Origin of the sequence: Bacteroides sp. AF32-8BH (assembly GCF_003435205.1) — a bacterium.
Taxonomy (GTDB): Bacteria; Bacteroidota; Bacteroidia; order Bacteroidales; family Bacteroidaceae; genus Bacteroides; species Bacteroides ovatus.
The window spans coordinates 1-57,671 of sequence record NZ_QVLZ01000029.1 but is presented as its reverse complement, the minus strand read 5'-3'; the positions used below and the strand labels follow the sequence as shown (position 1 = coordinate 57,671).

At 41.3% G+C, this 57,671-nt stretch carries 34 protein-coding genes, 1 tRNA gene and 1 pseudogene (1 of these 36 running past the window's edge); 7 read left to right on the top strand and 29 right to left on the bottom strand.

Features of this window, described 5'->3' with window-relative positions; genetic code table 11:
* From DWZ47_RS19805 to DWZ47_RS19775, 6 genes are all read right to left on the bottom strand, one after another.
* Positions 1 to 2,153, bottom strand: the 5' portion of a protein-coding gene (locus tag DWZ47_RS19805) for a SusC/RagA family TonB-linked outer membrane protein (RefSeq protein ID WP_061447844.1). It extends 1,168 nt beyond the left edge of the window; only the first 2,153 of its 3,321 coding nucleotides appear in the window; the start codon lies at positions 2,151 to 2,153; the stop codon falls past the left edge of the window.
* Positions 2,154 to 2,184: 31 nt separating this feature from the next.
* Positions 2,185 to 3,825, bottom strand: coding sequence for a glycosyl hydrolase family 18 protein (locus DWZ47_RS19800; RefSeq protein WP_004304365.1), 1,641 nt, complete (start codon positions 3,823 to 3,825; stop codon positions 2,185 to 2,187).
* A gap of 285 nt (positions 3,826 to 4,110) precedes the next feature.
* Positions 4,111 to 4,533, bottom strand: a complete 423-nt coding sequence (locus DWZ47_RS19795) for a hypothetical protein (RefSeq protein ID WP_008648815.1) — start codon at positions 4,531 to 4,533, stop codon at positions 4,111 to 4,113.
* Between the two features lie 809 nt (positions 4,534 to 5,342).
* Entirely contained in the window at positions 5,343 to 7,325 is a 1,983-nt protein-coding gene (locus DWZ47_RS19785; protein WP_117514361.1) for a response regulator, read from the bottom strand.
* A gap of 108 nt (positions 7,326 to 7,433) precedes the next feature.
* Positions 7,434 to 8,183, bottom strand: coding sequence for an NDP-sugar synthase (locus tag DWZ47_RS19780; protein ID WP_165860942.1), 750 nt, complete (start codon positions 8,181 to 8,183; stop codon positions 7,434 to 7,436).
* Positions 8,184 to 8,219: 36 nt separating this feature from the next.
* Positions 8,220 to 9,650: a phosphotransferase gene (locus tag DWZ47_RS19775; RefSeq protein WP_004300822.1), complete on the bottom strand. Its 1,431-nt coding sequence runs from the start codon at positions 9,648 to 9,650 to the stop codon at positions 8,220 to 8,222.
* A 508-nt stretch (positions 9,651 to 10,158) separates the two neighbouring features.
* Here DWZ47_RS19775 and DWZ47_RS19770 point away from each other — a divergent pair.
* Positions 10,159 to 14,106, top strand: coding sequence for a two-component regulator propeller domain-containing protein (locus tag DWZ47_RS19770; RefSeq protein WP_004300823.1), 3,948 nt, complete (start codon positions 10,159 to 10,161; stop codon positions 14,104 to 14,106).
* Positions 14,107 to 14,213: 107 nt separating this feature from the next.
* On the opposite strand, the gene fsa is transcribed toward DWZ47_RS19770, so the two are convergent.
* The 8 genes from fsa to DWZ47_RS19730 form a co-directional block, all read right to left on the bottom strand.
* Positions 14,214 to 14,870: a fructose-6-phosphate aldolase gene (gene fsa / locus DWZ47_RS19765; RefSeq protein WP_004300824.1), complete on the bottom strand. Its 657-nt coding sequence runs from the start codon at positions 14,868 to 14,870 to the stop codon at positions 14,214 to 14,216.
* 67 nt (positions 14,871 to 14,937) lie between these two features.
* Positions 14,938 to 15,990 carry a class I fructose-bisphosphate aldolase gene (locus DWZ47_RS19760; RefSeq protein WP_004300825.1) on the bottom strand — a complete coding sequence of 351 codons (1,053 nt, stop codon included), beginning with the start codon at positions 15,988 to 15,990 and terminating at the stop codon, positions 14,938 to 14,940.
* 27 nt (positions 15,991 to 16,017) lie between these two features.
* A complete protein-coding gene (gene gpmA, locus DWZ47_RS19755) occupies positions 16,018 to 16,764 on the bottom strand; it encodes a 2,3-diphosphoglycerate-dependent phosphoglycerate mutase (RefSeq protein ID WP_004300826.1) in 747 nt (248 codons plus the stop codon).
* Positions 16,765 to 17,070: 306 nt separating this feature from the next.
* Positions 17,071 to 19,575 (bottom strand): zinc-dependent metalloprotease, encoded by a 2,505-nt coding sequence (locus DWZ47_RS19750; RefSeq protein WP_117514359.1) that lies wholly within the window; start codon positions 19,573 to 19,575, stop codon positions 17,071 to 17,073.
* A 19-nt stretch (positions 19,576 to 19,594) separates the two neighbouring features.
* Positions 19,595 to 21,022: a RagB/SusD family nutrient uptake outer membrane protein gene (locus DWZ47_RS19745; RefSeq protein ID WP_008999839.1), complete on the bottom strand. Its 1,428-nt coding sequence runs from the start codon at positions 21,020 to 21,022 to the stop codon at positions 19,595 to 19,597.
* Between the two features lie 20 nt (positions 21,023 to 21,042).
* On the bottom strand, positions 21,043 to 24,639 hold the full coding sequence (locus DWZ47_RS19740) for a SusC/RagA family TonB-linked outer membrane protein (protein WP_117514357.1): 3,597 nt from the start codon (positions 24,637 to 24,639) through the stop codon (positions 21,043 to 21,045).
* A 19-nt stretch (positions 24,640 to 24,658) separates the two neighbouring features.
* Positions 24,659 to 25,726, bottom strand: coding sequence for a FecR family protein (locus DWZ47_RS19735; protein WP_117514356.1), 1,068 nt, complete (start codon positions 25,724 to 25,726; stop codon positions 24,659 to 24,661).
* 66 nt (positions 25,727 to 25,792) lie between these two features.
* Complete coding sequence (locus DWZ47_RS19730) at positions 25,793 to 26,296, bottom strand: RNA polymerase sigma factor (RefSeq protein WP_008774773.1); 504 nt, start codon at positions 26,294 to 26,296, stop codon at positions 25,793 to 25,795.
* A 391-nt stretch (positions 26,297 to 26,687) separates the two neighbouring features.
* Between DWZ47_RS19730 and DWZ47_RS19725 the strand changes: the two are divergent.
* Positions 26,688 to 28,319: pseudogene (locus DWZ47_RS19725) on the top strand (PAS domain-containing sensor histidine kinase); the annotation flags it as partial.
* Positions 28,320 to 28,354: 35 nt separating this feature from the next.
* Here DWZ47_RS19725 and DWZ47_RS19720 read toward each other — a convergent pair.
* The 10 genes from DWZ47_RS19720 to DWZ47_RS19675 all read right to left on the bottom strand — a co-directional run bounded on the left by DWZ47_RS19720 (position 28,355) and on the right by DWZ47_RS19675 (position 46,310).
* Positions 28,355 to 29,809: an ATP-binding cassette domain-containing protein gene (locus DWZ47_RS19720; RefSeq protein ID WP_117514354.1), complete on the bottom strand. Its 1,455-nt coding sequence runs from the start codon at positions 29,807 to 29,809 to the stop codon at positions 28,355 to 28,357.
* Between the two features lie 107 nt (positions 29,810 to 29,916).
* Positions 29,917 to 32,052, bottom strand: a complete 2,136-nt coding sequence (locus DWZ47_RS19715) for an alpha-glucuronidase family glycosyl hydrolase (RefSeq protein WP_117514352.1) — start codon at positions 32,050 to 32,052, stop codon at positions 29,917 to 29,919.
* A gap of 165 nt (positions 32,053 to 32,217) precedes the next feature.
* On the bottom strand, positions 32,218 to 33,195 hold the full coding sequence (locus DWZ47_RS19710) for a glycoside hydrolase family 43 protein (protein ID WP_117514350.1): 978 nt from the start codon (positions 33,193 to 33,195) through the stop codon (positions 32,218 to 32,220).
* 26 nt (positions 33,196 to 33,221) lie between these two features.
* Positions 33,222 to 34,352, bottom strand: a complete 1,131-nt coding sequence (locus DWZ47_RS19705; protein WP_117514348.1) for an endo-1,4-beta-xylanase — start codon at positions 34,350 to 34,352, stop codon at positions 33,222 to 33,224.
* A 39-nt stretch (positions 34,353 to 34,391) separates the two neighbouring features.
* Positions 34,392 to 35,807 carry an MFS transporter gene (locus DWZ47_RS19700; RefSeq protein ID WP_004311418.1) on the bottom strand — a complete coding sequence of 472 codons (1,416 nt, stop codon included), beginning with the start codon at positions 35,805 to 35,807 and terminating at the stop codon, positions 34,392 to 34,394.
* 16 nt (positions 35,808 to 35,823) lie between these two features.
* Entirely contained in the window at positions 35,824 to 37,482 is a 1,659-nt protein-coding gene (locus tag DWZ47_RS19695; protein WP_004304379.1) for a sialate O-acetylesterase, read from the bottom strand.
* A 320-nt stretch (positions 37,483 to 37,802) separates the two neighbouring features.
* Positions 37,803 to 40,028, bottom strand: a complete 2,226-nt coding sequence (locus DWZ47_RS19690) for an endo-1,4-beta-xylanase (protein WP_117514346.1) — start codon at positions 40,026 to 40,028, stop codon at positions 37,803 to 37,805.
* A 24-nt stretch (positions 40,029 to 40,052) separates the two neighbouring features.
* Positions 40,053 to 41,429, bottom strand: a complete 1,377-nt coding sequence (locus DWZ47_RS19685) for a glycan-binding surface protein (RefSeq protein WP_032844685.1) — start codon at positions 41,427 to 41,429, stop codon at positions 40,053 to 40,055.
* A gap of 41 nt (positions 41,430 to 41,470) precedes the next feature.
* Positions 41,471 to 43,117, bottom strand: coding sequence for a RagB/SusD family nutrient uptake outer membrane protein (locus DWZ47_RS19680; RefSeq protein WP_004300844.1), 1,647 nt, complete (start codon positions 43,115 to 43,117; stop codon positions 41,471 to 41,473).
* A 19-nt stretch (positions 43,118 to 43,136) separates the two neighbouring features.
* Positions 43,137 to 46,310 (bottom strand): SusC/RagA family TonB-linked outer membrane protein, encoded by a 3,174-nt coding sequence (locus DWZ47_RS19675; RefSeq protein ID WP_004311414.1) that lies wholly within the window; start codon positions 46,308 to 46,310, stop codon positions 43,137 to 43,139.
* Between the two features lie 395 nt (positions 46,311 to 46,705).
* Between DWZ47_RS19675 and DWZ47_RS19670 the strand changes: the two genes are divergently transcribed.
* Complete coding sequence (locus DWZ47_RS19670; RefSeq protein WP_117514344.1) at positions 46,706 to 50,839, top strand: two-component regulator propeller domain-containing protein; 4,134 nt, start codon at positions 46,706 to 46,708, stop codon at positions 50,837 to 50,839.
* An 80-nt stretch (positions 50,840 to 50,919) separates the two neighbouring features.
* On the opposite strand, the gene pulA is transcribed toward DWZ47_RS19670, so the two are convergent.
* The 3 genes from pulA to DWZ47_RS19655 are packed head-to-tail and all read right to left on the bottom strand — an operon-like array spanning position 50,920 to position 53,843.
* Positions 50,920 to 52,926, bottom strand: a complete 2,007-nt coding sequence (pulA, locus tag DWZ47_RS19665) for a type I pullulanase (protein WP_117514342.1) — start codon at positions 52,924 to 52,926, stop codon at positions 50,920 to 50,922.
* Positions 52,927 to 52,977: 51 nt separating this feature from the next.
* The gene (gene ruvC / locus DWZ47_RS19660) at positions 52,978 to 53,544 is read right to left on the bottom strand and encodes a crossover junction endodeoxyribonuclease RuvC (protein WP_004300848.1); all 567 of its coding nucleotides are present in this window, start codon (positions 53,542 to 53,544) and stop codon (positions 52,978 to 52,980) included.
* On the bottom strand, positions 53,541 to 53,843 hold the full coding sequence (locus tag DWZ47_RS19655; RefSeq protein ID WP_004304386.1) for a DUF4286 family protein: 303 nt from the start codon (positions 53,841 to 53,843) through the stop codon (positions 53,541 to 53,543). Before DWZ47_RS19655 ends, ruvC begins: the two co-directional genes overlap by 4 nt.
* Positions 53,844 to 53,958: 115 nt before the next feature.
* On the opposite strand from DWZ47_RS19655, the gene DWZ47_RS19650 reads away from it, so the two are divergent.
* The 3 genes from DWZ47_RS19650 to DWZ47_RS19640 all read left to right on the top strand — a co-directional run bounded on the left by DWZ47_RS19650 (position 53,959) and on the right by DWZ47_RS19640 (position 55,549).
* Positions 53,959 to 54,032, top strand: a tRNA-Ala gene (locus tag DWZ47_RS19650).
* A 97-nt stretch (positions 54,033 to 54,129) separates the two neighbouring features.
* Entirely contained in the window at positions 54,130 to 55,128 is a 999-nt protein-coding gene (locus DWZ47_RS19645) for an AAA family ATPase (protein ID WP_004311410.1), read from the top strand.
* A 1-nt stretch (position 55,129) separates the two neighbouring features.
* On the top strand, positions 55,130 to 55,549 hold the full coding sequence (locus tag DWZ47_RS19640; RefSeq protein ID WP_004304388.1) for a hypothetical protein: 420 nt from the start codon (positions 55,130 to 55,132) through the stop codon (positions 55,547 to 55,549).
* Between the two features lie 54 nt (positions 55,550 to 55,603).
* On the opposite strand, the gene DWZ47_RS19635 is transcribed toward DWZ47_RS19640, so the two are convergent.
* Both DWZ47_RS19635 and DWZ47_RS19630 read right to left on the bottom strand, forming a co-directional pair.
* Positions 55,604 to 55,816, bottom strand: coding sequence for a hypothetical protein (locus DWZ47_RS19635; RefSeq protein WP_004304389.1), 213 nt, complete (start codon positions 55,814 to 55,816; stop codon positions 55,604 to 55,606).
* 128 nt (positions 55,817 to 55,944) lie between these two features.
* A complete protein-coding gene (locus tag DWZ47_RS19630; RefSeq protein WP_074705423.1) occupies positions 55,945 to 56,811 on the bottom strand; it encodes a hypothetical protein in 867 nt (288 codons plus the stop codon).
* A 640-nt stretch (positions 56,812 to 57,451) separates the two neighbouring features.
* Here DWZ47_RS19630 and DWZ47_RS31070 point away from each other — a divergent pair.
* On the top strand, positions 57,452 to 57,671 hold a 220-nt coding region (locus DWZ47_RS31070; protein ID WP_233525078.1), incomplete at its 3' end, for a hypothetical protein.

Below are 57,671 nucleotides of genomic sequence, written 5' to 3'. Positions count from 1 at the left end.
AAAGTTCCTTTTTGAGGAGTAGCTTGCACACCGGGCAACAGCCAAGCATTGGGTGAATCGGAGGTCAAACTCTGAATCCCAAGGTAATCGTAGAGTCCCGCTCCGTTCTGATTACCCAAGCGACCGTAAGAAACACGTACTTTCAACTGAGAAACCGGCAGATTCAAAGCTTTGAAATAGTCGGTACGAGAAATGTCATAACCGGCTGAGAAAGAAGGGAACAATCCCCAGCGATTTCCCGGAGCAAAACGGGAAGAACCGTCATAACGTCCACTGAATTCCAGAAAATAAATCTCCTTGTAATTCCAATTCAGTTTAGCGTACATACCCATTGTAGCCCAATGCGTCCGGTCTTCACCTGCCAATACTTGCCCGTTAGCATTCACAAAAGAGAATATATCACTAGTCAGCAATCCGTCTTTATAAGTATAACCATTCGAATTTTCTTGCAGTTCCATCTGGAAACCCGCCATCGCCTTAAAGAAGTGGTCGCCCCAAGCATGTGTGTAGGATGACGATACGTTTGGAGACAGGTAGTAGTTGAAAGTATTACCGCGTGTATAAGAGCCCCAATTAGAGTTTTTCCAGTTCATGCCCGGATATTGATACCCCTGCTTGGTTCCCTTACTTATATCCAACGTTCCGTCAGGCTTTTCAGCAGTGGGATATCCGCGTTTGAAGTCATTGTTTTCCACATCGAAGCGTACTTTCATTTCACCTACAATATCCCAACCTTCCAGCGGAGTAATCGTAGTGGCAAACGACATCGCATCAGAAATTCTGTTCTGCACATAATGCGATTGTTTCAGATAACGGTATTCGGAATTGTCATTATATTCCGACTTTACAGGAAGATGGGTAGGAGAATTCGGAAAGCTGCTTCCGATAGTTCCATAAAAAATGGTCTGGTTAGCCATCGGACGCTTCAGTATATTCAGCGAAAGGTTATTATTGAAATTAAACTTCAACCATTTATTGGCTCGGATCTGAAACTTCGAGTTTACATTGTACTTACTCAAGTTATCGTCCACTTGATCCAGTAATCCTTCCTGGTAAATATATCCCAAACCTACGTAATAATTAAATTTATCAGAACCTCCCGTTACGCTCAGATTATGAGAATGACGGATGGAAGCTTTTTTAAAGTAGTAATCATACCAGTCGGTATTGGCATACACAGCATCTTTAGAACCTGCCCAACCGGTACCGTCCGCATTAGGTCCTATGCCCGGGAACTTTTCCGAATAAGGATTCTCCATAAAGCCCTGCATCTTTTCGATGAGCGCATCAGGAATCGAGTGTTTTACTCCATCGTTATCATCTCGTTCGTTCAGATAATTGGCAAATTCAATAGAATTCATCATTTGGGGCATATTAATAGGAGAACTGAATCCTACAGTACCACTGTATGATATACGTGTTTTTTCCTTTTTACCACTTTTGGTAGTGACGATAACCACACCATAGGCGGCACGTGCACCATAAACGGCAGCAGCAGAAGCATCTTTCAAAACACTGATGGTTTCAATGTCGGCAGGATTCACATTCTGCAAACTTTGCTCCACTCCGTCTACCAATACATAAGGTTCGCCTCCATTGATAGAACCGATACCACGAATATTGAATTTAATTTCGGCACCGGTCTCACCGCCTACCCCATTAGCAACCGCATCAGAAGAGAAGTTTAAACCGGCTACATTACCCTGAAGGGCACTCGTGAGGTCAGTAACCGGACGGTTGACAATAGCATCGGAACCTACAGTAGCCACCGCCGCCGTAATGGTGCTTCGTTTCTGTTTATCCATACCTACTACTACCACTTCATCCAAGACTTTTGTATCCTCTTTTAACGTAAATCGGTTGCCTTCTGCTTTTGTCACCTTTATTTCAAGGGGAGTAAAACCGACATAAGAAATAACCAATGTGTTACCTACTTTCCCTTTCACGGAAAAGTTACCGTCAATGTCAGTCAGCGTCCCATCTTTAGAACCTTTCACCATCACTGTGGCGCCGATAATGGTTTCACCTTTATCATCTACCACTTGTCCTTTTATCATTTGTTGCTGTGCCAACGCACTCAAAGGAAAGGATAGCAGGAGTATCAGAAACAGAATCAAAAATTTCTGTACTCGCATGAACTTCTTTTTTTCCATAATATTGTATTTGATCAATTTAGATTCTCTTTTATTCCGTCGGATTCGCATAATATTCAAACTCTTCTTTTATGGCCTTCAACAAAGACTTATTATTGGTTACGTCAATATCCGTTGCCAAATCCCAACTCATAATACCTGCAAAGCCTTCTTCACACACATATCTCGCTTTCTTGCGAATCGTTTCTACACTGTTGAAAGTATATGTATTTCCTTTATATGTATATGTATCCTCAATCGTAGTAGCCAGACCGTCATTCACGAAATCATAATAGGCAGCAATCAGACTACCCGTAGAACCATAGAAAGGGACTCCCATCACTAGTTTATTCTTAGGAATTCCATATGTTATAGCCATTTCTCCATCTTTTACAAATTGCTCATAAGGAAAACGCATCACTGCAGGGCCATAACATTGATAAGAGATAAAATCCAGTGCATCAATAGCTTCCGGAGATATTTTAAAAGAAACCGGATGCAAAGACGCAGTGAAGTAAACATACTTTCCTAATGTAGAACGCATTTGGATAACTGTTGCACTATAATTATTAAATTCATTCGTATTTGTAGGCCATTCAAAATCAAAATCAACTCCATCAAAATCATATTGTTCGATAATCTTCTTCACCTCGGAAGCAAATCTTGTGCGAGCAGTGGCATCAGCCATCATCTTTTTCCATTCTCCACCGGCAATGCCCAAGCGCAATCTTCTATCTCCCTGTTGTCCCTGTAAAGCGGTACGTATATTATTCAAACGCCCCAGCCAGGAATGTGAATCCTTGCCAGGTTTCGTGGCATCATCGTATTTCCAGTAAGCAAGTATTTTGGAATTATTCCAATTGTCAAAGGTGATAGGATTTCTACCTGATGTACCTACTACCAGACTGCTTACAAAAGTTTCATCTAAATAACCTTTAAATTTATCTCCAATCAAAAAATCAGTACGTGTATTAGGTACTTCATTAGGGAGAGCACCTACAAAACTTATTGCAGTATTGTTTGTATCCACATAAAGTTTCGCCGTTCCCTGTTCATAAGTCAGCCCAATATAGTGCCAGCCTGTTGCCAGATCAGGAGTGGTAACGGTTGCAACCGAACTTCCAATAGACAGTTTCAAACTATTAGCTGTCGCACCCATTTGAAAAGCAATGATCGTGGAGTTTCCATCCATTTTCTTAAAGAGAAAAGCTCCGTCCACCCATTCACTTATATATATATAGGTACCAAAGGTGAATTTATTAAAGGCCCCATCAGCAGAGTGAAGTAATCCATCACCGCCATTCATAAAACTTGTTCCTTCAAATTTAACCACTCCATTACGACCTTGAAAAGTGCCTGTATGAGATACGTTTGTCATCGTCGCATCATTCAACGGCAATTCAAAAGCTACCTCACCATTTGCATAAGGACGCGCTGCCAAATAAATCAAATCCGTACAAGCACCCATACTGGCTGCCGAAATACGGTTTATTTCAAAAAAATCCCCCCGAATGTAAGAGCAATTAATGAATGATTTTACAGTAGGATCATCCGGTTCTTCCGGTTCACCAGGTTTTCCTGTGATTGCACCTTCAGGAGGAGTACCAGTTGGAACGTCTACCCATTTTGTGTCTTTACAAGCTGTCAACGTTCCAAAAAGGAAGAGACAAAGAAATAGGAATTTGTTTCTCATAAATTTAATAATTAAGATTAGCTTTATTTAATAATTGTGCTGTCCCTTTTGACAATCACGATCACAAATGTAGGCTATATTAAAGGCAAAGAATGTTCTATTTTAGCTACGATTCTTCCAAATTTGTCTAAAATCGTCCATTTCATCGATATATCTAAACATCATAGACATTGTTGGACATCTTACGAATCAAAAAAAGAAAGCGGAAGTATTCATTCCTGAATATTCCCGCCTCTTTTATATTTTATCCTAATATAACTACAACAATTTTCCTACGAAGATATATTATAGGTTTTCTATATCAGAAGATTGAAGACCCGTGTATTTGATAATTGTATCAATGGATATTCCGTCCTCCCTCATCTTTCGAGCAATTTCAATTTGCTTCTTTTGCTCTCCTTTCTCCATCCCTTTCTCCATTCCTTCCTTTATTCCTTCTCTTATCCCTTCCTTTAGCCCTTCTTTCATCCCTTCTTCAGCCGCTTTTCTCCGCATCTCTTCGTTTTTGCGCCGTTCATCCTCCTCTACGATTTGATTGACTCTATATCGATCTAATGCCTTATCATAAGCGATACGATTTTCTTCCGAAAGATCGGCAACTGCTGCCAATCTCGCCAGATGTTCAAACACTTGTTCTTTAATTGATTGATCACAACCATGAAAGCCAACAACAAGATTAGAACGACGTGAGTATAATGTTTCTTTCATCTATAAATTTTGGTAAGTTCACCTGATTTAGAGACTATTCCAGCTTTTTTTAGAAAAGATTGGGCATTCCTTTTATTAGCTGTAATTTTCTTCACTACCTCAACTCTAAGTTCTTCCCGAGTTTTTATTTTCTTTGTAGCAGTCATTATATACCTCCTTTCTTGTACAAAGATAACTATTTAAATCCATAAACATAAAAAACAATCCCAAACTTTACGGATTTATAGCCTTTTATAGTAAGCCGTCTCCCTTTCAATTCCTCCAAACAAACAAGAGAAATGTTCTATTTTTCAGATTAAGAAAGAAAACAAAACTATTGAAGATGGTAATCCGGAATTAAAAGCATCCATATTATCACATATATATGCATATTACTACCACAATACAGCATATATTTTCAGATGATATGCGTTTTCTTTAAAGAAATAAATGATTTTCCTCGGTGAGCAATAAGCCATTCCTCGGTGAGGAACACATCCTTCCTCACCGAGAAAGCCTTCCATACTCACCGACCAAGTTATAAAAGCCCTCGGAAAAGCCTGTTTATAGGCTAGTTCATCATCATATACGCACCAAAAAAGAATGATAAAACAAACTACATACGGGCAAACAGTAAGCATATAGATAGCAATACAGAGGAATTATTTATTTTTAGACAGGAATTATCCAGGATAACAAACAATCCTACATTCTTTCATCCAAAATGCAGAGCGTTTTTTCCTTCACCACAAACAAGTGACTGATATATTAAAAACAGAAAGAATAGAATATACCCTTTTTCAGATCAGCACATTTCTAATCCCATCCTTTCAACAACCATACTCTTTCAGAGTCTGCATCAACTTCGCGCCATTGATCGGCTTCACCAGATAATCATCACAACCGGCTTTCAACGCAGCTACCCGGTCAGCATCAAAGGCATGAGCAGTCAGGGCGATAATTGGAATTTCAGCATTGAACTTCCGGATCTCCGAGGTTGCAGTACGTCCGTCCATAACAGGCATCTTCATATCCATCAGTACCAAATCCACCGGTTGGGTGCGGACAATCTCAACTGCCTCCAGTCCATTCGGTGCGTGTAACAACTGGCATTTGTTTTTCAAGATAGAAGATACCAAAAAGAAGTTACTTTGTATATCTTCAACGACCAGTACTCTTTTAGGTACTTTTTTTGTTTCTTCGGAGTCAAGAATATTTTCTTTATTCGCATCCTTCTCATTGTTCCGACGTGAAGAAGTCGGTTCGCTGTTAACCGATTCGAACTGGCATGGCAAAACCGCCCAAAATAAAGACCCTTTATCAAATTCTGACTCAAAGCCTATCTCTCCTCTGCAAGCCTCAACAATGGCTTTACAAATGGACAATCCCAATCCGGTTCCCTGCGCAAATTCATCCAATTTTTCAAAACGATGAAACACCTTGTCTTTTTTATCCGCCGGTATGCCGATACCTGTATCGCGAACGTAAAGACGAATATTTTCGTCTATCTTCTCATACCCCATTTCAATAGTTCCTTTGGAGGTATATTTGATAGCATTAGTTACAAAGTTAGTGAGAATCTGCGCTAACCGGTTTTTATCCAAACGAACGGTACAAGTTTCATAAGGATTCACGGGAACTAACCGAACCTGCGGATTTACTACACGACGATGCATCGAAGCAGCTAATTCGTTGAAATAAACAGCCAAATCAAAATCTTCGTATTTCAGTTCTACCGAGCCGGCTTCTATTTTCGAAAGATCCAGTATGTCGTTAATCAGCTTCAAAAGCAACTCATTGTTGGCATTGATAATCTGAATAAATTCTTCTTTTTCTTCTTGATCTTCCGTCACCATCAATAAGTCGGAAAAACCAACGATAGCATTTAACGGTGTACGGATTTCATGGCTCATATTTGCCAGAAAGGCGGATTTCAACTTATCGGATTGTTCAGCGCGGCTCCTTGCCTTTTCAAGTTCACCAATCATGTGCTGCCGCTCGGTAACATCATCTACACGAATCACGACACCGTCAACATCTCCCTGTTCATTAAATATGGGAGTAGCAAAGACTTCTATGACATGCTTGTTATCCAGATTAAACAAGATAGACTCTACCTGACCGGATTTCCGGGCACGTTGCATCACACAATTCTCACAAGGAGTGGTGCGATTATGGGCTGTCAGATAGCAAGGTTCTCCTTTTTTGTAAGCCTCATAAGAAAGGCTTTTACTACAAAGCGAGATATTCTCCCATTGTACGATATAGTCGTTCGCAATATATGCCAATCCCGAATTAATATTGTTCAATACCAATTCATTCTGACGAATCAAATGGATCATTCTTTGTTCGCTCTCAAGAAGTTCTTTTTTCGAACGCACAACCTCTTCGTAAAGATTGTCATATTTGTTTTGCCACAAAACACGTTCGGTGATATCTTGAGTTATCACCATATAATTGGTAATTTCAGACTTATCATTATGTACAAAAGAAACGGTAATCTCGAAGAATTTTATACCGGACAGATTAGTAGGAAAAAGACGGCACAAGTCATCAAAATCATATTTTGCCATGAAACGCACTGTTTCTCCTTTTCTGATCTGTTCCTTGATTTCATCAGAGAAACTGGTGTAGTTGAATAGATTATAGCCCAAAATATCCTTTTTGTCTTTTATCCCCATTGATCTCAACCGTGAATAATTGACATCTATCATGAGACCGTCCTTATCATACAATTCCAAGCCTACAGACAAGTCATTAAAGATATTATGCAATAAGTTATCAGCTATCCCATTTACCAAAGTCTGTTCCATGCAGCAAAATTTGTATAGTATTACAATATTGATTGTTTATCCAAGCAAAGTTACTTTAATATTTTGTTACATAGAAAGAAAGAGGCCTTTTAGCCTCTTTCAGTATCTTTATTTCGCATTTTGGTATAAGAAGCCTTCTGCTTTCGCTAATGTTTCCGGTTTGCCTATATCAATCAGATGCAACTTTTCTGTCAAGTAACCACCATAGTTTACTTGCCGGCAAGTGGCAAGATAGAAATCCATGATAGAGAATTTTCCATCCCATGAGGGAGAGGTCATCCATTGAAAAATGGCGGGCGAAAGTACATGGATGCCACTGAATGCATATTCCCGATAAAGGGAAGAATCATACTGAAAACCTTCCGGTTTCACTTGTTCCGTATCCTTGTTTATCCATCCGCAAAGTCTCTTATCTGTATCAAAAAGAAGATAGCGGGAGGTTTTACGTTGGCTGGCCAGTAAAGTGGCAACAGCACCGCTTCGTAAATGGTAGTCATATAATTCTTTCAGATTCACGTCTGAAAGAATATCGACATTGTGTATCAGGAAAGGCTCATCGGAGTTTTCAAAGAAAGAACGGGCTTTCTTAATTCCCCCACCGGTGTCGAGCAACAGATCGCGTTCATCGGAAAGATGTATGATAAGCCCAAAATTCTCATTGGCTTCTAAGAAATCAAGTATTTGTTCGCCAAAATGATGGATATTAATCACTATTTCTGTGAATCCGGCAGCTTTCAGTTTTAAGATCACATGTTCCAACATCGGATGTCCGGCTATGGGAACCAAAGCCTTCGGCATGGTATCGGTGAGCGGCTTCAGCCGGCTACCCAAACCGGCTGCAAATATCATTGCTTTCATTCTTTCGGTTACTTTCTTCTTTAATATTTACTCTTCTTAGATTGTTGCCTCAAACGTATGTTCGATATTCTGTTCCCGATGCACCAGTTCGACTTTCACACCAAATTTCTGATTCAGGTGCTCTGCCAGATGCTGGGCAGAATAAACAGAACGATGCTGTCCGCCGGTGCAACCGAAGCAGACGGACAAATTGCTGAATCCGCGTTCCATATAACGTTGCACGGAGGCATCCACCAAAGCATAGACATGATCGAGGAAACGGAGTATTTCTCCATCTTCTTCCAAGAAAGTGATTACAGGTTCATCCAGTCCGGTGAAAGGTTTGTAACGCTCATACTTACCGGGATTATTCACGGCGCGACAGTCGAATACATAACCTCCTCCATTGCCGGTAGAGTCATCAGGAATTCCTTTCTTATAGGCAAAACTCATTACTTTGACGGTTAACTGCCGCTTTTTCAGATCGTCCGTAAATTGTTTCAGTCCGGTAAGCTCTCGCAAAACGTTACAGAGATACGGATATTCCGGATATTCTTCTTTCAACAATTCACGCAGGTTTTCGATGGCATAAGGAACACTTTGGATAAAATGCGGTTTCTTTTCAAAGTAACCACGGAAACCATAAGCTCCCAGCACTTGCAGCGTACGGAAAAGGACAAAGTGACGAAGCTGGCTATAAAAATAGGATTCGTCAATCGGTTGGTATTTGCGAAGAGCTTCCATATACTCTTGCAGCAGTTCTTTACGAAGACTATCGGGATATTTCGCTTTCGCTTGCCACAGGAAAGAGGCTATGTCATAATAGAACGGGCCTTTGCGTCCGCCCTGAAAGTCGATAAACCATGGTTCGCCATCTTTTATCATCACATTACGGCTCTGAAAATCACGATACATAAAAGTAGCGGAAGAACTACGAAGCAAGACATCACTCATTTTCTGGAAATCATCTTCCAGTTTATCCTCCTGAAACTCCATACCGGTAGCTTTCAGGAAGCAATATTTAAAGTAATTCAAATCCCACAAAATGGAACGTTGATTGAACTCCGGTTGAGGATAACAACGGGAAAAATCAAATCCATCGGCCCCGGCAAACTGAATGGCAGGAAGCAAACGAATCGTTTTGCGAAGCAACTCTTTTTCCTCTTCTGAAAAGACGCTGGTAGCACGTCCTTTCTCTATGGCATGGAACAACAGAGTATCGCCCAAATCCTCCTGCAAATAATAGGTCTTATCTTCCGAAACGATGCGCACTTCGGGAACAGGCAGTCCACATTTGTGGAAGTGTCCTGCCATATAAAGAAATGCTTCATTCTCATCGATAGAAGCTCCGTAAACTCCAATCAATGTTTCTATACCCGTCAGCCGAAAATAACGGCGGTTGGAACCGGAAGACGGTAATTCTGTTATGTTTTCAGCGGGAACGCCCGTATATGACTGATAAAGTTTCTGTAGTTCTTCGGTAATCATAGTCGTATATTTTCGAGCAAAGATAGAGAATCTAGCTAAATAATACTATCTTCCCGCTGATAAAAACCGGCTACTTTACCTAATCTGCTGTGTACAGGCCTTTACTTCCAATAAGCCGGTTATTTAAAAAAGTTGTTGGAATGGCTCCCTATGAATATAAGATGAAGAATTAGCAATTCTCATTGTATTCAAGGATTTTCAGTGCAGAGATTAAAGATTTTCAGTACAGAAATTTATAATAGTTTATGCAGTCGAGTAGTCATCCCCTTATAAGGTGACAATAATCATTTTGTAAAGTGATAAATAGCACCCTATAAGATGACTATTATCCCATTACAAGGGGACAACTTATCTTTAGAAGGACGGAAAGCTTTAAAGATACAAAATTAAATAGAAAAAAGCAACTATATATAACTCTTTTACCTGAAGGAATACAAAATAAGTTTGCTTTTCAACAAACATTCATCCGAATGTATTATCTTTGTTTTAGTTTAACTGACCTAATCTCATGAGAAGAAAGACCTTTTTACTACTATGCATCGCATTTATCGCACTGTTTATCGGCATCTCCCCTCTTCAAGCCGGTCATTATTACTATAAGCAAATCTCACTAAAAGACGGACTGCCTTCTACCGTACGATGCATCTTAACGGATGAACAAGGTTTTGTATGGATTGGAACCCGCTCCGGACTGGGACGATATGACGGACATGAACTTAAAAAGTATGTCCATCAGTCAAACAACCCTCATTCCATTCCTCACAATTTAATCTACCAGCTGATAGAAGATGTACAAAACAATATATGGATTCTGACAGATAAGGGAGTGGCACGTTATCAGCGGCAAAGCGATGACTTTCTTATACCGACTGATGAAACAGGAAATAATATCATCGCCTATTCCGTCTGCCTGACTGATGATGGAGTGTTATTCGGTTCGAAAAATAAAATCTTTTTCTATAATTATCAGGATGCCACTTTCCGCCTCCTGCAAACGTTTGACCTAGAGCCCAATTATAATGTGACTCTGCTAAGTCTATGGGATAAACGAACATTACTTTGTTGTAGTCGCTGGCAAGGACTACTCCTGCTCGACCTGAATACCGGAAAATGCCGCCGTCCTCCTTTCGATTGCGGAAAGGAAATAATGAACGTACTCATAGACTCACAAAAAAGAATCTGGGTAGCCCCTTACAACGGAGGGCTGAACTGCCTGACACACGACGGTAAACTACTGGCTACATATACTACCCACAACTCTTCTCTAAGTAACAATGTTGTACTAAGTCTCGCCGAACGGGAAGGAGAAATCTGGATTGGAACAGACGGAGGAGGCATTAATATTCTCGACCCGGAAACCGGACATTTTTCTCTGCTGGAACATGTGCCCGGAAGTGACAACTATTCACTTCCCGCCAACTCTATCTTATGCCTATACAACGACTACAACAACAATATATGGGCAGGCAGCATCCGCAACGGACTAATCAGCATCCGGGAAGTTTCCATGAAAACATATACAGACGTACCACCCGGCAACGACCGGGGACTTAGCAACAATACCGTTCTAAGTCTTTTCCAGGAATCTCAAGATCAAATCTGGGTAGGCACGGACGGAGGAGGTATCAACAACTTTAATCCGCTCACAGAGAAATTTACTCATTATCCCTCAACCTGGGAAGACAAAGTTGCCTCTATTTGTCAGTTTACTCCCGGTAAATTATTAATTTCTATTTTCTCACAAGGAGTATTTATTTTCAATCCGGCAACTGGAGAAAAACAACCTTTCACCATTGTCGACGCTGAAACAACAGCACTCTTATGCAATCGAGGCAAGGCTGTAAATCTACTCCGGAACACTCATCACAGCATTCTGTTCCTTGGAGAACATATCTATATATATGATTTGAATACACGTACTTTCAGTACCGCTATAGAACAGGAAGAACAAGATATTATCGGTGCTCTCCTGCCAATCGGCAATTATAGGAACACCACTTATCTAAATGATACGAAGCACATATATGAACTGGACAACCATACAAACCGGCTGAAAGCCCTATACAGATGCTGGAAAGACACGACCATCAACTCCGTTTCAAGAGACGAAGAGGGAAACTTCTGGATTGGGAACAATTACGGATTGGTACACTACAATCCCGCCACCAAAATACAGACTCCGATCCCGACCTCTCTATTTAGTGAAATCACTTTGATCGTATGCGACCAGCAAGGAAAAGTATGGATAGGAGCTGACAGCATGCTTTTCGCTTGGCTTATCAAAGAAAAAAAGTTCGTTCTATTCGGCGAATCAGACGGCGTAATCCAGAACGAATATCTTTCCAAACCCCGCCTGTTAAGTATGCAGGGAGACGTCTATATGGGTGGAGTAAAAGGTTTACTGCACATTAACTGCAAAATACCATTAACAACTTCTGAACTTCCCCAACTCCAATTATCCGATGTCATCATCAATGGAGAATCCGTGAATAACGAATTAACCAATCGACCAACAGGGATCTCCGCTCCCTGGAACAGTAATATCACTATCCGGATCATGTCGAAAGAGAAGGACATTTTCCGACAGAAAGTGTACAGATACCAGATAGAAGGGCTGAATGACCAGCAAATCGAATCGTACAATCCCGAACTGGCTATACGTTCACTTCCTCCGGGAAGTTATAAGATTATGGCTTCATGTACAGCTAAAGATGGCAGTTGGATTCCCAGTCAGGAAGTACTGGAACTAACCATTCTCCCTCCCTGGTATCGGACATGGTGGTTTATTCTTAGCTGTACCGTTCTTACTGCTGCCGCTATTATTGAAACTTTCCGAAGAACTCTAAAGCGTAAGGAAGAAAAACTGAAATGGGCAATGAAGGAACATGAACAACAGGTATATGAAGAAAAAGTACGTTTCCTTATTAATATCAGTCATGAGCTGCGCACACCTTTAACGCTCATACACGCACCGCTTAGCCGGATACTGAAATCGCTTTCTGCCGAAGATACACAATATTTACCTATAAAAGCAATCTATCGCCAGTCACAGCGAATGAAAAACCTTATTAATATGGTACTCGATGTACGCAAAATGGAGGTTGGGGAAAGTAAATTGCAGATACAGCCGTATGCTCTCAATCAATGGATTGAACATGTATCCCAAGATTTCGTCAGCGAAGGTGAAGCTAAAAACGTCCGTATCCGCTATCAGCTTGACCCACAGGTCAATACTGTAAGTTTCGATAAAGATAAGTGTGAGATTATTCTAAGCAATCTGCTTATCAATGCCTTGAAACACAGTCCACAAGATGCAGAAATAACAATTACATCGGAGTTGCTTTCCGAGAAAAATAGCGTACGTATCTCCATCATTGACCGGGGAAACGGATTGAAACAAGTAAATACACAAAAACTCTTCACCCGTTTCTATCAAGGTACAGGAGAGCAAAGCGGCACAGGTATCGGATTATCTTATTCCAGGATTCTGGTAGAACTACACGGAGGCTCCATCGGTGCACGGGATAATCAGGAAGCTGGTGCAACATTCTTCTTTGAACTACCCTTGAGACAACAATCGGAAGAGATCGTCTGTCAGCCGAAGGCATATCTGAACGAATTGATGAACGATGATAGCAAAGAACAGTTACCGGAGGAAAATACGTTCGATACGAGTCCTTACAGTATTCTAGTGGTGGATGACAATCCGGATTTGACGGATTTTCTGAAAAAGTCACTGGGAGAATATTTCAAACGGGTAGTGATTGCTTCCGATGGTGTGGAAGCCCTTCAACTGACCAGAAATCATGCTCCGGATATTATCGTCAGTGACGTGATGATGCCGAGAATGAATGGATATGAACTTTGCAAAAATATAAAGGAAGATATTACGATCAGTCACATTCCTATCATTCTGCTGACAGCAAGAGATGATAAACAAAGTCAGTTGAGTGGCTACAAGAACGGGGCGGACGCTTATCTGACTAAGCCCTTTGAGATAGAAATGCTAATGGAAATCATTCGCAACCGATTGAAAAACCGCGAATCTATCAAGAAAAGATATTTGAATACAGGATTAGTCCCTGCGCCGGAAGAGAGCACTTTCAGCCAGGCAGATGAAACATTTCTGCTGAAACTGAATAAAATTATTCAGGAACATCTGGATAGCAGCAATCTGGACGTCACTTTTATCTGCAAGGAGATAGGTATGAGCCGGGCTTCCCTTTACAATAAGCTAAAAGCTCTGACCGATATGGGAGCCAATGATTACATTAATAAATTCCGGATGGAGAAAGCGATCACATTAATCACCAGTACGGACATGTCGTTCACGGAAATTGCCGAGAAGGTCGGCTTCACTACTTCACGCTATTTCAGTACGGCTTTCAAACAATATACAGGAGAAACGCCAACTCAATATAAGGAGAAGAGAAAACAGGAACGGAAAAAAGAGTAATGAGCAGCTACCCGAAAAAACAAATATTCTTTAGGCACGGAATTCTAAGACCTGAGCAAATAATCCGTGCCTAAAAATTTTAATATACTGCAAGTTTCATTACTTACTCAACCATTGACTTTTTTATAGTCTTCCAGAAACTTCTTCAATCCCGAATCCGTCAACGGATGATTCAATAAACCCTTGATAGCACTCAACGGACAAGTAGCAACGTCCGCTCCCACTTCCACACATTCGATAATATGTTTCGTATTGCGGATAGAAGCAGCGAGCACTTGTGTCTTGTAATCATAGGTACGATACATACGTACAATATCTCCCACAAGCCCTACTCCATCTTCACAAATATCGTCCAGACGACCGACAAAAGGCGAAACATAGGTAGCTCCGGCTTTAGCTGCCAGTAATGCCTGTCCTACTGAAAAGACTAATGTACAGTTAGTACGGATTCCCTTTTCCGTGAAATGTTTGATCGCTTTAATGCCATCGGCAATACAGGGGACTTTTACTACAATATGCGGATTGAGCGCGGCAAGTTCTTCACCTTCACGAATCATTCCTTCATAATCGGTTGCTATCACTTCGGCACTGACATCTCCGTTGACAATCTTACATATCTTGATATAATGTTCACGCTGATTCTGCGTTCCTTTGATACCTTCTTTCGCCATCAGCGAAGGGTTGGTAGTCACTCCGTCAAGTACTCCGAGGTCATAAGCCTCCTGAATTTGCTCCAAATTAGCTGTGTCAATAAAAAATTTCATACTCTTAATTTTTAATGGTTAACGATCTAATAGTCAAAGATAATAATTTATTTCCATTCATCTCTGATTATGCAATCGTTATTGACGAATCAAGATATACATCCTGAATAGTATTCAATAATTCCACCCCTTCGTTCATTGGTTTCTGGAACGCTTTACGTCCGCTAATCAATCCCATACCTCCTGCACGTTTGTTGACTACAGCTGTAATGACTGCATCACGCAAATCGGAAGAACCGTGAGATTCTCCACCGGAGTTAATCAAACCAACGCGTCCCATATAGCCGTTGGCTACCTGGTAGCGGCAAAGGTCAATCGGATGTTCGGAAGCAAGTTCGGTATACATACGCTCGTCGATCTTTCCGAAACCGATAGCTTTGAAGCCACCATTATTAGTCGGAAGTTTCTGTTTCACAATATCAGCTTTGATAGTCACTCCCAAACGGTCGGCCTGTCCTGTCAGGTCGGCGGCAGCATGATAATCGACAGCACCTTTCTTGAAATCATTATTGCGCAGGTAACACCAAAGAATGGTTGCCATCCCCAGTTCGTGAGCATATTCAAAAGCTTCGGCTATCTCCACGAGCTGACGGCGACTCTGTTCCGAACCGAAATAGATAGTGGCGCCTACCGCTACTGCTCCCATATTCCAGGCTTCTTTAACGGTACCAAACAATACTTGGTCGAAACTGTTAGGATAAGAAAGTAATTCATTGTGATTCAACTTAACGATAAAAGGTATTTTATGGGCATATTTACGTGCTACGGATCCAAGAATCCCAAAGGTAGAAGCTACTCCATTACAGCCTCCTTCAATAGCCAGTTTTACGATATTTTCCGGATCGAAATAGATCGGATTGGGGGCAAACGATGCTCCGGCAGTATGTTCGATGTCCTGATCGACAGGAAGTATAGACACATAACCGGTATTTGCCAGGCGGCCATGTCCCAACAACGTTTGCAGACTGTTCAATACTCTGATGCTCCGGTCCGAATCAATCCAGATTTTATCTATTGTATCGGGAGACGGAACATGAATCAATGATTTATCAATGGTTTCGCAAGTGTGGTCCAGGTAATAACAGGCCTTATCTCTTAATAATTCTACTACTTTACTCATAACTTCTTTTTTTAATGTGTAACTTTTCTATTTTTTCTTTCCCTGATTGGCTACTGCTTCCATCAGTTTTTTGATCTCTTCCGGGTTTCCCAGGAAATAGTCATTAGCAACGTTCAGGTTTTCATCAAACTCAAATACGTAAGGCACAGCCGTAGGTAGATTCAGCTTGACAATATCTTCATCGGAGATGTTTTTTAGATGCTTGATGATGCCTCTCAAACTATTGCCATGAGCGACCACCAACAGCGTATGAGCTGTTTTCAGACTAGGAAATATATCACTTTCCCAATAAGGCATAATACGTTCAATGGTATCTTTCAACGATTCAGTACGAGGCAACTCCGCATCGGGTACTTCATGATAACGGTAATCAAAACGGGGATTTCTCAAATCACTTTCTGAAAGAGGATGGGGAGCTATATCATAGCTACGACGCCACACTAGCACTTGTTCTTCTCCATATTTCTCGGCAGTCTCGGCTTTATTCAATCCCTGCAATTCACCATAATGCTTTTCATTCAAGCGCCAGCTTTTCTCTACAGGTATCCAGTCCAGATTCATCTTATCGAGAACACAGTTCAAGGTTTTCACCGCACGCTTCAAATAGGAAGTATAAGCCTTATCAAAATTGAAACCATATTCTTTCAATGTCTCTCCGGCTTTTTCAGCTTCGGCAACTCCCTTTTCTGTCAGATCTACATCTGTCCAGCCCGTAAAACGATTTTCTTTATTCCATGCACTCTCTCCGTGACGAAGTAATACTATCTTTTTCATTTCTAAAATTCTCCTTTCTTCTTTTTATATATACAACAGATTGTTTCTTCACAAAGTTCACTAGAAAATAAATAGTTGTCAATACCCAGAAATAATGATTCTTTCTACAAAGAAGCGGGATGCAGTAATCAGGGATATAAAAAAATACCCTCCTCTAATTCTAAGCTTGCATTATGGATGATGATTCATCAAAGCAAGGTTATCATTAGAGAAGAGTAAGTCTGTAAAAGTAATAAGAGAGAGTTTATATATACAAGAAAATCTGTTCTACTTTTCTATTTTTTCTATTCTTCGTTTTCCTCAAAGCTATTTATCAGAAGACCGCGTATCAGCATCTTTTCCATAATATCCTTCTTTTATTTTCTGAACGTTGCGCAGCAATGCCGCATAATGCCGGTAATTGAGATCTCCCTCCTTAGAAGCAGCAAGTTGCTCTTTTACTGACTCTTCAATCTTATCTAAATGCTGTTCTACAAAAAGCTGAATATCAGAACGGCTGATTGCCAGATTCGCATTGGCACCATCTTTGCTACTAGGTTTAATCATTCCTTCGACAAACCCCAGATAAGTCCGGTGCAACTGACGGCGGAAATTATTCTCCAGTTCATTGGGATCATTCAACGGTTTCCATATTGCAGTAAATACATCGTTCAAATAATCATCGAGTGCATACGATTCCGAAGAACACAATGAGGTTGAGTAAATATTATACAACATTCCCGGTGCAAGTAGCAAAGCTACAACAGAGCTTTGGCGGTCACGAATCTCATCCACCGGCTTGACTCCGGTACGACTCACCACTTCATCAGGATAGAGCCAGAGCGGAGCTACAAACAAATTGCGTCCCAACCATTCAACAGCTTCTTTCTGCAAACTGCGTGGCAGATAATCATGCACTTTGAGATCCGGCAAATTATTGGTATAGCGTCCTCCTATGTTCTTCTGCACTTGCAGGGTATACTTCAGATGTTGGGCACGAACCGAATTATAAATGGTGGTTAAGTCAGTGTACTCTCCGTCAGGCTGTGCTGTCCAGGTCAGTATGTTTTCCATCACTCTTTTCAGGTTCTTTATACCGTATTCATTGGCTTTCATATTATTGTCGCCCAAGTCCTCACTCTGGCTACGGGGATCAAATCCCTTTCCTTCATCACCAACAAACCACAAGCGATGATCTCCCCGCAGTTTTTTGGTTACTTCGGCACGTAATACGTCTTTTTCTTTATAAGGATCCTTAAATTCCGGACGATAGCGATATCCCCATTGGATAGCCCATTTGTCATAAACACCGATACGAGGGAACAATCCTTTTTCGGAAATCCGATCTTCCGGTTGGGCTACATAATTAAACCGCGCATAATCCATGATTGATACCGTATGACCATTGGCTTCTACCCAAGCTTTATCACGCAGTTTCTCTACCGGAGTAGCCGAACTGGCTGCCATATTGTGCCGTAAGCCGATACTATGCCCCACTTCATGTGAAGAGACAAACTGAATCAGACTGCCCATTAATTTGTCGTCAAAAGTCATCGTGCGTGCGCGCTTATCCAGTGGCCCGCACTGCACCATATACCACTTTTTGAGTAAGTTCATTACGTTGTGATACCAACAAATATGACTTTCCATAATTTCTCCACTACGCGGATCGACAATACGCGGACCGTAAGCATTCTCCGTTTCGGAGGGTAGATAACGTATCACACTATAACGCGCATCGTCCAAACTCATATTGGGATCGTTCGACCATTCTTTAGCTATTATAGCGTTCTTGAATCCGGCAGCTTCAAATGCTGTATTCCAGTCTTCGACACCTGCTTTAAGATAAGGTATCCACTTCTTCGGTGTTGCCGGATCAATGTAGTAGATAATGGGATTTTTCGGTTCGGAGAGTTGTCCCCGACGGTAACGTTCCGGATCTTTCGGTTCCAACCGATAGCGCTGGATGATGGCTCCACGATCGGTAGTCTGCTGGTCGTCCGAAAATTCGGTCAACGAGTTTTGGAAAAATCCCACCCGGTCATCGGCAAACCGTGGCTGCATCGGTTCTTTGGGTAACATCACGATGCTTGTATTCAGTTTCACAGTCACCGAACCAGTCTGTGCAGCCGGTAGTCTACCAGCACTAATACTATAAGTACGCAAAGTCACTGCCTCCACGTTGATAGGATAGGTTTTTATCGTATCCATAAATGTGCGGTCCTGGGCTAAAGTACCGATGCCAAGAATGGAACGGTCGCTTGAGGTAAAGCCACACAATTTATTATCACCTAAAAAAAGTTTTGATACATCAATGAGCTGTGCCTGAGTCTCCGGATTTCTACCGATTACATCAAACTTATAGATTACAGGATCTACAGTCGATTGTTTCAATGCCTCGGCAATGTTATCACCCGGACGGGCAAACTGTGATTGCACATATTCGCGTAAAAAGAGAGTCTTATCATCATGCTGTTCCCAATAAACAACACTCCGGTTCACCTCTTCTCCGCTAAGCATTTTGAAACCCTGTGGCACTGCTTTAAACCGGGTCACAGCCAACAACAACCGTCCTAAAAGAGTATCCGGCACTTCAAAATACCAGTTATCTTTGATGTGGCGTACCGTAAACATACCCTCACATTCACTTCCTCCATCTTTCAACAGTTTTTCATAAGCCGTTACTTTCTTAACAGTGTCTTTCTTGACCGTATCTTCCTGTGCTACCAGTTTCTTCTTTCCACTTTCCAGAAGAGATATACCACTGGCACGAGCTCCCACACCTTGCAAGGACAGGAACGCCAACACAGCCATCATCAAAATCTTTCGCATAGTTTTCTCTTTATTTTTTTTATTCGTTAGTGTTCATTGTCAGGTTCGGATTTTTTTCACGGGCAGCCAACGGGAATGGAATGATATACAACCGTGAATCCGGCTTCAACGTATATGTCTTTTTCTCGACATCCGTAGATACCAGCGGGAAAGTACGGGTGATTGTCTTTGCGTAATCAGCTTCCGTATTGTATCGTTTCAAATCCCAGAAGCGACTAAATCCGGAGATTAACTCCTTACGGCGCTCATCAATGATTGCCTGCACCATCGCACGTTCGGTAGCAGGTTCCGGCAATACAGCTTCGGCTCCCTTGATTCGTTTTTCACGCAACTGATTCAATGTTTGGACAGCTCCCGGTATATCTTTCAGCCGTGCTTTCGCTTCTGCCAGAATCAGGTAAACTTCGGCAGTACGCATTCCCACAGACATAGGCTGAAACTTAGAATAAGTAATCGAAGTATTCCACAAAGCAGCTCCTGAACCTTCGTCAAAGTAGTATATACTGTTGTCACTCGTTTTAAAGAATTGGTTCAAACGTTCATCATTCTGCCCGAAAAGTTGTACCATCTCCGGGCTAAGCATACCATAACAAAAGGCCAAAACTTCAGTAGGACCACCCATATAAGCATAGTTCAGCACTTCCGGGTTACCGCCTTTGGCATAAGTAGTAACCTTAGTCGGACCTCCTTTAGCTCCCAAATCAATATAATCAATCAGGGTATTATTCAACTTCAATGATTCTTCGGCAGCTTCTTTTGCTTTTTTCCAATCTCGATGGAACAGATAAACACGGGCAGCCAACGCATATCCAAAAGCTTTTGACGGATGATATACATTCACCGGCTCTTCCTGTAAATAAGGAAGCGCTTCTTCTATATCCTTAATAATAAAATCGTATACTTGAGCAACCGTAGATTTGGTTGGAGTAGCCTCCAAATCATATTTATCAATGATAGCAACTCCACCGTCAGTGGCTGCAGTTTCCGGATTATATGCTTTCGCAAATGTATTTATCAGAATAAAGTGATCCCAGGCACGCATGATCTTTGCTTCCGCTTTTGCCAATTCCTTAACATCTTTATCACCCAGACTAGCATCAACCAATGAAATTACGATATTTGACCGTAGGATATATGTATAACAATTTTCATATAAATTGTTATCACTTAGCTCTTTCCGGTTAGCTGCCTCATTAAAAGTCATGTTAATACCATCCCATGAAATAAATTCATTACCTATGATATTCGATTCTTTCGACCAGACATTATCGCTCAACAAGGCAAAAGCTGCCGGATGGTAGGCCCGGTTGGGCAGGGCTATCAATTCATAATAAGTATCAGTAGAATCCACCGTTTTCTTGCCTGTAGGAGTAATATCCACATAGTCTTCACAGGCTGCAAAACCCAATATGAGAATAACTGGCAATATATAAAGTAATTTACGCATATCTTATATCTTTTAAATGGTTAGAAACTTGTTGATAATCCGATGGAGTAAGTCTTAGGAGAAGCGATGCCACGTGTACCGTCATTCATTCCATAGCTTTCCGGATCAATATCACTTCCTGCCTTACACCAGGTAAACAGATTATTTACCTGCACTTTCACTTTCAGAGAAGAGAGGCGGAGGTACTGGCAAACCATAAACGGCAAGTTATATCCTACACTCAAACTACGCAATTTCACATAACCTGCATCTTTCACATTGATGTCACCAAATTGCCACCAATCCTGGAAAGTTGTTGCATAAGTTTTTACCTGTGCCGGTATATCGAGGTACATACGTACCTGTGCATTCGAATCATCCGCAGTCCAACGGTTGGCAATTCCTTTCAAGGTTTGAGTACCTAACTGGTCATCCATTTTTAATACACTGTTACGCAGTTTATTACCACCAGCATACACAAAGAATGCATTCAAATCAAAATTCTTATAGTTGAATCTTAACCCTACTGACCCGCTGAATTTCGGAGTCAGCGAACCAAGGTTCACCAAGTCATCAGTACCTTTGAGCGAAGAACCAGAAGTGATACTGGCTACCGTACCATCTTCATTGAATTTCACCAGATCATTTCCATCTTTGTCCACTGCTACCGGATATCCATTCTCCATACGATCTATACGGTAAGCCCATAACGTATTATAACTAGTACCTTCCATAAAATAGTTCAGCGGACTCTTTATAAAGAGGCTCGCATTGTCGGATTCACTATGATCCACCTTCAACATTTTGTTCTTATTATGGTCAAAGTTAAAATCTACAGCGAAGTTCCAGTCTTTCTTACGTATGATATTGGCTGAAAGGGAAAGCTCTACACCACGATTACGCATCTCACCATTATTTACTACACGTGAGCCAGCTCCTAAAGTCGGATCCATATATCGGCGTACCAACAAATCAGATGAGTGACGATTATAATACTCCAGAGTTCCACTTATCAGATTCTTGAAAAGACGGAAATCTAATCCTATATTGTAAGTAGCCGTTTTCTCCCAGCGAAGCTTCGGATTCGGCAGATCATCATCCTCGTAAGTCAAATAAGTCGTTTTGATGGGATTGCTCTGTGTTTTTTTCTTTACAACAAAATAGGTAGTCGAAGCTTGATCTACATTACCGTTAATACCGTACGTCATACGTAGTTTAAGGTAATCCAGCCAGGAAATCTCTTTCATGAATGATTCTTCCGACAGAATCCAAGACGCACCGACTGACCACAAAGGATGGCGCTGATTACGTATATCGAGCCCGAACAAATCGGCTTGATCCCAACGAATACTTCCGGAAAGATTATAACGTGACAGATAAGAGTATCCTGCATTTGCATAAAAAGACGCATAACGATGGCGTGACTCGTGCAAAGTAGCAGACAGCCCCGATAAAGTAATCGTTCTGTCAGAAAGAGCACTGGTTCCTACACCGTCACGATAGGCTTGCCAATTCATAAAATCAGAAGTTAATGTTTGCGGATCGTAGCCATACAACAATTGGCGGGCAGGTGTCGGAATCTTATTTTCACGAAATTCCAGACCGGCAATGGCAGTTACTGCATGGTCCTTCCAAGTTTTATCAAAGTCTATTTGGTTTCGTACCGTGTAACGCTTACTTTCAACTTCTGTCTGAGAAAAACGTCCCCCTTGCGGCAATTGTGCTTTTCCATTTGTATCAACCATACTGTTATGTAGCATACGCATTGCATAAGTATTTTCCGACTCAAATAGTTCACTCTTACCTTTATTCCATTCATATTGATACATGAAGTTGTATTTGAACATTTTCAGGAAACGAGCCTGTAAACTTACAAACGGACGAATACTAACATCATGTGACTTTGTTATGCTTTCCTCCAATGCATCAAGTACATTGAAACCAAACGTTCTATAAGGTGAGACACCTTCAGCTTTTCTTACAACACTCCCATTATAGGAAGGATATGCACCTACATTCACATAAGGAGAAGTATAATGGTTACCGTCGGCATCCAATATCCGCTCATATCGTTGTTGCAGGGTATAGCTGGTATAACTGCTATTCGGAGTATGACTACGTCCCATACGTACGTCCACTCCGGCATTCAGATTCAACCAGTTTGTGACCGCATAATTCGATTTATAGTACAAAGAAATTTTATTGCTTTTACTACTAATAACGCGCTGACTATCCTTTTCATAATTGAAAGAAAGGAAATGATTGCTATTTCCGGCTTTCTGTGATACAGTTACATTATAGCGCTGGGTTATAGCCGTACGCCAAGCATTATCACGATATTCCTTATAATAATCATTATTACGCCATTGTCCCAACGTAGCATTTACTTCACTACTGGTAATATCTCCATTGGCCTGATCCAGATAGAGTTGGAACAAGGGATTATAATAATTGTACTGAAAAGAAGATAAAAAATTCGCCGCACTTCCTTTTTCCGCTACATTAGCATCAAAAACAGCTGTTTGATAATCAATAATATCACTTGTTGAAGCTAAGTTCAAGCTCTTGAAACTTGGTTTGGTAGTGATAAACCAGTCTGCATTAATACTCACGTGCGCACCTTCTTTCTGAGCTTGTTTCGTGGTCACTACAATAACACCATTGGCTGCCAAAGCACCATAAATACTAGCAGCGGCAGCATCTTTCAAGACTGTGATACTTTCCACATTATAAGGATTTATCTCGCTCAAGCTTAAATTGGTTGGCATATCGTCCACAACGATCAGCGGATTTGTTCCTACGTCATCCGAGAACGTACCTACTCCACGAAGAATAGGACTCATATCACCCGTATTCGGATTAATATTCATACGCAAACCTGCTATCTGCCCTTCCAGAGATGAGGCCAGGTCACTGTGCATCTGTCTGTTCAGTTGTTCGGAATCAACGAAACCGAAAGCTGCAGTAGAACGTTCACGGCTAATACGCTGATAGCCCGTCACCACAACATCCCCCAATTGTTGCTTGTCCTCATGCATTATCACCCGGATATTGTTACGGTCTTTAACAGAAACCTTTTCCGACTGCATACCGACGAAAGACACTTCCAATGTATGTACATCCACCGGAACTTTACAAGTAAAGTTTCCCTCTGCATCTGCAATAGCACCAAAAGGACTATTGAGCACTTTGATATTTGCTCCCGGCAAAGGATTACCACCCTCATCCACTACCTGTCCCCCAACATTTCTGAACTTACCTGAAGCAGTTGTCGAGGTAGCTTTCACTTTACGGACAGTGATGAAATTTTGTTTCACATCATACTCAAAAGGCTTTCCTTCCAGAATCTTCTGAAGTGCTGCAAAAGGAGCCATCTGATATATACTCACAGTTACACGATAGGGTGCAACGTCTTCACTGGGAAAATTCACCTTATAACCAGATACATTGCTGAACTGTTTCAAGGCCGAACCGAGCGGTTCGTTTTTCATCTCTAAAGAAATCTGCCTGTTTTCTGCATTCTGCGCCCATCCTTGCAAGGCTGTTGCTGTAAACACCAGCAATAGAAAGGCAGTTCTCATCCACACAAGCTTTTTTTTAGTTCTTTTTTCTAATAATGTAATTTGTTGCTTTTTCATAAGAGTTGTATTTGTATAGTTAAATCTGCTTGATTGTAATGGTCCCGCCCTGATAGTCCACCTGCACTTTCTCCAACTTATTCAGCAGTTCCAATGCTTCATCCAAATGGGTATTTTTATTAGCCCAGAAGTTCAACCTGATATGGTACAGTTCGCACCGCTCAAAATCGATATTCACATTATACCATCTTCCCAAAGCACCCATGATTTCTTCCAACGGCACATCCTCAAAGTAGAACATTCCCTCTGTCCAGGCTGTATATGTAGCGATATTCACTTCTGATACTTTTTCCTCTCCGGTTTCCGTATAGGTCAAATCCTGTCCCGGACGTAATGTTACCGACTTATTGTTAACTGTGTTTGTGACCTGCACCTTACCATTCACCAAAGTTACATGACGATCTTCAACACTATAGGAACGCACGTTGAATTTAGTTCCCAGCACCATGGTATTCATGCCATTAGCACATACAATAAACGGATGTTCGGCATCTTTTGCCACTTCAAAGCAAGCCTCCCCTTCTAGTTCCACACGTCGTTCTTTTCCATTAAATGCCACAGGGTAGCGCAAACGACTTTCAGCATTGAGCCATACCTTAGTCCCATCAGCCAGTACCAGCAGAAAATCTTTTCCACGTGGTGTAGTCAAAGTCTGACAGCATACAGTGTCTGCCGAGACAGTTTTCCAGTCTTTCACATCCATCACACTGTCTGTCAATAACTGCTGTTCACTACGACCATCCATTTGTAGGACCACATGTTCATCATTGTTGTTCGCAGCAAAAAAACGTATCGGCTGTTCTACAGGTAAAGAAGTGGAAGGAAGCAAAGAAGGAATCAGAAAAGCCAGTATCAAGACAGCTGCAGCAGAAGAAGCAATTGCCAAGATACGCATTTTCTTTCTGTACTTGCGTTTCCGTTGCAGATTCTCACGTATCACAGCTTCCTTACAAGCCATTAATTCCAAGAAAAGTTCTTTATTTTCAGGTATACCTATCCACTGAAGAAATTCATCAGTTTCTCTTAATTGTGGATGTTGTATGGCACGAAGTGCATAATCTAATTTTTTATCTGAATGGTCTATCATAGTGTCAATAGTTTCATTAAACACGTAAAGGTTACTGAAACTGATGACACCCCGATAGGATTTTTTTTAAAAAAAGATGGTTAATTGTTTTCGGAGTATCTTTAAAGCTCTGGCAATGTGCGTTCTAACGGTATTATCACTAATACGTAACTTTTCACTGATTTCCGCACATTTCTTTTCATTTAAGAAGAATTCTTCCACTACGGTTCGCATTTGTGGAGCCATCTGGCGAATACTCTCCTGCATCCGGTTTATCTTGTCTTCATACTCACGGTATTCTTTCACAGTCCAGCCACTGTAAAGTTCTTCCAGATATCTTTCCGCATTTTTATGCACCACGTTCTGATGACGTATTTGGTCAATACAACGATTTCGCACCATGACGAAAAATAACGGCAGCAGATCCTCTTCCGTTGTCAACCGTTCGTTGCTCTCAAGCACCGAACAAAAGACATCGTTCACCACATCTTTTGCGCTTTCCTCATCATTCAGCAGATTATATGCATGAATATAGAGTTTTTGCCAATGTTCCCTGTATATAACAGTTATAGCATTTTGACTATCATTCATGTATTTCTAGTTACTTTTTGCGTTTCATAGAGCGCAAAGATAACCAATTGGAGCAAAAAACATTCTATTTATTAAAAAAGATTATAATTCATATAAATACATTTGTTGTTATAGACATATTCTATTCCCATCGTCTGACTCTTTATATTTTGACACTATGTTTCTCTCCAGAAAGATACGATTCACAACTATATCCGGCCGTTTCCATTCATCTGGACGTTGATTTAATCTTCGCTTTATCTTTACGCGTACAGAATGCTTCGATTACTTTTTTTACACGAAGATAATTTATTGATACTCTGCTCATATATGCCCATTTTCTTTGTAATACATACTTTCCTTGTGATACAATCATACTATCTTTTACTTTTTTAAGGTGGAATTCAACAAAAATGTAGAAGAAATATACTTGTTTGATACTCCCAAAGGTCATGTATGGATTCGTAGCAAGGCATGCTTCCAGGAAACAGACGAAAATGGTAACACCAAAGTATATGGAATTGCCGAAACCCAAGAGGGAATTCATATAGCATCTGCACACCAGGCTCTACAAAATAGCGAGCGGATCCTTCATAATATATATAAGAATCTTCCGGTAGGCATCGAATTATATGATAAGGACGGTCAAATGGTCGACCTGAATAAAAAAGATATGGAAATGTTCCGAATTTCCAATAAAGAAGATATTTTGGGAGTCAACATTTTCGAGAATCCTATATTGCCGGAAGAGATAAAACAGAAAATAAAAGACAATGAGAACGCAGATTTTACATTCCGGTATGACTTTTCCAAAATCAACAAATATTATCAGCCTAACAGTACAACCGGTTTCATTGACTTAACAACCAAAGTCACCACTCTATACGATCACAATCACGAACCTATCAACTACCTCTTAATTAATGTAGACAAGACCGAAGATACAATTGCTTATAATAAGATTCAGGAATTCGAGAGTTTTTTCGACCTGGTAGGAGATTATGCCAAAGTAGGTTACGCGCACTTCGATGCTTTGAGTCGGGATGGGTATGCTTTGAGAAGCTGGTACAGGAATGTAGGTGAAGAAGAGGGTACCCCATTGCCGGAAATCATCGGCATTCATTCCCATTTCCATTCAGAAGATCGGGCTGTGATGATCGACTTCCTGGATAAAGTGATAAAAGGAGAAAGTTCCAAGCTATCCCGCGATGTCCGGATTCGCAGAGCAGATGGAAATTACACTTGGACACGGGTTAACGTATTAGTAAGGAATTACCAGCCCCAGGACAATATCATCGAAATGCTGTGTATCAACTTTGATATTACCGAACTGAAAGAGACAGAGCGGATGCTGATTGGCGCCAAAGAGAAAGCTGAAGAAGCCGACCGGCTAAAATCTGCTTTTCTTGCGAATATGAGTCATGAGATACGTACCCCGCTCAATGCGATAGTAGGCTTTTCCAGTTTGCTTGAGGAAGCGGAGGATGCAGAAGAAAAACATCTGTATGCAACGATTATTGAAGAAAACAACAAGCTCTTGTTACAACTGATCTCGGATATTCTTGACTTGTCAAAGATTGAGGCAGGGACTTTCGACATTATCCCGGAACAAGTGGATGCACAACAACTTTGCAACGAACTGCTACAATCTATGCAGGTAAGGGCTACAGAGCAAGTAGAGATTCTCTTAGCACCGGAACTGCCCGAGCTTACTTTTACCAGCGACAAAAACAGGTTGTATCAGGTATTGCTGAATTTTGTAACGAATGCTCTGAAATTTACTTCCGAGGGCAGTATTGTTATTGATTACCGAATCAACGGAAATGAAGTCAGATTCTCGGTTCAAGATACGGGAATGGGCATCGAACCGGAAAAGCAGGAAGCTATCTTTACCCGATTCGTGAAATTGAATAATTTTATTGCCGGCACAGGGCTGGGACTCCCTATCTGTCAAAGTATCGTCACACAGTTAGGCGGCAAAATCGGAGTGGAATCAGAACCGGGGAAAGGTTCTTGTTTCTGGTTTACGCATCCGATTAACTAAAATCTAAATTCAAAATAAATATCAGAAAACAATGTTTACCGGTTTCTCTTTAAGAAAATACGATCTGTTATAGTGTTGGGAAGTTCCGATTCATAATGTGTCACCATAATCATCGTCTTATCTTTGCGTCGGCAGAAAGCCTCAATCACTTTCTTTACCCGTCGACGATTATAAGTATCCAAGCCATGAAGCGGTTCATCCAGAATCAGCAGTTCCGGGTCTTTGACGAAAGCTCTTGCCAACAAGGACAAACGTTGTTCTCCACTGGATAGTTGCAGGAATGGTTTATCTTTCAAATCTGCAATGCCAAATATATCCATCCACCACTCACAGATAGCCATCTGTTCCGGTTGAGGACGTTTATACAGACCGATACTGTCATGCAAACCACTGGCTACAATCTCAATAGCGGGCAGATTTTTAAGATAAGCACGGTGCATCTCCGGACTTACGTAACCAATATGTTTCTTGATTTCCCAAATACTTTCTCCCGTCCCTCTTTTCCGTCCGAAGAGACTGATGTCACAGGCATACGATTGCGGATTGTCTGCACAGACAAGGCTCAACAGAGTCGATTTCCCAGCACCGTTCTCACCACTCAACGCCCACTTCTCACCACGACGGACTGTCCAGTCCAGTTCTTTCAGAATAGTTCGGTCGCCATAACGGATACTGACCTTATTAAGTTTTACTACTTCCTCCGAATCGTAATTGTTGCCATCAGATGGCAAATCTATAATCCGTTGCTGCAAATCATCAAAAGAGGTAACCACATCTCTACTGCGGAAAGCTTCCAGATAGGCTTCACGTTCCATTTTAGGAAAGACCTCCATTTTGTCCACAGGAATGACATGAGTGATGAATGAAGGTATATCATCGAGCATGGAAAGTACCAGAATGATCTGTACGGACGACATTTTTGTCAGACGTTCGAGCAAAGAAAACAACAGTTCACGCGTAGGAGCATCCAGTCCGATAAACGGATTATCCATAATCAACACTCGAGGAGCAGTCAACAGGGTTTTGGTTAGCTGGAATTTACGTAATTCACCGCTGGAAAGGAGAATAATTTTCTTGTCGAGCAACGGTTCGATACGGAAGAGTTCAAACAGTTCGCGTTGTAGTTGCTCGTCCTTGATTTCTCCCAACATCTCACGAACATCAGGAGCTTCATCCTGATCGTGAGCATTCCAACGCTGCTGGTAGTAGTAATTGGCATCGGCAGCTCCATAGGTATCACGGAAAGCAATGTATTTCACATTATCATAAAGAGTCTGGGTGGCAGAGGGGGAAAAATCATATTGTACGGTTCCTTCACGCAATGGATATTTTCCGATCAGGGTATCTACAAAAAGACTTTTACCGCCACCATTGGGACCTACAATAGCTATGTGTTCATTCGCTCCGATAGTTGCCGTGATGGGTTTGGCTAAACGCACAAGCGGGTTGCGTGCTACGCCCCCCGCCATGCAGAATGTATTTTGGTTCATATTCTTTTATTCTGTTTTATTATTGCCCGCAAAGGTAACAATTTTATCATAAAAGACGCCAAATTGCAAACATATTCTTATTCGTTCCGTAGAAGGAATATCTTTATTTACTTACTAAACCCATAAGGTGGACATTCAAAATTGGTAATATCCAATTTGTATTCCATCATATCTTTCAACTCGTGTATGGGACGTTCCAATTCGTAAGGTATCGATTGTCTGCTGAATTGCTGGAAGTAAAGCAAACAAGCATCCCGCCACCAGACAGCATCCCGTGCCTGAATCTTCAGGCGGTGTTGCACATCACGAAAACGTTCGGAATCAATATACGGTTCCATCCTGTCCCACACTTTTTGAAAGTTTCTCACTTCGTTTACACCACGATCATACGCGTAGCACAGTTCTGCCCAAAGTGTACGTCCGCTCTTCATCTGATGATTCCAAGGGACATGGTGAAACCAAAGGAGCAGATTCTCCGGACAAGTATTCACATTGTCCAGTTGCTCGCATAATGGAGAATGGTATTGTCCGGTAGCATTACTTCCTGTACTGCTGCGGTCGAAACCTATTCCCATGTTGTCGGCACGGTGGTAATAAGGAGGCAGCCAATCCGGGCGAGCATCGGGAATATCACACCAGGGTTCCGGTCCGTAATGATGTCCCCATGCAAAGATATGATGCAAGCCGAGAGGCATCATGTAGTCTACTACTGCTTCTCTCGATTTCTGAAGCACTTGGGAGTTGAGAAGGGAGAGTTGAGCGTCGATCTGCTCTTTTTGAATGACTTCTCCTGCCGGAGTATCGGTTTGCGCACCGGTAACGGGAAGAAAAGTCTGTTTCAACCATTCTTCTCCTATCTGTTCGGAAGAGAGCGAATGTTTCCATGCCAATCGTCCGAAAGCATACCAGTTGGCTTGAGCAAAAGGATGTCCACACCAATTAGTATCATCACCGATGTTTGCCACTCCGGAAATAGCCGTGAGCGGATGAAAGAATAAAGAACCATCTGTCACACGGGCAACGGTAGAGCCTTTGCCTTGCAGATAAGTATCACTGTCTAAACACTCTTTCCACATAGGAGCAAGGAATGCAAGATGATTGGAAAAACCAAGATACTCTTGTGTGATTTGAAATTCGGGCATAACTGCCGTCTTTTTCATGGCTCCGAACAGCGGGCTGAATGGTTCACGGGGTTGGAAATCTATCGGACCGTTCTTGATCTGCACAATAACATTATCCCGAAATTTATCATCCAAAGGTTCAAATTCAAGATAGGCTTGTTTGGCACGGTCGCTGTCGGTAGGAGAATAAACGAAAGCGCGCCACATCACAATGCCATGATAGGACCTCAACACATCGGCAAGTATATTGGCCCCTTCGGCATGAGTCCGTCCGTAATCACACGGACCGGGCTGCCCTTCGGAATTCGCTTTCACCAGAAAACCTCCGAAATCGGGAATCAGAGAATAAATCTCTTTGGCTTTCTGCTTCCACCAGTTTATCACTTCTTTATTCAACGGATCGGAAGTGGATAAACCGCCTAAAGCTGCGGGAGAAGAGAAATTGATAGAAAGATATATTTTCAAGCCATAAGGGCGGAAAACGTCGGCCAAGACTTTGACTTTCTGCAAATAATCATTAGATAGTATCTTAGGACTTGCATTGACATTGTTTATTACAGTGGCATTAATGCCGATAGAAGCATTGGCACGAGCGTAGGCTTCATAACGGGGAGAGACAACAGACGGAAGTTCGTCCCATTTCCAAAGTGAATGTCCGGCATATCCGCGTTCGATTGTACCATCCAAGTTATCCCAATGATTCAGGATACGAATTCGATAATCAGGTCGTTCGGAGATATTGAGGGATTGCAAAGCTGATTCCGGTAGTTGTCCGGTAGCTTGCAGACGGAGTAAATGATACGTTCCATAAAGTACTCCTTGTTCACCGGAAGAAGCTATCGTTATTTGACTGCCACCTTTGGAGGTCTGAATCGTATATCCCTCATTTCCAAGTGCACGAAGTTCTTTATTGTTCCGGACCTCCAAAGTAACCGGGATTCCTCCCTGCCAGAAGTTCTGTAATTCGGAAACCGCAATACGTAATGTAGGTGATTGTTTCTTGCTGGTAATTTCCGCTTTCGCTCCCGATGCATAACGAAGCCACAAGGCACTTCCATCTTCTGCCCAAATAGAAGAAAAGCAAAAAAACAAAGTGAATGTCAATGCAAATATATTTCTCATAGTACAAAGTATGTTATCACAATTAATTTACAGTATGATAGCATAAGTAAATTAAGCATTCATAGTTAATAATAACCGCCTCTACCTGAAAAATCCCTATTACCTAATATTCTGGTAAAAGTAGGTATGTTTTTCAAATAGAGGCGGTTGTTTTAATGTATCCTATTATTCATCTTTTCCCTCGATAGTAATGATTCGCCCGTCTGCATCATACTGAAGTTCACAGACTTTCAAGCTACGGAGCCAAGTCTTTCCCTCTGATGGTACACAATCGTGATGAAACAGATACCACTTACCTTTAAACTCTACAATAGCATGGTGAGTAGTCCATCCTACCACCGGAGTCAGAATGACTCCCTGATAAGTAAACGGACCATAAGGGTTATCACCTGTTGCATAGCAGAGCAAATGAGTGTCTCCCGTAGAATAGGAAAAATAGTATTTACCATTATATTTATGCATCCACGAAGCTTCGAAGAAACGGCGTTCCGTATCCCCTGCTGTCAATGGCTTACCGTCTTCATCCAGAATTACCACTGCACGGGGTTCTTCGGCAAACTCCATCATGTCTTCACTCAAACGAGCAACACGCGACGGGATTGCCTCCTCCTCTCCTTCCGGCAAAATGGCAGATTCCAAGGCTTTATTATTACGGTAACGTTGAAGTTGTCCACCCCACAATCCACCGAAATATATATAATAGTTACCATCTCCGTCATCCCATACAGCCGGATCGATGCTGTAACTTCCTTTCATCGGATTAGCTTCCGGTATAAAAGGACCATAAGGTTTATCACTCACAGCTACCCCGATACGAAATATATCATTCTGATCTTTCAATGGAAAATACATATAGTACTTACCATCTTTACAAACCACATCACAATCCCATAGTTGACGGCCCGCCCAAGGAATATCCTCTGTGGAAAGCACCACTCCATGATCTTTTATTTCACCGTTCATCACATTATCCATAGAATACACGTGATAATCTTTCATATTGAAATGATCGCCATTATCATTTTCAGCAATACCACTTTCCCAATCGTGCGAGGGATAAATATACAGTTTGCCATCAAATACATGTACGGCAGGGTCAGCCATATAATCACTGGGAACTAAATATCTTTTTTCTGTTTTCATGCTTTTTCGGTTTTTCTGTTAGAAACTTATTTTGTTTTTTCAGTCTCTTTGATAATCAGGTCGACTACCGGCTTCGGCTGATAATTGCGATCAAAAAGTAACGGATAATCCGTGCGGCCTCTCATCGGCCAGTCATTACGCCAAGAGTTCTGATCGGCTACTCCCCAAAGAGTAACCCTGGTGATAAGGTTATGATGTTTCAGGAACAGACGGAAAAAGTCATTCATTCTTTCAGTCCATGCTTTCGATACCTCTTCCGGTAATCCATCCGGATAAGGATTCATCTCTTTCTTATATTCAAAGGAAGCGGAAACTTCTGCACCTACATTGGGATTCGGTGATGGTATCACCGTCAAATCCAGTTCTGTTATCATTATCTTCACTCCTGTTCCGGCAAAGGCCAGCATACTCTTCTCAAATTCACAGATTTTCGGGTAGTCCATGCCGATGTGTCCTTGCATACCTATGGCATCAATACGGATTCCACGTTTTTTCAAATCGTTCACCATTTTCACGACGGCTTCTCTTCTCCCCGGTTGGGCCATTGAGTAGTCATTGTAGTAAAGTTCGGCATCCGGATCGGCCTCGTGTGCATATTGGAAAGCCAATGGGATATATTCTTCCCCCAGAATCTCATAAAACTTTGTCTTGCGATATGCTCCATTATCTTCAATCGCTTCATTTACTACATCCCAGCCTTTGATACGGCCTTTATAGCGTTTCACGATGGTAGTGATATGGTCTTTCATCCGTTTCTTCAGGACTTCCGGAGAAACATTATTCCCGTCCTTATCTACGCAAAACCAAGGAGCCAATTGTGAATGCCAAATCAGGCAGTGACCAATGATAGCCATTTGATTGCTCTCACCAAAACTGACAAATTCATCTGCCTGCGCAAAATTATACTTATTTTCTTTCGGATGAATGACAGAAGACTTCATGCAGTTTTCCGCCACGATGGAATTAAAATTCTTCTTTACAATTTCAACAGCTGCGACATCCTTACCGGAACTTTGATGTGTGTTCACTGACACGCCAATCAAAAACTTGTTTTTCAAAGCCTTTTTCAGCGAATTTCCATCTTTCGCAAAAACTTCTCCATAAGAAAAAGAAAACATCACTGTCAATAATAACAGAATTATTCGTTTGAGTTTCATACGTTATATTTTTGAGTAATAAACATTCTACTATCTTATCTATTCGCCTTTTTTACAGCGCGATTCTATCTCCTCATTTATATTGTCAATCACATTATCTTCCAATTCATATTTAGAAATAATGAACATAGCGACCAAAAGCAACAACGCCGGAATAACGGCTACGAGCCACAGTATTCCCTGTTCGGCAAAAGGTGATTGTGACACTTCATTTGTCTGGTCGAATCCGACAAAAGCCATAACAAGTCCCGGTACAACTCCTCCAAGAGCCATTCCCGCTTTATAGAAAATACCAGTCAAAGCATTGACTATACCCGAAATACGTTTACCATGAGTATATTCGCCATACGAAATTACTTCGGGAACCAAAGCCCACATATACCCTGTCGCAATAATGACTCCCGTCGATTTTATGAACTGCGCCACAAAGACCAACCATATCTGCGTTTTGAGTACCGGAACCACAGAAATAATATACAGCAATGCCATACCCAATATAGCGACTGAAAGGAATACATAAAACATTTGCTTTTTTCCAATGGCACGTTTAATGGCAGGTACCATCGGCATGAAAATGAATGCGGGTATCGAGCCCAAGGCCATGAAATAAGGTAACATCTCCGGTGCACGTACATTATAAATCATATAATATGAACCGGCAGAATTACCAATCGCCATCATTGCAAAAGCAGTAATGAAAAAGAACGCCAAAATACGCAAAGGTTTATTTCTACAAAATTCTACCCACAAGTCGGACACTTTTACTTTAGATGTCTCCTCCTGATCCATAACCACACGCTCCTTCGTCTGGCTAAAGCAGAACATCAATAACGCCAATCCGATAACAGCATAAATAGTCATCGTAATAAACCATGCGTTAGCAGATGCAGTAGTATTGATTTTACCATCGGGAGACAACACCTTCACCAGTATCGGAATACCGTATGCCACAGCCAAACCACCCAAATTGGCAAGAAACATACGCACTGACGTCAACACCGTGATTTCATTCGTATCGCGGGTAAGTGACGCATTCAGTGCTCCATAAGGCACATTAATCAATGTATAACACATGGATAATCCAACGTAAGTGAAATAGGCATAGAACAGTGAACCCGAAAAGCCGTTCCAAAAACAAAGAATAGCAAAACCAGTCAGCGGAATTCCTCCCCAAATAAGATATGAACGGTATTTACCTAGTTTAGGATTGTGTTTATCGACGAAAGCACCCACCAGAGGATCCCAAAGGACATCCACTATCCTGACAATAAGAAACATCACGGCTGCCACTTCCGGTTTAAGTCCATATACATTGGTATAAAAAATCAGCAGATACATACATACGGTCTGGTAAATAAGGTTTTGCGCCAAATCACCGGAACCGAATCCTATACGTTGAAGCCAAGAGAGTTTATAGAAACCTTTCGCTTCATTGGTCTTTATTGTATTCTCCATAAAATAGATAAATTGGTCATTTTCTGTTTTTCGTATTCATTTCTATCAAGATAGCTGCTGCCACTCGTTGCCCTAGCGTCTTTTTATCCAATGGATGAATATCATTCCATTCTCCTAAATCACTATTTTTAATCAGAGTAACATTTTTATTTGTATCGGCTACTTCCGCCTGCGCTTTCCGGAATTCCGCCCAGGCAGTGCGTCCTCCTTTATCTGTGGGTGAAAGGAAATCCGCCAGCTCAATGATATAGAAAGGCATATCCGACTTATTCCATCGTTGTCTCCAATCGCTAATCATAGCCGTCAACAAGTCTTTATACTCATTTCTGCGTGAGACATTCGATTCTCCCTGATACCAGATGACACCGGATACCGTATAGTTCAGCAAAGGAGCAATCATTGCATTATACAGTCCTGTGGGTTTATAATGAAAAGCCGTTTGTCCCGGAGCAGCGGGCATAGGAGCACCGAGATGATATTTCCAACTCCCCTCCAAATTGATCTCCGATTCTCCTTTTTCCGGCTGACCTTTTCCGAAAAGGATTTTATAAGGCTTTTCCTTTACAAATTGAGGACGACCGCCATAACTGAAAAGGCGTATGGTTATTGTATTTTTTCCGGCTTTCAACAATCCGGCAGGAATGGTGTAGATACGGGGAGGATACTGATAAGAGACAGTCCCCACAAATGTGCCATTTACATAGACCGAATCTGCATCTACGATGCATCCCAAACGAAGAGTCGCTTTCTCTCCCGCCTGTTGTGCAGACACCTGAAAGTCTTTACGGAACCAGTGGGAGCCATTGACGGTATTCAGTCCGTTTGTTGCCCAGCCGGAAGTAAACAAATCTGTTTCTGTCCAATTGCTATCATCATAATCGGCAGCATACCAAGGGGTAGCCTCATGCATCCCTTTATCTCCCTGAAACAACGCCACATTCCAGGCATGACTTTTCTTCCTCTCCTCTTTTTTCATCGACTCCATCAAATCGTCTGACTCATAGATACGCTTTTCATTCAAATAAAATGGAAAAGGCTTCAACCCTCCCTCACTGATCCACGCTTCTACCGGTGAACCTCCGACACTGGAATTTATGATTCCTACCGGAACCTTTGTCTTTTGATAGACATCTTTAGCGAAGAAATAGGCTAAAGCAGAGAAAGGCATCACATTTTCAGGAGTCATCGCTTGCCAGGAAATTCCCGGAATATCTGCCTGCGGAGCATGAAAATTATAGAGCAGAGGTGTTTTTATATAGCGTACCATCGGATAGTTACTGTCCGTAGATATTTCATCGCGAAAACGATCTGTAACCCGTGAAACAGGCAATTCCATATTCGACTGTCCCGAACATACCCAAACATCACCAATAAGAATATCCTTTAATTCGATATCATTAATGGCCATCGTATAAGGTCCGCCAGCTTTCAATATAGGCAAAGTCACTTTCCAGTTACCTTGTACATCAGCAACAGTCTTATATTTCTTTTTCAGGAAAGTTATATCAACGGTTTCATCAGGATCAGCCGTTCCCCAGATATTGACAGGTTCCCCACGCTGAAGTACCATTCCGTCGGAAACAAGAGTCGGAAGTTTAACCTTTGCTCCGCCCAACAAGGCGAAGCAAAGGAACACAACTACTAACCCTACCTTATAAAACCAATACTTATTCATTCTGTCTTTTCTTTTATATGTCTTTATTTCATGATAATTTAGCAAGAGAAGAAATCCATCGGGATTCCACTTTGCAAACTTAGGAAGTTTCTTCCCACTTACCCAGAAATTCTGATTCAAATCATTACTCGCTTGTTACATCATCGTTTACGTATGTTACAAAAACTTGTTGCAATGTTACATTCAAGCTGAAACCACCGATGAACAGGAGGAAAACGAAAGTTTTAGAAAGAGCGGATTACAGTAGTTATTGTTATTCATTCGATCCGCTCCAGGATGATAACAACTACTGTAACCCTCACTCTCCCCCTCTTTAATTATTATAATTCCAAATCTCCGGTAAAGTCTTCGCTGACATCCTTACCAGCCAAACCATCGGCTACTCCCTTATAAGCATGTTTACGTGCATAATTAGCATCCCAAAGGTTCGGAGCGTCATTCGGTATCCAATTCACATGTTCTTTTTCATTGTCCGATACTCCCCAGATGGTAATACCATATTGTTTATCCACCGGAATATACTTCTTGTACATATCAATAACATACTGATACATTTCTGCCTGTTGTGCCAGATTTTCAGTAGTAGGCGACGAGGTGTTAACCTTAATATCCAACTCGGATACTTTAATCAACTTGCCGGTAGCACCCAGTTTCTGGAACATTTGAGCAATATTGTCTTTATTGGAATCAATAGCAATATGCATTTGTGTACCAATACCATCCACTATGGCTCCTTTGCTTTCGATGTATTCCACATATTTAATCAGACCGTCACACTTATTGAGGTTATATTCCAGATTATAATCATTGATGAATAGTTTATCATCCGGATTTCCATACTGACGGGCAAGTTTGAAAGCTTCTACTGCATAGTCTTTCGGAGTCAGGAAATAATCTTGCCAGTAGAATTCATCAGAAGCCAGATCAGTTTTGCCTTTACCAGTCTTAATGTCTGATGTTTTTCCGTCATCCATTGGTTCATTGACTACGTCCCATGCATGAACATAAGGTTTGCAATGGGTAACCATCTTTGAAATCCAGTCTTCCATAGCATCTCTGATAATCTCGGCTTTTTCTTCGTCGGTCTTCTCAATGATAGTAGGACCGGAAGCGCGAGTGACTGCACGTGTCTCCACCACTTTCTCCGACAATACGATATTATCTATATAATAATCGCCTGCACTAACTCCGAAATTGATACAGAATCGATTCATATCCTCTTTAGACACTGTAAATTCTTTCTTAAATTCTGTCCAAGTCGTACTCACATTTCCATCTACATAGCATTCACCTGCATAACTCGTTGAGTTCTGAATTTGAATTTGGAAAGTAGTTGAGACACTTGCTTTAATCATAGCAGAGAACTCATAGGTCTTGCCGACTTCCAAAGGAGTATCAAAGCCATATCCAGCCTGTGCCTTATATGCATTGCCCGCCCCTCCGTCAACAGAACTAGTCAGCTTCATCGAATATGAACTTCCATATCCTTCACCTTCTTCCGAAATCGCGGCTTTTCCACTACTCCAAGCTCCCCAAGGAGTAATAGCTTTGCTTTCAAAATCTCCGTTAGAAATCAGATTAACCACAGTAGGATCGGCATCTTTGTCTGTCACAACAATATTATCTACATAATAAGTCACATCCGGCAAATAACCAAATTCAAATGCAATCTGAAATGTAGTACTAACAAAATCATTCACTGTGATCTTCACCTGCTGCCATTGAGACGTTGTCTCAAAAGCTTCCGTCCAACTGCCACCTGTAGCATACCAGTCTTTATATGGATAATTATTTCCTAACCCAGCGAAAGTCAACCGGGCTTTACCAGCTTTATCCGAACGGACAAAAAATGAAATTTCATAATTATGCCCACTTACTGCTGAAATGTCAGGAGTATATAATTGCACAGAATGAGCAGCCGTTACAGAAGATCCTACTGTAAATTTCAATGCTTTGGAAGTAGTTGTCAGTCCTTCCCCTTCCACAATGGACATCGCATCACTTCCATTTTTACGATTCCAGCCATCAAAGGTTCCATCTTCAATGCCTGACAGATCCAACAAATTACTGCCCGCCGGTCCCGGAATAACTTCCGGTGCAATCAGACTATTCAGATAACTCGCATTCTGATTAGTGTGCCAAATCAGACAGTGTCCATAAATGCTTATACCCGCTTCTGTAGTCTTTGTAAACAATTGATCTACCTTATCAAATTTCAAATTCCCTTTAGAATCGACCATAGGACCGTGCTTCATGGCATATCCTATCGTCAGATCATTAAAGTTCTCATTCACAATGGTAGTCGTTGTCTCGTCACCAAGATATTCATCCATCCCCACTCCGATACCCAACTTAAAGTTGGGATCGGATAAATATTCTTTCAACGGCTTGTAACGGGAAATCTTTTCAGCCAACTGTAAAGGCAGTTCGGAAGAAGTAACCGCTCCATGTGTAGGGTCTTTATACCACTCCATCTTATTATCGTCACACGATGTCAATATCAGCACCGACAAGGCAACAAACGGAAGCATATTTCTGTATTTCATAATCTTTTCAATTTAAAGTCATTATTATTCTGCATCCTCTTCTTCGTCCGGGAAATCGGTATATTCCGGCTTCGTCAAAGGTACGACACGCCAGTTATCAATATAAATCTTCACGGAAGTTGCTTTGGATAGAAACTCTGTTTCTTTATCCGAGCTCGCACCTGTGATCTTATCCAATGTAATATCAGAGTTCTCAAAATAGAAACCGAAGTTGGCATAAGAAGCAGATGCACGGGTAGCGGCCACATCGGCAAAAGTGGTCCAAGCTCCGCTGGATGCTTTCGATTTGTAGAATTCACTAAACGGAACAGTTACAGTCTGCCAACCGGTTGTCTGGAAAGGAACAATCTTTCCGTCTACAAGCCACGGTACGTAATTATAACAGTCTCTCTCCCATTCTCCACCGTTGAATCCGTTCTGACCACAAATCTTCAGGAATCCGGATTCAGACCAAGGTTCGGGCACATAAATTTCAAACTGAATAGCACATTCGGCAACAGGAGTTTCAGCAGGGACACCCAGCGTCAACCAGTCAGGATCAGTGCCATTACCAGCTGTCCAAACTTCAGCACAACGATTCTTCGCTGCTGCCACCGGCAACTGTCTTTCTAATGGCAAACGACAGTAAGCACCTTGCGACACATTACCTTCACCAATCGAAGCTGATTCCAGTTCGGTTGTTTGAATCATACTTTCAGAATCGCCCCATGCCCCTTGTGCACCCACTCCGTCGAAGTTCAACAACAAGCCTTTCTTATAATTGAAATAGGCAGGAGAATAAGCACCACCATTCGAACCTTCTACGAAAATAGAACCGCCCTCTTCAGAAACTCCGGCAGGCATATCCACCATAAAATATTCACCGTCAAGATCAGAAATAATACCTTCTGTCACCACCACATTTCCGGGGAAAACGACTTTTGCTATTTCCGTCAATCCACTTCCATAAACAATGATAGGTTCACCTACATTCGGCATACAGTTGGAGATTTTCGTTATAGACGGTGCAGCAGCACGAATCTGGAAATCATAAACGTATTCACCGCCATCTTTTACCAAACGAATTGTATTACGTACATTCTCGTCTGCTTCTGTAGTCGGAACTTTACTGTTCACACTAACCAGAAAAGATTTATTCGAAACAAATACCGGATTAAAATAACAGTTATATCCATTAATATACACTTTCTTCAATCCGTTGAATCCTTCACCTTCAATTCGGATCAGTTGTCCCAAACGGGCAAAATCAACCAAACGGTCAGGAACATTCGACTTCGCGTCTTCCAGATAGATCCCTGTTATGTTCATCACAGAACTTCCGCCATTATCGTCATCGTCGTCACACGAAACAAATGAACAAGAGCAGATGAGCAGACTCACCAATAAGCCAAATGCTTTCATACTATTTTTATATATCAAGCTTTTCATTCGTATTCTCGTTTTTAGTTAAACAAATCGGTTATTCTGTCTTCCTTAAATGCATAAGGCATAGGATCCGCTTTCAACAAAGGATTTTGCACAGTCTCCGATTCCGGATAAGGAAGAAGGAATATACTGGAATCGACGTCACCTATGGCACGCTTCGTTTCATCCGAATCCTCGTCTCTCTTCAAAGTCTGTGTATCCGCATCCCATACTACAGGAATAGCAGTACCCCTATCCTGTCCGGTGATATAATTGAGTACTTCCTGTTGTTTATAATAAGCTCTACGTACCAAGTCATACCAATACTGTCCTTCCAGACAAAGTTCCAGTCTACGCTCACGACGAATATCTTCGTAAGTAATCGAATTTTGGGGTTCCAAACCGGCACGCTTGCGCACTTTGTTAAAGTATTCCATTGCATCGGCATCATCTGTTGAAGGATTATTTCCCAATATAGCTTCTGCATAAATCAGATATACTTCTGCCAGACGCAACATGTAAGTATTGATAGGAGTACTTCCGGAAGTGATCTTCGCATTATCTTTGCTAGAACCACAAACATATTTCTTACAATAAATTCCGGAAACAGTACCCGATGCTTTCTTCTCACAAGTATATCCTCCGTTTGCTTTCTGTATTTCAGGATAATGATCGCCATAAGCCATCCAAGTCGGCTGACGCCGTTTATCTCCTTTTTCATACTCCCAAATCACGTCCGGTTGTGCAAAAACATAACCGCCCCATGCACGGTCATTACCGGTAATAGCCGACTCACAAGCAAAATAGTCCTGTATCGTATTACATTCCCCATACGTACCATTACTAACCCATTGTAAAGCAAATAGTGTTTCCGAGTTGTTATTTTTATCAATCATAAACAAATCGGCATAATCAGTCATCAGTTCAAAATTTCTGTTTTCTATCACTTTTAAAGCCGCTTTCTTTGCCAAATCCAGATAGTCCTGATTACGGGTCGCACTATTAGGGTTACTACTATAACCGGCATACGTCAGATAAACACGCGACAACATGCCAAAGGCACTGTATTTATTGACACGTCCGGCAGCAGAAGAAACCTCCGGCAAATATTTTGCCGCAAATTCCAAGTCACGCATCGCAAATTCATAGACATCACTTACCGGGCTAGTATTGACAATTGGATTAGCCACCAGTTCATCCGTATCCTCATTTATAATAACATTTCCCCATAACATCGCCAGATAGGAATAAGCAACTCCACGCATGAACCGTGCTTCAGCAATATATGGGTTCTTCACTTCTTCGCTATTGGATGAGTTACCTTTGATCCCGTTAATAATCTTATTAGTTTGCTGTACTATATTGTATAATGAGCCCCAAGCCGAAACTAACGGCCCCGTCAATCCGGTTTCGGTCAAATCGGCAAAAGGATAGATATAATTAGAGGTTGTCGCACAAAGGTTGAATCCGCGTCCATCACCCAGTCCATAATAGAACTTATCGTTAAAGTCGAACCACACCTTATTATACAAAGGAGCTGTTGCTGCCCGGAAATCATCTTCCGTTTGATAAAAGTTATCTCCTGCGATATTGGAGTTATCTTCAGAATCGAGGAAGTCACTGCATCCTGCAAACGCCAAAGCTACAGCCAACATGAAAGAGTATATATATTTACTTGTTTTCATATTTAGTCACTTTAAATGATTAAAAGGTTAAATTCAGACCGAATGTATAAATTCGCGGAGAAGGATAACGATAGTTATCAAAGCCTGTAAGCAAAGCGTCCTGATTGGCAGAACCTATTTCCGGGTCCATCCCTTTGTATTTTGTGAATGTATATACATTCTGCAGGTTACAATAAAGTTTCAGATTCTGAATACCAATCGGTGCCAACCATTTACGCGGGAACGTATAGCCGAAAGAGATAGACTGAATACGCAGGAAAGAACCATCTTCCACAAAGCGGTCACTGAAACGATAATTGGAATCATCTGTCCCTTTGGCAATAGCCATACGGCAAGCATAAGGGTCACCGCCTACAATCTGTATATTCCGATAATCATCCGGACCATTCGGATCAATCAAAGCCAGTTGTGCATAATCCAACGCCGATTTCAGGATATTATTATTGCCCCGTGGATTTTCAAGTTCACGACGCCCCCAGTTTACAACTTCATTTCCCACCGATCCGGTCAGGTTAATGCTCAAGTCGAAGCCTTTATAAGAGAAAGAGTTACCGAAGCCGAAAGTAAAGTCCGGTTCAGGATTACCGATATAAGTACGGTCCTGTTCATTGATAACACCGTCTTTGTTTACATCTTCAAAAATATAATCACCAATCCAGATACTATTCTTGGAAATCGACATACCTTCAGGCAATGCTACCGGCTTAATTGCTCCGGAAGCATCTTTATAGTAAAAGTCAGTAGCCTTTTCAAAGCGGCCAATCACTTTATAACCATAAAACTGTCCGATAGGGTTTCCTACTGATGTACGTGTCAGTACGGTTATTGTTTCGCCTGTCTGATTACTCTTATCTATCAGGCTGGTTGCCGTATCCAGCGATTTTACTTTATTACGGTTCATAGAGAATACCACGTTACTTCTCCATTGAAATCCGCCTTTATCAATATTCACTGTATTTAAAGTCAACTCAAGTCCTTTATTCTCCAAAGAACCCACATTCTTCCAGGGTGCGGAAGTAGAGCCCTGACCTGAAGTTCCCACATAAGCAGGAAGAGGCACTTGCAACAACAAATCATTTGTTTTCTTATAATAAATATCGGCTATCAATTCAATCCTGTTCTGGAAAAGATTAATATCAAGTCCCAGATTACTTGAATAAGTAGACTCCCATTTCAATTCGGGATTCGGAGTATTGCCAGCCAGCAATCCTGTTCCCCAAACGGTAGCAACAGATGAATAAATGGCTTTATATGCATTATTAGGCACATTCTGATTACCTACAACACCCCATCCTAAACGCAATTTCAGATTATTAATAATATTGTTGTCTTTCAAAAAAGATTCATTGGAAACCTTCCAAGCCAAAGCAGCCGACGGGAACCATCCCCAACGATTATCTTTGTAGAATTTGGAAGAACCGTCGCGACGAAGAGTAAATGTCAACAGATATTTGTCATCGTATGAATAGAACAGACGGCCGAAATAAGATAAAATCGAACTTTCTCCACTATTACCATTATTCTTGGCTGTTGCGGCATCTCCCAATGTCAGATCGGTTGCAGCATTGGACAAATATCCCATACGGCTTCCCATCAGATATTCCCATTTGCTCTCCTGCATTTCCTGGCCAATCATTGCATTCACATTGTGCACTCCAAAAGTTTTCATGTAATTCACGATATTTCTCCAACTCCAGAACTTATTATATGATTTGGAGAAAGTCCCCTGACGGTCCGTATTTTCAATCGCACCAAAAGTATATGAGGGATCAAATTTATAAGTATTAGTTACCCCATAATCGAAAGACAATTCCGTTTTAAACGTCAGTCCGTCAATGATAGTAGCTTCAGCATAGGTGTTTGCCCGAATACCCATTTTCTCGTTGCGGTTATCCTTAATCATGGCAAGACCCACCGGATTCGTTTGTACCCATTCGTCCGTATCCGGTCCGTCAAATGTGCCTTCAGCATTACGAACAGCCACACTCGGACTCTGCAATAAAGCAGTTCTAATCAACGACTCGTCAGATACAGTCAATTTCTGACGGGAATTACTAAACGCAAAGTTAATACCCATTTTTAAATAGCTCTTCACCTGGGCATCAAAACTACCTCGTAAGTTCAGACGCCTGAACCCTGAACCAACAGCAATACCATCCTGATTGAGGTAACCTGCTCCCAATGCATAGTTACTTTTATCAGTACCTCCGGTCACAGAAAGATTATGACTGGTCATCATAGCTTTAGAGAACATCTCATCCTGCCAGTCTGTACCCTCACCTAGTAAATCCGGACGAACAAAGTTATTATCCTTGTTCACTATTCCCCAATCATTTCCCGAATAGTCTTTTCCTGAACGAACATTCTTATGCTCCGCATATTCACGCAGATTCAGCATATCCAGTTTTTTAGGCATTTCCTGCCATCCTATATATCCGTCATAAGTTATTTGCGCCTCACCCTTCTGTCCACGTTTGGTAGTAATCATAATCACACCGTTTGCAGCTCGCGCACCATAAATAGCAGTGGCGGAAGCATCCTTTAATACGTCCATAGAGACGATGTCCGAAGGATTGATAGATGCCAGTGCATTATCACTTCCCGAACCTGTGGAACCGTCGATGATAACACCGTCAATGACAAAGATAGGTTCATTGGAGGCATTCAAAGAGTTGATACCACGAATACGGATGGAAGAACTACCACCGGGCATACCGCTATTAGCCTGTACCTGCACACCAGCAGCACGTCCTTGCAGTACCTGGTCAACGGAAGTCACTACAGATTTCTTAATGGCTTCATCGTTGACCGATACAACAGAACCGGTCAGGTCACTACGTTTCATCTGACCATATCCAACTACAACTACTTCGTCTAATACTTTTGCATCTTCTTTGAGGGTAATATCAAACTGCTTTTTCCCGGCTACAGGAATCGTTTGTGTCTGATATCCGATAAAAGAAATCTTCAAGCTACCTTTGGCTGATACATTCAACTTAAAATTACCATCCAAATCGGTAACTATACCATTGGTAGTGCCAGCTTCTACTACACTGGCTCCGATAATCGGTTCGCCCGATGCATCTTTGACCATCCCCGTCACGGAAACAGTCTGTGCCAATACCCATACAGGGAAGAGGCAGAAAAGAATGATAAGACCTAACGGTCGAAAATAATGATTTGTGCTTTCCATAAAATCATTTTTTTAATTAATAATGATAGTGGTTAATCCAAGTTATAGGTTTTTCTCTTCTTATTTATAATAAGGAATAGAGTAAGGAATTCATGTTTCCATAAGCAGTTATTATTTTAAGGTGTCCGACAATTCATTTTTTTGGTTAATGCAAATTTATGGATAATATATCAAGCATAGGTGGAGATTTTGTTTCAAGCAATTGACAGGCGGTTACATACACTTGCATGTACGTTACAAGCTATTGCACACCCGTTACATACCCCTCCCAGAAGCATCCCTAAAGGGTTTGCACGTAACATCAGTAAAAGGAAAAGTAACAAAGCTAATGCTATTTTAATTTAATATAGTATCTTTGTCTATATAAAAAGCACCAATAAACCCTGCTTATATTAATGAGTATGAAAGCACAAATCCTATTCCTTTTTTCCATATACTATTTCCTGATAGGAAGCACTCCTGTTATGAAAGCACAGACCGGCAAATTCTATTCAACAGACAAAGAACTTTCCAACAGTCTGATCAATGCCGTATATCAGGACCGGAAAGGATTTATCTGGATAGCTACCGAAAACGGACTTAATAAATTCGACGGGACACGTTTCTCGATCTATCGACATAATGCTACGGATAGCACCAGTTTGAAAAACAACTATGTACGGACATTATTCGAAGACAGTCGCGGTAATTTCTGGATCGGATGCATCAATGGCTTACAGCGATATGACCGCGCCACAGACAACTTTCACGAATTATTCATCTCTCGGAAAGACGGACGAAAGAATCCTCATATCACTTCCATTATTGAACGCCGGAACGGAGATCTTTGGATAGCAACTTCCGGACAAGGCGCCATATCCCTAAAAAAGAACAGCAATCCCGCCTCCTTCCATATCGAAACCGAACTGACAGACCGGATAGGTAGTAACTACCTGAATGTCATTTTCGAAGATTCCCGGCAAAATTTATGGATTGCTACAGAAGAAAAAGGACTTTACCGTTATTCTCCGGAAAATAAAGAGCTTAAAAGCTATAAAGCACCTTATCATATAGCAGGTGATGACGTTTCTGCCATTTGTGAGGATGCACACGGACAAATTTTCGTAGGAACCTTGACAAAAGGTCTTTTCAGACTATCATCCCGGCAGGAAGGAAACTTCGAACCTGTCCTCTACCAAAACCGGATGAATTTGAATATCCGGACTCTCATCATTGATACCCGTGGAAAACTTATCATAGGAACAGACGGTGAAGGAGTAAAAGAATATCAGCCTCAACAAGATATTATTGTGGACAGTGAGATTAATGCGGGTCCCTTTGACTTCTCCAAATCCAAGGTTCACTCGTTAATCGAAGATAAAGATCACAATTTATGGCTGGGCATTTTTCAGAAAGGTTTGATACTAGTGCCCGGCATTTCAAATAAGTTCGACTACTACGGCTACAAATCAATACACAACAACACCATTGGTTCCAGCTGTGTTATGGCTATTCATACAGATGAACAAGCTACAATCTGGATAGGTACGGATAACGACGGATTATATGCCATAAACGATCAGGGAAAACAATTACGCCATTACACCCATCAGGCAGGTAATCCCCAATCTGTCCCCGGCACTATCCTATGTCTCTATGAAGATTCCAATCAGGAACTTTGGCTAGGATCTTACTTCAATGGTCTGGCACGGATGAACAAACAAACCGGAACATGTCAAGATGCCACCTCGCTTTTACAAGGAAATCTTAACGCAGGCAAGCCCAAAGTTTCCTGCATCATTGAAGACAAAAACAAGAATCTCTGGGTGGGTACTTATGGTTCGGGCTTATACAAAATCAATTTACCAACTCAACATGTCACCTATTACGAATCTACCCGCAACGAAAACGATGACTGGAGCATCAACCGACTTCCAAACGATTGGATCAGCTACCTACTGGAAGATAGAGAGGGAATGATATGGATCGGCACTTATAAAGGTCTGGCCGTACTCAATCCTCAAACGGACAATTTTATCAATTATAAAAAGCAAAACAATCTCCTCCCCGGGTATGTCGTTTACAGTTTATTGGAAAGTAGTAATGGAGAGATCTGGGCTGGTACTTCCGAAGGATTGGTCTGCCTGAATAAAGACAGACTAACACCTGTACTTTTCACTACTGCCGATGGACTCCCCAGTGATATTATTTGCGGCCTGGCTGAAGACGAGAAAAAAAATATATGGATCAGTACCCATCAGGGAATCTCCAAACTGAATCCTCCGGAAAAGAAGTTTATCAACTATTATGCAGGCGACGGTCTGCAAGGAAATGAGTTTACGCGCACTGCTGTATTTAAAGATAAACGCGGCAAGATATTTTTTGGAGGTACCAATGGAGTAACAGCTTTCTACCCCCAGGATATCACCGAAATCAAAAAAGAAATGAATGTATTGATTACCGGCTTTCACGTTGCTAACCGCCCTGTGAAAAAAGGGGATAAATCCGGCAACAATGTCATCACTGATACTGCTGTCATGGATACCGAGCAATTTACACTGGCATATAATGAAAATACATTCAGCATTGATTTTTCTGTTTTGGAATTCAGCAATCCCGACCGGATTAGTTATCAATATAAGATAAAAGAATTAGGCGATGAATGGATCAGTACGCAACCGGGAACAAACCGGGTGACTTATAGCAGTCTGAAACCGGGGAAATACACTTTCTCCGTACAGGCACGCGACCATAATAATTTCTCTAATATCCGCACAGTTACTATTGCCATCACTCCACCCTGGTACCAGACCTGGTGGGCAAAAGTAATCTGGGGATGCCTCGGAGCATTACTAATCTATGCTCTTACCATGTATATTCTGTCACGTATCCGCCACCGGCAAGAAGTGATGCGACAAAAACACATGGAACAGATTAACGAAGCCAAATTACAATTCTTCATTAATATCTCACATGAAATACGTACCCCGATGACTCTTATCATCAGCCCGTTAGAGAAACTGTTAGCCGAACATTCCGAGAAACAACCGGTTTATCTCATGATTTACCGGAATGCCCAACGTATTCTACGTCTGATCAATCAACTGATGGACATACGAAAACTGGACAAAGGACAAATGCATCTGAAATTCCGGGAAACAGACATCGTAGGATTTATCAATGACTTGATGCAAACATTCAATTATCAAGCGCAAAAAAAGAACATCACATTTACTTTCGAAAAAGAACTGGAAGGTGCTGATTCTCTGAAAGTATGGATTGATCTAAATAACTTTGACAAAGTATTGATGAATGTCCTTTCCAATGCTTTCAAATATACACATGAGGGAGGAAATATCGAAGTGTCATTGAAAACCGGTCACAACGATGCCTACCGGGGTGCTTTGAAAGATTATTTCGAGATAGATATCACCGATAACGGAATCGGTATTGACAAAAACAAAATAGAACAAATATTCGAACGTTTCTATCAGATTGACAACGACATGACACAATCTAATTTCGGTACAGGAATCGGACTGCATCTTTCACGGTCGTTAGTGGAACTGCACCACGGCATCATCAAAGCAGAAAACCGCGAAGACGGACAAGGAACCCGTTTCATCATCCGCCTGCCGTTAGGTAGTAATCACTTGAAAGCAGAAGAACTGGAAAATCCTGAAGAAACCGGAAGCGAACCAACAATCTCCCAACTTCCCAAAGATTCGATCTATGAAACGGAAGAAGAAAACAAAACTAACGAGTACAGGAAACCCAAAGCAAAAACACGTTATCGCGTCTTAATCGTAGAAGATGATGAAGAAATACGCCGCTACATACGTAGCGAACTGGATAGTGATTTCCGTATCTATGAATGTACAAATGGACGGGAAGGACTGGAAACCATTTTGAAGGAGAAACCCGATCTCGTCATCAGTGATGTTATGATGCCCGAAATGGATGGGATCACTCTCTGCCGGAAAATAAAACAGAATATCAATATCAATCATATACCGATTATATTATTAACCGCCAAATCGAAAGCCGAAGACCAAATCGAAGGGCTTGAAATTGGAGCAGATGCTTATATCGTAAAACCATTCAACACTGAATTATTACGAACTACTATCAGTAATCTGATAGCCAATCGGGAAAGACTGCGCGGCAAACTGGTAGGTGAACAACAAGTAGAAGAAAAAATAACAAAGATAGAAATGAAGTCCAATGATGAGATCTTGATGAGTAAAGTAATGAAAACCATCAATGACCATCTTGCCGACCCTACCCTTAATGTAGAGATGCTGGCAGCCAACGTTGGAATGAGCCGCGTACATATGCACCGCAAATTAAAGGAGTTGACTAATCAGTCAGCACGAGATTTCATTCGTTCTATCAGACTGAAACAAGCTGCCAATCTGCTACGTGAGAAGAATCTAAGCGTTTCGGAAGTTGCATACGCTACAGGCTTCTCCAACCTCTCTCATTTTTCCAATACATTCAGAGACTTTTACGGAATTTCACCGAGTGAATATAAAGAACAACAGATGTAACAAACAGAATTAGACTTGTTACAAACAAGAATCTAAATTAGAAAGAAAGCCGTTATTGATATGACAAATAATGACTAAAGCTACTTATACATAATCAATGCAGACTGTCCGGGAATAATTACTTCCGGTCCGATCTGCGTACCTAATCCACGCACATCTATCACACCATCTTTGCATACCACTGTATATTTACCAACAGGCACTTCCAAACGCGCAGGAGTCATACGGGAATTAAAAGCCACGATAATATCTTCCCAACTATCTCCGTTCGCATGATCCTTCAGGCGGAATGCAATCAGGTTTTGTCCTTCCACCGGAAGAAACTCCAGATGCTTCCGAACCTTTTCCGCATCTCCCATACGGAAAGCGGGATGGGACTTACGCAGATCTATGAGTCGCTTATAATACATGAAAACATCTCCGTTCGTCGTTTTACGTCGCCAATCGATAGCATTGACTGCATCCGGACTCTTATAACTATTGCCCACTCCTTGTTTATCGCGCATCACTTCTTCTCCTGCATAGATAAAAGGAATACCTTGCGAAGTGAAGACTACCGTCTGCGCAAGCTTATCAAGTCGAACCAGTTGCTCGGGAGTAGCTCCCGGCATACTTGCTTTCAAGCGATCAACAAGGCACAAACCGTCATGGCAGGAAACGTAGCTAATCATCTGGGTAGGCTGCTCCGCCCACGGTTTCTGACTGTAATTAACAGAATCACACCGTACTTGCGGATGCTCAATAGCACCCACAATTCCGAATTTAACACTCATTTCTGCTCCCGGAACTCCGGCGAGGAAAGCCCCTTTCTCCTTTTTCCACACAGGTCCGCAAAGCCCATCACGCAATTCATCCGAGAATACGGCAATTCCCGGCATGTGGGAAACATTCCCTTTCATTGCCAACGAATCTGCCGGATATTGGGGAGTGTCGGCTGCCCAACCTTCTCCATAAATACAAATGGTAGGATCAACCTTGTTCACCGCTTTCCGGATCTCATTCATGGTTTCAATATCATGCACTCCCATCAAGTCAAAACGGAAACCGTCAATATGATATTCTTTTATCCAATAAAGAACGGACTCTATCATAAACTTGCGCATCATAGGGCGTTCACTTGCCGTCTCATTACCGCATCCGGAACCATTTGCCAATGTCCCGTCTTCTTTCTGACGATAAAAATAACCGGGAACAGTACGTTCAAAATTACTTTCAACGGTATTAAAAGTATGATTATAAACCATATCCATTATCACACGGATACCAGCTCTATGCAGTGCTTGTACCATTTGTTTGAACTCTTTCACACGAGTGGCAGGTTGATAAGGGTCAGTTGAATAAGAGCCATCCGGCACATTATAATTCGCCGGATCATATCCCCAGTTATAGTGGTTTTCTTCCAGTTTTGTTTCGTCGATAGAAGCATAATCAGAAGAAGGAAGAAGATGTACATGTGTCACTCCCAGTTCTATCAAGTGATCGATACCGGTCAATAACTTATCTGAATTCATGGTCCCGTGTTCAGTCAATGCGAGGTATTTACCTTTATTCTTAATTCCCGAAGTAGAATCAACCGAGAAGTCACGATGATGCATTTCATAGATAATCATATCAGCAGGAGATTTCAGAGAAGGACGTCTGTCACTCTCCCATCCCTCGGGATTTGTAGTCTTCCAGTCAATAATGGCAGCACGTTTCCCATTCACTCCGACAGCATGGGCATTGATTCCCGGCGTGTCTCCCTGCCATTTATCATTGATTTTTACATTGAAGGCATAGAATTTGCCAAGCAGGTTCTCATCTACTGAAGTTGTCCAGGTTCCATCTTCTGTGGGCTCCATCTTTACTGTTTCATAAGCATGTCCGCCTTCACCGGCATCATATAGCATCAGGCGTACTTCTTCTGCAGTTGGTGACCAAAGATAAAATTTGGTTGCCAACGGCGTATATTCCATTTCCGTAAGACTTCCCGTACGAACCGGATACAGCTCAAAAGAAGCATATTCCTTTTTCGCAGGGGAGCAGCTCATTACTGTTGTCACTGTAGTCACCCCTAATATTGCTAAATAATTACTTCCCATCTTCATTTAAACCTCCCCTAGATATTTCCTTTATATCTATCCCTATAATCAGTCGCTTTACTTCACCTTATCCGGATTCTTCGCTATAAAATCCTTCCAGCTATTATAACCTTTTTCCATGGTCGGCCGCCCCATTTGCAGGAAATGACAATAGGCTGCTGCCAATCCGTCTGTTGCATCCATAAAAGTAGGCATATCCTCTTTGGGAAAGCGCAACATCCGCTGCAACATATCCGCTACCTGTTCTTTGGATGCCTGCCCGTTTCCGGTGATAGCCATCTTTATCTTCAAAGGAGCATATTCCGTAATCGGAATGTCCCGGCTCAACGCCACTGCCATCGCTACCCCCTGTGCACGGCCCAACTTCAACATCGATTGTACATTTTTACCGAAGAAAGGCGCTTCAATAGCCAGCTCATCAGGCAGATAACTTTCAATAATACTCAATACCCGTTCATGGATATGGCGAAGTTTCAGATAGTGGTTGGCAAATTTACGCAAGTCGATAATCCCCATCGCAATCATTTCGGGCTTGGTTCCTTTCACTCTTAGAACACCGTATCCCATGATTGTCGTACCGGGGTCAATCCCCAGGATTATCTTTTCTTTTACCGGTTGAATCACTCTATCACCTCCATCAGGGTCGGAAACCCGATCACTTTATCTTTAAATATTTTTGCCAGTTCGTCATTTAGCCGCACTCCCTGTTCCAGATGCCAGCGATGTAGTAATCCACTGCTTTCCACCTCCCATTGCAAAGAATACGCACTTCCTTCTTCCCGATGACTTAATATCCGGCAAATGCGGGGTGCCTTCAACGCACCGTGTTTCTGTACTTCAGGAATATAACTCTCTTTTATCCAAATCATGAAATTGTCGTGAACGTCATCGTCCACTTGAAAAGTTGTATTATAAATCAGCATATCTTAATTTCATACTATTATTTACCGCAAACATAGCAATTATTTCAGAATAATGCATTATATTTGCGGCAACAAAAAAGATTCGTTTACAAACGTTATCATATAAGATAGAAAAGGGGCGTTAGCTCATCTGGCTAGAGCGCGACACTGGCAGTGTCGAGGTGATCGGTTCGAGTCCGATACGCTCCACTTTTTAAAAGAGCAATTTCCAAAAGAGTTGCTCTTTTTTGATAGCCTTCTTGAAGTAATTATATTGTACGAATCAGAACCAAGTTATTTGATAATTATGGAGCGCAAACTTATCATTCGTAATTTTGGAGCTATCGCTTCAGCAGATATTGCATTGAAAGACTTCAATATCTTCATAGGTGAACAAGGAGCCGGAAAGAGCACAGTGGCCAAACTAATTACTATCTTCGAGAATAGTAGGGATAAAGTTTTGAAGGTTGATTCCGACTATTTAATGACTAAGTTCTCCGAGTACAATATTATTTCGTATTTTAATCCGGACAGCTATATTAGTTATTCTTCAGAACAAGGAGATATCACCTACGAAGATGGTTCCTTCAATTTCACTTTTTCGTACCATTCGACAAGCCATAATTTATACATTCCGGCAGAACGCTTCTTCATTAGTACATTCTCCCGCTCCATAGCTACTTTGGTGTTGTCCAAAGCACCTATACCAGTCACATTGTTGGAATTTGCCTCTTTCTATGAAAAAGCAAAGAACCTATTCGTAAATTATCAAGTTCCTATTTTCAATATAATATTCCAAGTCCGTGAGGCTAGTGAGAATCTAGTTTTAAGCAATTATGATAAAATCATTCCATTCAAAGACGCATCGTCGGGTATTCAATCCGTCGTACCCTTACTCATGGTTATTGATTACATCACCAAGGAGCAATCGGACACTCACTTCGTAATAGAAGAACCGGAACTTAATCTCTTTCCTGAAACTCAAATTGCTTTGCTCCAACACATAGTAAAAGAATGTCATCAGCTGACAATAACAACTCATAGCCCATATCTACTGTCGGCTTTAAACAATATGCTAGAAGCCGGTAACGTATCTAAGTTACACCCGGAAAAAGAAGAAGAGATTGCAGCACTCATGCCTAAAAGCAGTTGGGTTGACTTTAATAAAATTACTGCCTATAAGATAGAAAAAGGACATATCATTTCTATCTTAGATAAAGAATATAACATCATTGTCGCCGACCAAATAGACTCTACTTCAGATGAACAGGGAAGGATTTTTTCTTCATTATTAGATTTAGAATAATATGGCAATATTCAAACAAGCCTGCACATGGGAAGTAACAGATAAGTTGCTGGTAGTAAAAGAAAATAAATGCAAATGCGTTTTCTCAAATCCCAATCAGCATCTACTCACAAAAATAAAGGTTGATGGTTGCCAAATTACTGATGGCATCAGATGTGACTACCTGATACTCGACCATTGTCACAACGAATATTTTGTTGAATTAAAGGGGAAAGATCTGCCTCATGCTGTTGAACAACTGGAAGCCAGTATCCAGCAATTATCAGCCCCCAACCATACAATTAAAAAAAAGGCTATTATTGTATCAAGCCGTAATCCCTCCAATGACACTTCGGTACAAAGAGCTAAAGCTATGTTCAAGAAAAAATATGGAGTAGAGCTTATACCCAAGAATATACAAATAGAAATTACAATCAAATAATATCCCGACAAATCAGACTTCCTTTTTTTTGCATAAATAGCAAAAAAAGGACCTTTATTCAAGGTCCTTTTTAATCACTTCGTCCATTTCTTTTATACGTTTCTCACGATCTTTAATGGGACCGTCTTTCTTGTCATTCTTAAATGCGTCATCGGCACGGTCGGCAACCTCGCCGCTCCATTCCTCAAACTGGTCCTTAGCCGGACGACCATTCGGCTCGATATTTTCCTCGGCTATCGAATCATGCCTGTTAATCATATCATCCATAAGTTTTCGTTTTAAAAGTTTATGGCTATAAGACAATACAAACGAAGAAAAGTTTTCTATTTTAATGATTTTTGAAGAAATCAGCCATGTTATTATACTATCAAAGAAACACTCCAGCCCAATCTGTGTCATTCATCCAGATACCTATATAAATTGCAGTTGCCGGCAACGTCCAGTACATTCAGCTCTTTCAAGCGTTTTTCCACTTTCTTTTGTGAAACCAGCCCGAAATTCCGTAACATATCACGCAACTTCCTAAACCCATATTGAGAAGTGATTTGTAGCAGTTCTCGAAGTGTTTTTATATCAGCTTCAGAAATGATCCGCTGCGACCGAATATCGAATTTCAATTCTGTGATAGGAGTATCAAGTAAAGCCTTTGCCGCTTTTATATCTTCGGGAATAAAAATTTCCGGATTCGTTTCTTCCGCCTCTCTCATGAACATATCATTATCAAAGCCATTTTGGCGGAATTTCATTTCATACGCCCGTACTGTTGCTTTAAGACGGATATTTTCTTCTTTATACGTCCTAAGGAATCCCGCTTGAGATTTTATTTCCTGCACAAGTCCTTCAAATGCCTTCTGTGCTTGACGATATTTCATACGTTTCCGGATACTAAAATCCTTAATATTTCCTTGTAAGACGGTATAAAGAAATAGTTGCCGTCTTTCATCATTCCTTATCATTCCGGCAAGCTCCTTTATTATTAACCGGATCAATGGGGTTAACTCTTTCAGTGATTGAAGTAGAAAAAATTCCTCTTCATTTTCCTTCATCTTCTCATCCATCCGGCGTTTGTGTTCTTCTTCGGAAAGACTGAACCGAATATTTCGTTCAAGACAATCCGTCAGACTGTTTTCATCAAGCATTAGATAATCGCCGACTTCTGAATAAATAATCTCTTGCCTTTCACACCAAGTAATAATACGTCTGGTAGATACCTGATACTTGGTTGCCGCTTCTTCAATACCAATCCATTGTTTTGTTGTCATACCTCGTTTTATTTTTAGATGTATGCGTCGCAACCAGATATAAAAAAAGGTGCGAACGATACATGTATTTCCTAGTAGAGGTAGTCGCATACCCATAGATGAAAAATACAGTATGCCCGCACCAGAACTTATATATCGATAGGGATATAAGCTTGGCACGGACATTTGATTTATCATCTATTCGAAAATGCGACTTTCCTACTAATAAATTAAATGTCCTATAAATACAAGTCCGGCTGTCAAAGGTCCGGTCCTTGATTGCAAATATACTTCTTTTTTCTGAAAAGAAAGATAATAAATGACAAGCTTTTTAGTTACAATAGAATTTTATATAAGACAAATAAGTAAACAACTACACGGGAGAATAGTTTCATCGGTGAGAAACTAAAGTTCCATCAGTGTGAAACTATAGTTTCATCAGTAAGAAACTAATAGTTCCAAGCAAGAGAAACTAAAGTTTCAAGGCGATGAAACTGTAGTTTCGAACCGCAAAACCAATAGTTTCAAGGCTTGAAACTATCGGTTACAAGGCAGGTCCCGCCCCGTAAGTACAGGGGTAATAAATAAAATAGCTTATCTGCCTGTGGTTAATACTATTCAGGCAATGAAACTTCATCTGTGATTTTTACTTGATTTGGGTATGCATCTCTACCATACCGTCTTTGCAGTGCGTTTATCTCTTCTTAGCTTTGCAGTGACAGCATTATTGCCGTCACAGTGCTGTCACCATGCTGCTGTCACGCCATTAACTTTTCATAATCAAACAGTTAAGTTACAATCTGTGACAGATGACAGCAAATTTATTTTTTTTTGGTTCTTCGTCAAATTTGGTGGTAATCTCTTTTTTATTTCAACTGTCT

Excerpts from the sequence above, each read along its gene's own strand:
- DWZ47_RS19800 (WP_004304365.1), bottom strand. The coding sequence starts at position 3,825 with ATGAGAAACAAATTCCTATTTCTTTGTCTCTTCCTTTTTGGAACGTTG.
- DWZ47_RS19795 (WP_008648815.1), bottom strand. The coding sequence starts at position 4,533 with ATGAAAGAAACATTATACTCACGTCGTTCTAATCTTGTTGTTGGCTTT.
- DWZ47_RS19785 (WP_117514361.1), bottom strand. The coding sequence starts at position 7,325 with ATGGAACAGACTTTGGTAAATGGGATAGCTGATAACTTATTGCATAAT.
- DWZ47_RS19780 (WP_165860942.1), bottom strand. The coding sequence starts at position 8,183 with ATGAAAGCAATGATATTTGCAGCCGGTTTGGGTAGCCGGCTGAAGCCG.
- DWZ47_RS19775 (WP_004300822.1), bottom strand. The coding sequence starts at position 9,650 with ATGATTACCGAAGAACTACAGAAACTTTATCAGTCATATACGGGCGTT.
- DWZ47_RS19770 (WP_004300823.1), top strand. The coding sequence starts at position 10,159 with ATGAGAAGAAAGACCTTTTTACTACTATGCATCGCATTTATCGCACTG.
- fsa (WP_004300824.1), bottom strand. The coding sequence starts at position 14,870 with ATGAAATTTTTTATTGACACAGCTAATTTGGAGCAAATTCAGGAGGCT.
- DWZ47_RS19760 (WP_004300825.1), bottom strand. The coding sequence starts at position 15,990 with ATGAGTAAAGTAGTAGAATTATTAAGAGATAAGGCCTGTTATTACCTG.
- gpmA (WP_004300826.1), bottom strand. The coding sequence starts at position 16,764 with ATGAAAAAGATAGTATTACTTCGTCACGGAGAGAGTGCATGGAATAAA.
- DWZ47_RS19750 (WP_117514359.1), bottom strand. The coding sequence starts at position 19,575 with ATGCGAAAGATTTTGATGATGGCTGTGTTGGCGTTCCTGTCCTTGCAA.
- DWZ47_RS19745 (WP_008999839.1), bottom strand. The coding sequence starts at position 21,022 with ATGCGTAAATTACTTTATATATTGCCAGTTATTCTCATATTGGGTTTT.
- DWZ47_RS19740 (WP_117514357.1), bottom strand. The coding sequence starts at position 24,639 with ATGAAAAAGCAACAAATTACATTATTAGAAAAAAGAACTAAAAAAAAG.
- DWZ47_RS19735 (WP_117514356.1), bottom strand. The coding sequence starts at position 25,726 with ATGATAGACCATTCAGATAAAAAATTAGATTATGCACTTCGTGCCATA.
- DWZ47_RS19730 (WP_008774773.1), bottom strand. The coding sequence starts at position 26,296 with ATGAATGATAGTCAAAATGCTATAACTGTTATATACAGGGAACATTGG.
- DWZ47_RS19720 (WP_117514354.1), bottom strand. The coding sequence starts at position 29,809 with ATGAACCAAAATACATTCTGCATGGCGGGGGGCGTAGCACGCAACCCG.
- DWZ47_RS19715 (WP_117514352.1), bottom strand. The coding sequence starts at position 32,052 with ATGAGAAATATATTTGCATTGACATTCACTTTGTTTTTTTGCTTTTCT.
- DWZ47_RS19710 (WP_117514350.1), bottom strand. The coding sequence starts at position 33,195 with ATGAAAACAGAAAAAAGATATTTAGTTCCCAGTGATTATATGGCTGAC.
- DWZ47_RS19705 (WP_117514348.1), bottom strand. The coding sequence starts at position 34,352 with ATGAAACTCAAACGAATAATTCTGTTATTATTGACAGTGATGTTTTCT.
- DWZ47_RS19700 (WP_004311418.1), bottom strand. The coding sequence starts at position 35,807 with ATGGAGAATACAATAAAGACCAATGAAGCGAAAGGTTTCTATAAACTC.
- DWZ47_RS19695 (WP_004304379.1), bottom strand. The coding sequence starts at position 37,482 with ATGAATAAGTATTGGTTTTATAAGGTAGGGTTAGTAGTTGTGTTCCTT.
- DWZ47_RS19690 (WP_117514346.1), bottom strand. The coding sequence starts at position 40,028 with ATGAAATACAGAAATATGCTTCCGTTTGTTGCCTTGTCGGTGCTGATA.
- DWZ47_RS19685 (WP_032844685.1), bottom strand. The coding sequence starts at position 41,429 with ATGAAAGCATTTGGCTTATTGGTGAGTCTGCTCATCTGCTCTTGTTCA.
- DWZ47_RS19680 (WP_004300844.1), bottom strand. The coding sequence starts at position 43,117 with ATGAAAACAAGTAAATATATATACTCTTTCATGTTGGCTGTAGCTTTG.
- DWZ47_RS19675 (WP_004311414.1), bottom strand. The coding sequence starts at position 46,310 with ATGGAAAGCACAAATCATTATTTTCGACCGTTAGGTCTTATCATTCTT.
- DWZ47_RS19670 (WP_117514344.1), top strand. The coding sequence starts at position 46,706 with ATGAGTATGAAAGCACAAATCCTATTCCTTTTTTCCATATACTATTTC.
- pulA (WP_117514342.1), bottom strand. The coding sequence starts at position 52,926 with ATGAAGATGGGAAGTAATTATTTAGCAATATTAGGGGTGACTACAGTG.
- DWZ47_RS19655 (WP_004304386.1), bottom strand. The coding sequence starts at position 53,843 with ATGCTGATTTATAATACAACTTTTCAAGTGGACGATGACGTTCACGAC.
- DWZ47_RS19645 (WP_004311410.1), top strand. The coding sequence starts at position 54,130 with ATGGAGCGCAAACTTATCATTCGTAATTTTGGAGCTATCGCTTCAGCA.
- DWZ47_RS19640 (WP_004304388.1), top strand. The coding sequence starts at position 55,130 with ATGGCAATATTCAAACAAGCCTGCACATGGGAAGTAACAGATAAGTTG.
- DWZ47_RS19635 (WP_004304389.1), bottom strand. The coding sequence starts at position 55,816 with ATGGATGATATGATTAACAGGCATGATTCGATAGCCGAGGAAAATATC.
- DWZ47_RS19630 (WP_074705423.1), bottom strand. The coding sequence starts at position 56,811 with ATGACAACAAAACAATGGATTGGTATTGAAGAAGCGGCAACCAAGTAT.